General features: G+C 71.5%; 48 protein-coding genes, 2 tRNA genes, 1 other RNA gene and 5 pseudogenes (2 of these 56 running past the window's edge). 32 read left to right on the top strand and 24 right to left on the bottom strand.

Annotation, left to right across the window (positions count from 1 at the left end; translation table 11 throughout):
• Positions 1-618, top strand: a pseudogene (locus QQK45_RS22905) (ABC transporter ATP-binding protein) (its annotated part extends 567 nt beyond the left edge of the window); the annotation flags it as partial.
• A gap of 362 nt (positions 619-980) precedes the next feature.
• Positions 981-1559, top strand: a complete 579-nt coding sequence (locus QQK45_RS04520; RefSeq protein WP_284292243.1) for an alpha/beta hydrolase — start codon at positions 981-983, stop codon at positions 1557-1559.
• 43 nt (positions 1560-1602) lie between these two features.
• Here the strand turns inward: QQK45_RS04520 and QQK45_RS04515 are convergent, their stop codons facing one another.
• A complete protein-coding gene (locus QQK45_RS04515) occupies positions 1603-2430 on the bottom strand; it encodes an alpha/beta fold hydrolase (RefSeq protein WP_284292242.1) in 828 nt (275 codons plus the stop codon).
• Positions 2427-3272, bottom strand: coding sequence for an NAD-dependent protein deacetylase (locus QQK45_RS04510; RefSeq protein ID WP_284292241.1), 846 nt, complete (start codon positions 3270-3272; stop codon positions 2427-2429). Before QQK45_RS04510 ends, QQK45_RS04515 begins: the two co-directional genes overlap by 4 nt.
• A gap of 75 nt (positions 3273-3347) precedes the next feature.
• Between QQK45_RS04510 and QQK45_RS04505 the strand changes: the two genes are divergently transcribed.
• A tRNA-Ser gene (locus QQK45_RS04505) sits at positions 3348-3434 on the top strand.
• 56 nt (positions 3435-3490) lie between these two features.
• On the opposite strand, the gene QQK45_RS04500 is transcribed toward QQK45_RS04505, so the two are convergent.
• The 3 genes from QQK45_RS04500 to QQK45_RS04490 form a co-directional block, all read right to left on the bottom strand.
• The gene (locus tag QQK45_RS04500) at positions 3491-4693 is read right to left on the bottom strand and encodes a chitinase (RefSeq protein WP_284292240.1); all 1203 of its coding nucleotides are present in this window, start codon (positions 4691-4693) and stop codon (positions 3491-3493) included.
• A gap of 258 nt (positions 4694-4951) precedes the next feature.
• Positions 4952-6550, bottom strand: a complete 1599-nt coding sequence (locus QQK45_RS04495; RefSeq protein ID WP_284292239.1) for an AMP-binding protein — start codon at positions 6548-6550, stop codon at positions 4952-4954.
• A 69-nt stretch (positions 6551-6619) separates the two neighbouring features.
• Entirely contained in the window at positions 6620-8071 is a 1452-nt protein-coding gene (locus QQK45_RS04490; RefSeq protein ID WP_284292238.1) for a glycosyltransferase 87 family protein, read from the bottom strand.
• A 40-nt stretch (positions 8072-8111) separates the two neighbouring features.
• Here QQK45_RS04490 and QQK45_RS04485 point away from each other — a divergent pair, with 40 nt between their 5' ends.
• Positions 8112-9047, top strand: a complete 936-nt coding sequence (locus QQK45_RS04485) for an LLM class F420-dependent oxidoreductase (protein WP_284292237.1) — start codon at positions 8112-8114, stop codon at positions 9045-9047.
• Positions 9048-9245: 198 nt separating this feature from the next.
• The gene (locus tag QQK45_RS04480) at positions 9246-12149 is read left to right on the top strand and encodes a discoidin domain-containing protein (protein ID WP_284292236.1); all 2904 of its coding nucleotides are present in this window, start codon (positions 9246-9248) and stop codon (positions 12147-12149) included.
• Between the two features lie 137 nt (positions 12150-12286).
• On the opposite strand, the gene QQK45_RS04475 is transcribed toward QQK45_RS04480, so the two are convergent.
• The 10 genes and pseudogenes from QQK45_RS04475 to QQK45_RS04430 form a co-directional block, all read right to left on the bottom strand.
• Complete coding sequence (locus QQK45_RS04475; protein ID WP_284292235.1) at positions 12287-12913, bottom strand: GNAT family N-acetyltransferase; 627 nt, start codon at positions 12911-12913, stop codon at positions 12287-12289.
• 40 nt (positions 12914-12953) lie between these two features.
• The gene (locus QQK45_RS04470) at positions 12954-13595 is read right to left on the bottom strand and encodes a LytR C-terminal domain-containing protein (protein ID WP_284292234.1); all 642 of its coding nucleotides are present in this window, start codon (positions 13593-13595) and stop codon (positions 12954-12956) included.
• 65 nt (positions 13596-13660) lie between these two features.
• Positions 13661-13956: pseudogene (locus QQK45_RS04465) on the bottom strand (type II toxin-antitoxin system VapB family antitoxin).
• 84 nt (positions 13957-14040) lie between these two features.
• On the bottom strand, positions 14041-15012 hold the full coding sequence (locus tag QQK45_RS04460; protein ID WP_284292233.1) for a hypothetical protein: 972 nt from the start codon (positions 15010-15012) through the stop codon (positions 14041-14043).
• The gene (locus QQK45_RS04455) at positions 14931-15641 is read right to left on the bottom strand and encodes a hypothetical protein (protein WP_284292232.1); all 711 of its coding nucleotides are present in this window, start codon (positions 15639-15641) and stop codon (positions 14931-14933) included. The genes QQK45_RS04460 and QQK45_RS04455 overlap by 82 nt, the downstream gene beginning before the upstream one ends.
• A 79-nt stretch (positions 15642-15720) precedes the next feature.
• Complete coding sequence (locus QQK45_RS04450) at positions 15721-16683, bottom strand: ABC transporter ATP-binding protein (RefSeq protein ID WP_284292231.1); 963 nt, start codon at positions 16681-16683, stop codon at positions 15721-15723.
• Positions 16680-17396 carry a TetR/AcrR family transcriptional regulator gene (locus QQK45_RS04445; RefSeq protein WP_284292230.1) on the bottom strand — a complete coding sequence of 239 codons (717 nt, stop codon included), beginning with the start codon at positions 17394-17396 and terminating at the stop codon, positions 16680-16682. The genes QQK45_RS04450 and QQK45_RS04445 overlap by 4 nt, the downstream gene beginning before the upstream one ends.
• A 52-nt stretch (positions 17397-17448) precedes the next feature.
• A complete protein-coding gene (locus tag QQK45_RS22900) occupies positions 17449-18243 on the bottom strand; it encodes an alpha/beta fold hydrolase (RefSeq protein WP_431310224.1) in 795 nt (264 codons plus the stop codon).
• The gene (locus tag QQK45_RS04435; RefSeq protein ID WP_284292228.1) at positions 18240-18713 is read right to left on the bottom strand and encodes an SRPBCC family protein; all 474 of its coding nucleotides are present in this window, start codon (positions 18711-18713) and stop codon (positions 18240-18242) included. Before QQK45_RS04435 ends, QQK45_RS22900 begins: the two co-directional genes overlap by 4 nt.
• The gene (locus QQK45_RS04430; RefSeq protein WP_284292227.1) at positions 18710-19066 is read right to left on the bottom strand and encodes an ArsR/SmtB family transcription factor; all 357 of its coding nucleotides are present in this window, start codon (positions 19064-19066) and stop codon (positions 18710-18712) included. Before QQK45_RS04430 ends, QQK45_RS04435 begins: the two co-directional genes overlap by 4 nt.
• Positions 19067-19400: 334 nt before the next feature.
• On the opposite strand from QQK45_RS04430, the gene QQK45_RS04425 reads away from it, so the two are divergent.
• Positions 19401-25304 (top strand): family 78 glycoside hydrolase catalytic domain, encoded by a 5904-nt coding sequence (locus tag QQK45_RS04425; protein WP_284292226.1) that lies wholly within the window; start codon positions 19401-19403, stop codon positions 25302-25304.
• Between the two features lie 85 nt (positions 25305-25389).
• On the opposite strand, the gene QQK45_RS04420 is transcribed toward QQK45_RS04425, so the two are convergent.
• Positions 25390-26088 (bottom strand): type 1 periplasmic-binding domain-containing protein, encoded by a 699-nt coding sequence (locus tag QQK45_RS04420; protein WP_284292225.1) that lies wholly within the window; start codon positions 26086-26088, stop codon positions 25390-25392.
• Between the two features lie 145 nt (positions 26089-26233).
• Here QQK45_RS04420 and QQK45_RS04415 point away from each other — a divergent pair, with 145 nt between their 5' ends.
• From QQK45_RS04415 to QQK45_RS04395, 5 genes are all read left to right on the top strand, one after another.
• Positions 26234-27466 (top strand): HupE/UreJ family protein, encoded by a 1233-nt coding sequence (locus QQK45_RS04415; RefSeq protein ID WP_284292224.1) that lies wholly within the window; start codon positions 26234-26236, stop codon positions 27464-27466.
• A 133-nt stretch (positions 27467-27599) separates the two neighbouring features.
• Positions 27600-28493, top strand: a complete 894-nt coding sequence (locus QQK45_RS04410) for a purple acid phosphatase family protein (protein WP_284292222.1) — start codon at positions 27600-27602, stop codon at positions 28491-28493.
• On the top strand, positions 28490-29578 hold the full coding sequence (locus QQK45_RS04405; RefSeq protein ID WP_284292221.1) for a metallophosphoesterase family protein: 1089 nt from the start codon (positions 28490-28492) through the stop codon (positions 29576-29578). Before QQK45_RS04410 ends, QQK45_RS04405 begins: the two co-directional genes overlap by 4 nt.
• A gap of 89 nt (positions 29579-29667) precedes the next feature.
• Complete coding sequence (locus QQK45_RS04400; protein ID WP_284292220.1) at positions 29668-30540, top strand: WxL protein peptidoglycan domain-containing protein; 873 nt, start codon at positions 29668-29670, stop codon at positions 30538-30540.
• Entirely contained in the window at positions 30498-30803 is a 306-nt protein-coding gene (locus QQK45_RS04395; RefSeq protein ID WP_284292218.1) for a hypothetical protein, read from the top strand. Before QQK45_RS04400 ends, QQK45_RS04395 begins: the two co-directional genes overlap by 43 nt.
• Positions 30804-31071: 268 nt before the next feature.
• On the opposite strand, the gene QQK45_RS04390 is transcribed toward QQK45_RS04395, so the two are convergent.
• Positions 31072-31158: transfer RNA gene (locus QQK45_RS04390), tRNA-Ser, on the bottom strand.
• Positions 31159-31297: 139 nt separating this feature from the next.
• Between QQK45_RS04390 and ffs the strand changes: the two genes are divergently transcribed.
• An RNA gene (gene ffs, locus QQK45_RS04385) (signal recognition particle sRNA small type) lies at positions 31298-31395 on the top strand.
• Between the two features lie 10 nt (positions 31396-31405).
• Here the strand turns inward: ffs and ppk2 are convergent.
• A pseudogene (ppk2, locus tag QQK45_RS04380) lies at positions 31406-32250 on the bottom strand (polyphosphate kinase 2).
• Positions 32251-32345: 95 nt separating this feature from the next.
• Here ppk2 and QQK45_RS04375 point away from each other — a divergent pair.
• Both QQK45_RS04375 and QQK45_RS04370 read left to right on the top strand, forming a co-directional pair.
• Positions 32346-34970 (top strand): DNA polymerase III subunit gamma and tau, encoded by a 2625-nt coding sequence (locus tag QQK45_RS04375; RefSeq protein WP_284292217.1) that lies wholly within the window; start codon positions 32346-32348, stop codon positions 34968-34970.
• A gap of 271 nt (positions 34971-35241) precedes the next feature.
• Positions 35242-35688, top strand: coding sequence for a VOC family protein (locus QQK45_RS04370; protein WP_284292216.1), 447 nt, complete (start codon positions 35242-35244; stop codon positions 35686-35688).
• On the opposite strand, the gene QQK45_RS04365 is transcribed toward QQK45_RS04370, so the two are convergent.
• Positions 35666-36103, bottom strand: coding sequence for a CocE/NonD family hydrolase C-terminal non-catalytic domain-containing protein (locus QQK45_RS04365; RefSeq protein ID WP_284294945.1), 438 nt, complete (start codon positions 36101-36103; stop codon positions 35666-35668). The genes QQK45_RS04370 and QQK45_RS04365 overlap by 23 nt on opposite strands.
• Before the next feature lie 264 nt (positions 36104-36367).
• On the opposite strand from QQK45_RS04365, the gene recR reads away from it, so the two are divergent.
• Together recR and QQK45_RS04355 are read left to right on the top strand one after the other, a co-directional pair.
• Positions 36368-36967 (top strand): recombination mediator RecR, encoded by a 600-nt coding sequence (gene recR / locus QQK45_RS04360; RefSeq protein ID WP_284292215.1) that lies wholly within the window; start codon positions 36368-36370, stop codon positions 36965-36967.
• Between the two features lie 13 nt (positions 36968-36980).
• Positions 36981-37538 carry a DUF5063 domain-containing protein gene (locus QQK45_RS04355; protein ID WP_284294944.1) on the top strand — a complete coding sequence of 186 codons (558 nt, stop codon included), beginning with the start codon at positions 36981-36983 and terminating at the stop codon, positions 37536-37538.
• 21 nt (positions 37539-37559) lie between these two features.
• Here the strand turns inward: QQK45_RS04355 and QQK45_RS04350 are convergent, their stop codons facing one another.
• Positions 37560-38732, bottom strand: coding sequence for an ABC transporter permease (locus QQK45_RS04350; RefSeq protein ID WP_284292214.1), 1173 nt, complete (start codon positions 38730-38732; stop codon positions 37560-37562).
• The gene (locus tag QQK45_RS04345; protein WP_284292212.1) at positions 38729-39760 is read right to left on the bottom strand and encodes an ABC transporter ATP-binding protein; all 1032 of its coding nucleotides are present in this window, start codon (positions 39758-39760) and stop codon (positions 38729-38731) included. Before QQK45_RS04345 ends, QQK45_RS04350 begins: the two co-directional genes overlap by 4 nt.
• Positions 39761-39877: 117 nt before the next feature.
• Here QQK45_RS04345 and QQK45_RS04340 point away from each other — a divergent pair, with 117 nt between their 5' ends.
• From QQK45_RS04340 to QQK45_RS04325, 4 genes and pseudogenes are all read left to right on the top strand, one after another.
• The gene (locus QQK45_RS04340; protein ID WP_284292211.1) at positions 39878-40825 is read left to right on the top strand and encodes an alpha/beta fold hydrolase; all 948 of its coding nucleotides are present in this window, start codon (positions 39878-39880) and stop codon (positions 40823-40825) included.
• Positions 40822-41606: pseudogene (locus QQK45_RS04335) on the top strand (sulfite exporter TauE/SafE family protein). The gene QQK45_RS04340 and the pseudogene QQK45_RS04335 overlap by 4 nt, the downstream one beginning before the upstream one ends.
• A gap of 79 nt (positions 41607-41685) precedes the next feature.
• Complete coding sequence (gene vapB, locus QQK45_RS04330) at positions 41686-41916, top strand: type II toxin-antitoxin system VapB family antitoxin (protein WP_284292210.1); 231 nt, start codon at positions 41686-41688, stop codon at positions 41914-41916.
• Positions 41913-42326 (top strand): type II toxin-antitoxin system VapC family toxin, encoded by a 414-nt coding sequence (locus QQK45_RS04325; protein WP_284292209.1) that lies wholly within the window; start codon positions 41913-41915, stop codon positions 42324-42326. The genes vapB and QQK45_RS04325 overlap by 4 nt, the downstream gene beginning before the upstream one ends.
• A 19-nt stretch (positions 42327-42345) precedes the next feature.
• On the opposite strand, the gene QQK45_RS04320 is transcribed toward QQK45_RS04325, so the two are convergent.
• The gene (locus tag QQK45_RS04320) at positions 42346-42918 is read right to left on the bottom strand and encodes a GNAT family N-acetyltransferase (protein ID WP_284292208.1); all 573 of its coding nucleotides are present in this window, start codon (positions 42916-42918) and stop codon (positions 42346-42348) included.
• 103 nt (positions 42919-43021) lie between these two features.
• Here QQK45_RS04320 and QQK45_RS22895 point away from each other — a divergent pair, with 103 nt between their 5' ends.
• From QQK45_RS22895 to QQK45_RS04300, 5 genes and pseudogenes are all read left to right on the top strand, one after another.
• Positions 43022-43231, top strand: coding sequence for an amino acid kinase family protein (locus QQK45_RS22895; RefSeq protein ID WP_431310223.1), 210 nt, complete (start codon positions 43022-43024; stop codon positions 43229-43231).
• Positions 43232-43251: 20 nt separating this feature from the next.
• Positions 43252-44361: an aspartate kinase gene (locus tag QQK45_RS04315; RefSeq protein WP_431310222.1), complete on the top strand. Its 1110-nt coding sequence runs from the start codon at positions 43252-43254 to the stop codon at positions 44359-44361.
• Positions 44362-44375: 14 nt separating this feature from the next.
• Positions 44376-45460: pseudogene (locus QQK45_RS04310) on the top strand (aspartate-semialdehyde dehydrogenase).
• 50 nt (positions 45461-45510) lie between these two features.
• A complete protein-coding gene (locus QQK45_RS04305; protein ID WP_284292206.1) occupies positions 45511-46323 on the top strand; it encodes a serine hydrolase domain-containing protein in 813 nt (270 codons plus the stop codon).
• Between the two features lie 40 nt (positions 46324-46363).
• Positions 46364-47494 carry an aminopeptidase P family protein gene (locus tag QQK45_RS04300; RefSeq protein WP_284292205.1) on the top strand — a complete coding sequence of 377 codons (1131 nt, stop codon included), beginning with the start codon at positions 46364-46366 and terminating at the stop codon, positions 47492-47494.
• 163 nt (positions 47495-47657) lie between these two features.
• Here the strand turns inward: QQK45_RS04300 and QQK45_RS04295 are convergent, their stop codons facing one another.
• Together QQK45_RS04295 and QQK45_RS04290 are read right to left on the bottom strand one after the other, a co-directional pair.
• Positions 47658-47885 carry a hypothetical protein gene (locus QQK45_RS04295; RefSeq protein ID WP_284292204.1) on the bottom strand — a complete coding sequence of 76 codons (228 nt, stop codon included), beginning with the start codon at positions 47883-47885 and terminating at the stop codon, positions 47658-47660.
• 131 nt (positions 47886-48016) lie between these two features.
• Entirely contained in the window at positions 48017-48331 is a 315-nt protein-coding gene (locus QQK45_RS04290) for a helix-turn-helix domain-containing protein (protein WP_284292203.1), read from the bottom strand.
• Between QQK45_RS04290 and QQK45_RS04285 the strand changes: the two genes are divergently transcribed.
• The 7 genes from QQK45_RS04285 to QQK45_RS04255 all read left to right on the top strand — a co-directional run.
• The gene (locus QQK45_RS04285; protein ID WP_284295145.1) at positions 48227-50131 is read left to right on the top strand and encodes a hypothetical protein; all 1905 of its coding nucleotides are present in this window, start codon (positions 48227-48229) and stop codon (positions 50129-50131) included. The two genes, QQK45_RS04290 and QQK45_RS04285, sit on opposite strands and share 105 nt — an antisense overlap.
• Positions 50132-50188: 57 nt before the next feature.
• Positions 50189-51511 carry an ISL3 family transposase gene (locus QQK45_RS04280; protein WP_284292202.1) on the top strand — a complete coding sequence of 441 codons (1323 nt, stop codon included), beginning with the start codon at positions 50189-50191 and terminating at the stop codon, positions 51509-51511.
• Between the two features lie 139 nt (positions 51512-51650).
• Positions 51651-52889: an Eco57I restriction-modification methylase domain-containing protein gene (locus tag QQK45_RS04275; protein WP_284292201.1), complete on the top strand. Its 1239-nt coding sequence runs from the start codon at positions 51651-51653 to the stop codon at positions 52887-52889.
• A gap of 91 nt (positions 52890-52980) precedes the next feature.
• Positions 52981-53967 carry a hypothetical protein gene (locus tag QQK45_RS04270; RefSeq protein WP_284292200.1) on the top strand — a complete coding sequence of 329 codons (987 nt, stop codon included), beginning with the start codon at positions 52981-52983 and terminating at the stop codon, positions 53965-53967.
• Positions 53964-57341, top strand: coding sequence for a helicase-related protein (locus tag QQK45_RS04265; protein WP_284292199.1), 3378 nt, complete (start codon positions 53964-53966; stop codon positions 57339-57341). Before QQK45_RS04270 ends, QQK45_RS04265 begins: the two co-directional genes overlap by 4 nt.
• 86 nt (positions 57342-57427) lie before the next feature.
• On the top strand, positions 57428-57589 hold the full coding sequence (locus tag QQK45_RS04260; RefSeq protein ID WP_284292198.1) for a hypothetical protein: 162 nt from the start codon (positions 57428-57430) through the stop codon (positions 57587-57589).
• Positions 57586-57671 carry the 5' end (the start) of a hypothetical protein gene (locus QQK45_RS04255; RefSeq protein ID WP_284292197.1) on the top strand. The gene runs 637 nt beyond the window's last position, so only the first 86 of its 723 coding nucleotides appear in the window; the start codon lies at positions 57586-57588; the stop codon falls past the right edge of the window. Before QQK45_RS04260 ends, QQK45_RS04255 begins: the two co-directional genes overlap by 4 nt.

The raw sequence follows: 57671 nt of genomic DNA, 5'->3' as shown, positions 1-57671 counted from the left end.
GACGCGACGCTCTCCTCGCTGGCGGACGTCGTCGGGATGGTGACCCAGGAGCCGTACCTGTTCCACGGGACGATCGCCGAGAACCTGCGGTACGCGCGGCCGGACGCGAGCGACGCGGAGGTCGTCGAGGCGGCGCGCGCGGCGAACATCCACGACCGGATCATGAGCTTCGAGGACGGCTACGAGACCGTCACGGGGGAACGGGGCTTCCGGCTCTCGGGCGGCGAGAAGCAGCGCCTGTCGATCGCGCGGGTGCTCCTCAAGGACCCGCGCGTCCTGATCCTCGACGAGGCCACGAGCGCCCTCGACACCGCGACCGAGCGGCTCGTCCAGGAGGCCCTCGAAAGGGCCACCGCCCACCGGACGACGTTCGCCATCGCGCACCGGCTGTCGACCATCATGAACGCCGACGTGATCTTCGGGATCGAGGACGGCGTGCTCGTCGAGCAGGGCACGCACACGGAGCTCCTCGAGCGCGGCGGGCTCTACGCGCGGCTGTACGAGGAGCAGTTCGGGTCCGGGACGGTCGAGGCCCGGTTCGACGACGCCGTCCGCTTCACCGACGGCAGCTCGCTCGTCCGCCGGGGCGGGCCGCCCAAGGCGGACGTCGCGGTCTGACGGCCGGACCGGAAAATGCGTGGGCCGTCGTCGGGCGGGGAGTAGCCTTCCAGGCGCCGTGACCCGACCGAGGAGGTGGTGCCCGATGTCCGCAGCAACGACAGGTGCTCCGCCCGCGGTCGCGGCGGACCGGGTGGCGTAGGGACCCCCGGGAGCACCGGCGCTCCCGAGAGGAACAGACCCATGAACACTCTTCTGCACACCCTTCGTTTCACCAGCACGACGACCGTCGACGGCGTCGTGCAGCGCGAGTTCACCGTCGGTGAGCTCACCGGGGCGCTCTGGTCGGCGGCCGACGCCGCCGGTCCGGCGCCCTCGTCCTGCTCGGCCACGGCGGCGGGACGCACCGCACCGCGCCGGCGATGGTCGGCCGTGCCAGGCGGCTCGTCGTCGACGGCGGCCTCGTGGCCGCGTCCCTCGACGCACCCGGGCACGGCGGGCGTCCACGCACCGCGCACGACGAGCACGAGATCGACGCCATGCAGCGCGCCATGGAGGCCGGGGAACCGGTCGGGCCGATCTTCGTCCGCGACAACGGGGCGCTCGCCGAGCAGGCCGTGCCCGAGTGGCGGACGATGCTCGACGCACTCCTGCGGCTGCCGGAGGTCGGCGGACCGGTCGGCTACTTCGGCATCAACATGGGCACCGCGATCGGCGTGCCCCTGCTGGTCGCCGAGCCGCGGATCCGCGCGGCCGTGCTCGGCCAGTTCTGGCCCGACACTCTCGTGCCGCTGGCACGGCGGATCACGGTGCCGATCGAGTTCGACCTCCAGTGGGGCGACGAGCACATCGACCGGCATTCGGGTCTCGAGCTGTTCGACGCGTTCGCGTCGACCGAGAAGACGCTCCACACCAACGCCGGGCGGCACAAGGAGCTGCCGCGGTTCGAGGCCGACAGCGCGGTGCGGTTCTTCGTCCGGCACCTGCGGGCCACCGCCTGAGGAAGCGCCCGGAGGGCGGCCCCGGTGGGCCGCCCTCCGGGCGTCAGCGCTGCTGGAGCAGCCAGTCGATCGCCAAGGGGACCGCCGCGAGGACCGAGACGTGACCGTCGCGCGGCCGGTGCCACAGCTCGCCCCGCGCGAGGTGCTGGATGAGGGCCGTCCCGTGCGTCGACGGGACCACGCGGTCCCGGCCGCCCTGCACGACGAGCGCCGGCTGCACCACCGCCCCGAGGTCCGCACCCCACGGCGAGACGTACGCGACGTCGTCGTCGACCAGCCCGTCCGGCCCCGCGGACTCGGCCTGCATCGCGTCGTCCCCCAACGCGGCCCACGGCCCCTCCAGGGCCGCCCAGTCGTCGTCGACGAAGGCGCTCTTGTCGAACGTCTCCGTGAGCGCGTACACCGCACGAGCCTCGCGGCCGTGCGTCGCCGCGCGCAGGCCACCGGGAGCCGCCATGCCCTCCCACCACGGGGCGTCGTCCGTGAACGGGGCGACGCCCGCGAGGACAGCGACCGCGGGCACCCGGTCCGCCAGCAGGGCCGCGCACGCGAGCGCGTGCGGCCCGCCGCCCGAGTGCCCGAGCGCGAACACGCGATCGATGCCGAGAGCGTCGAGGATCTGGACGACGTCCGTGGCGGCCGACGCGACGTCGCGGCCCGGGGACGACGTCGACCCGCAGTAGCCCGGACGGGCGTAGGAGATCACGCGGGCGCCCCACACCCCGGCGGCCGCGACGACGGGCGGCAGGAGCGCGCCCGTCGCCGGTGAGCCGTGGTGCCAGAGCAGCACCGGGTCGTCGTCGCGTCCCACGACGCCCGTGTCGTGCACGACGAGCGCCCGACCGTCGAGGGTCCGGACCTCGGTGCTCACGTCAGCGCCTCGGCGAGGGCGGTCAACGTCTCGCTCGTGCCGGCGTCGACCTTGACCGTCGCGAGGTCGTCCCCGCGCGTCGGGCCACGGTTGATGATCACGACCGGCCGCCCGTCCTTCGAGGCGCGGCGCACGAACCGCAGCCCGCTCATGACCGTGAGCGACGACCCCGCCACGAGGAGCGCGTCGGCGTCGTCCACGAGCGCGAACGCCCGGTCCACGCGCTCGCGCGGCACGTTCTCACCGAAGTAGACGATCTCCGGCTTGAGGACCCCGCCGCAGAACTCGCACGGGGCCGGCCGGAAGTGCGAGGTCTGCTCGATCACCGCGTCCGCGTCCGGCGCGATCTCGATGTCCGCGACGTCGCCCGCCACCGACTCCACGAAGCCCGGGTTCAACGCGTCGAGGCGCTCGGCCAGGTGCTCGCGCGAGATCACGCGCCCGCACTGCAGGCAGATCACCCGGTCGTAGCGGCCGTGCAGGTCGATGACGTTCCGGGAGCCCGCGTCCTCGTGCAGGAGGTCGACGTTCTGCGTGATGATCCCCGTCACCACACCCGCCTCCTCGAGCCGGACGAGCGCGCGATGGCCCGCGTTCGGCGCCGTGCGGCGCACGTGCTGCCAGCCCACGTGGTTGCGCGCCCAGTAGTGGCGGCGGAAGCCCTCGTCGCCCACGAACTGCTGATAGGTCATCGGGTTGCGGGGCGGCGAGTCGGGGCCGCGGTAGTCCGGGATGCCCGAGTCCGTCGAGATCCCAGCACCCGTCAGGACCGCGACGCGGCGACCGCGCAGCACGGGCACGACGTCCTGGACGGCCGCGCGAGCCGCGGCGAGGGTCTCCACGGCATCGAGCCTACGGGTGGATTCGGAATCCGGCGGGGGAGCAGGTATCCTTCTTCGGCCGGGTACAACCGGCGAGGTAGCGTGTCCGAGCGGCCTAAGGAGCACGCCTCGAAAGCGTGTGTGGGTGAAAGTCCACCGTGAGTTCGAATCTCACCGCTACCGCCCACCACGAAGGGCCCCGACCATAGCGGTCGGGGCCCTTCGTGCATCCTCGAACGTCAGTGCCGGTCCGCCCACCCGTCCGACGTGAACGGCTTGAACGCCTTGGTGAACGCCCAGGTCTTCTGGTCGATCCCGGAGCAGTCGTTCTGCGCGACGGTCGCGTCGGGGCAGGACCCGTTGTCTCGCTGGAGCGCCCAGAACCCGAGGAACGCCAGGTGCTGCTTGGCCGCCCACTTCTCGAACGTCACGGCCTGGGCCGGGGTGAAGACCTCGGTCGCGACGCCGTCGGCGGTGCGGTAGTCGTCCGTGCCGTTCATCTGGATGACGCCGACGTGACGCCACAGCTCGGCCTGCGAGGCGTGGGGGAGGATCGTGGCCTTCAGCTGTCCGGTCAGGGCGGTCGCGGCGCTCTCGGCGTCGGCGACCATGTCGTGCTCGACGCCGTCCCAGTAGTCGAAGGTCATGATGTTGACGTTGTGGATGACGGCGCCGTGCGCGGCGGCCGACTGGAGGACCGCGAGCCCCGAGGCGGCGAGGCCGTTCGGGGTCGACGGCAGCGTGTACGAGATCTCGACGGTGCGGTGGTTCTTCTTGGCCCACTGCTGGACCTCGGCGATGGCCGCGTTGCGGCGGTCGACGCCGGGCGCGTTGTTGATCGAGTCGGACTCGATGTCGAAGTCGAGGCGCTGCACGCCGTAGGTCGTGACGACCTTCTCGTAGGCCTGGGCGAGCTTGTGGACGTCGGTGCAGGAGTCGGCGATCTCGGTGAGGTTCGCGGGGTCACCCGCCCACGTGATGATGTCGGTGTCGGCGTTGTAGCCGCCGAACGACGGGATGACGTCGCCGCCGGCCTTGCGGATCTTGGCGATCTCGTCGCCGAGCGCACGGCTCGCGACGGACTGGTCGGGGTCGCCGGCCCAGTACAGGTCGCACGAGCCGGGCTTGTCGGCCTGCAGGAAGGCCAGGGTCACGTACTTCGCGCCGGAGTCCTTGGACGTCTGGGCGATGGAATCGACGGCCGTGACGTCGAGGTAGGGCGCGAAGACCTGTGTGGGGAGCTTCGAGCCGGGCTTGAGCGGGGACGTGCCGTGGCCGGGGTGACCGGGGACGTGGTGGCTGCCGGGGGTGCTGTGGCTCCCGGAACCGCCGTGGCCGTGCGAGCCGAGGCCGCACGCGAGCGCGGTGGCCGCCAGGGGGCCGGCGGCGAGGACGGTGGCGAGCGCGACGCTGGCCCCCGTGCGGAAGACGGAACGCTTCATTGCCTCTCCTTCGGGTCCGTCGTCGTCGGCGGACCGGGGTGCTGGCGGGGTGCCGGTGAGTGGCCCTCCGCCATGTGTTAGCGCGCCTAACGAACGCAAGGCTGACGCTAGCCCTGGTGCGCCGTCGTCACAAGAGCGCGCGCGAAATCGACGGCGCCGACGTCCCCTGTGCCCAGCAAGCGGCTCCCGCGCCGAGCAAGCAGGCAGAACCCGCTTGCTCGGCACGAGGGCCGCTTGCTCGACGTCGAAGGGGTGGGGTCAGAGGCGGCCCGCCTCGCGGGCCCGCAGGTCCTTGCGCAGGATCTTCCCCGACGACGACTTCGGGATCGCCTCGACGAACTCGACCTTCCGCACCTTCTTGTGCGGCGCGACGCGCGCGGCCACGTAGTCCCGCACGCCCTGCTCGTCGAGCTCGTGCCCGGGCTGCACGACGACGTACGCCTTGGGCACCTCCTCGCCGTCCTCGTCGCGCACGCCGATGACGGCGACGTCGGCCACGTCCGGGCTGGTGAGGAGCAGCGCCTCGAGCTCGGCAGGCGCGACCTGGTAGCCGTGGTACTTGATGAGCTCCTTGAGCCGCTCGACGATCCGCACGACGCCGTCCGACGTCACGGTCGCGATGTCGCCCGTGTGCAGGAAGCCGTCGGGCTCGAGGGTGTCGGACGTCGCCTGCGGGTTGTTGAGGTACCCGGCCATGACCTGGGGCCCGCGGACGAGGAGCTTGCCGGGAGCCGACTCGCCGTCGTCGGGCACGGGGACCTCCTCGCCCGTGGCGGGGTCGAGGAGCTTGCACTCCGTGTTCGGCAGCGTGTACCCGACGGAGTCGAGCGGCAGGTCGACCGACGGCGGGATCGCGTGCGAGACCGGGCTCAGCTCGGTCATGCCGTAGCCCTGCTTCATGCGGCAGCCGATGCGGGCCTCGACCGCGTGGCCGAGCGCGGCGTCGAGTGGCGCGGCGCCGGAGAAGATCGTGTGCACGCTCGACAGGTCGTGCCCCTCGACGAGCGGGTGCTTGGCGAGCGCGACCGCGATCGGCGGGGCGATGAACAGGTACGTGCACCGGTGCTGCTCGACGAGCGCGAGGAACTGCTCGAGGTCGAACCGCGGCATCGTGACGAGCGCCGCGCGCTGCGACAGGGCCAGGTTGAGCAGCACCGTCATGCCGTAGATGTGGAAGAAGGGGAGCAGGGCGAGGACGACGTCGTCGGGCACCATCTCGAGCGTCGGCGCGGACTGCGCGACGTTCGCGACGAGGTTGCGGTGCGTGAGCATGACGCCCTTCGCGAGGCCCGTGGTGCCCGACGAGTAGGGGAGCACCGCGAGGTGCGTGACCGGGTCGATCGTGACGTCCGGCGCGGGCTGCCCGGCCGTGAGCCAGTCGCGCAGGCTCGGGTGCCCGTCCGCGGCCTCGCCGGGTCCGTCCAGCACGACGACGGCGCCCGTCTCCAGCCCGACCTTCTCGGCCGCCGCGGACGCGCCCGGGGCGAGGGGGCTGACCGTGATCAGGAGCCGGGCCTCCGAGTCGGTGAGCTGCGCGGCGATCTCGTCGGGCGTGTACAGCGAGTTGATCGTCGTGACGGTCAGCCCCGCACGCAGGGCGCCGTGGAAGACGACCGCGAACGCGGGCGTGTTCGGGCACAGCAGCCCCACGACGTCCCCGGGCCGCAGGCCGCGCGCCGCGAGCGCCCCGGCGACGGCGACCGCCTGGTCCCGCAGGTCGCGGTAGCTCCAGCGGGCCCCGCTCGGGCCGTCGATCAGCGCGGTGCGCTCGAGGTCGTCGTCCGACAGGTGGGCGAACAGGTAGTCGAAGACACTGAGGTTCGGGATCTCGACGTCGGGGTAGGGGCCACGGAACATGGTGCATCTCCTTCGATCCACGCGCGGCGCGCGGCGACCTTGCCGCGACCGTGGCCCCATTGGACCAGATCAGGAGGGCCCGGAGGAACTCTCCCGGTACCGAGGGTCTCGGGAATCGGACGTTCGGGTCATCCCGCGCCGTGCGTGCCGTCCGAGTACCACCAGCGAGCCCACCGCCAGCGCCAGGACGAGCACGTTGCGGGCCGCCTCGAGGACGGTGTCGAGCGGCCGGGCCCCGAGGAAGTCGTCGTAGTGGTCCGGGAACAGCCGGTGCGTGAGCAGGGCGACGACGAGGAGCGCCACCGCGAACGTCTCCCACACGCGGGCGCGCGCCTGGTGCGGCCCGGTCGGTCCCCGCCGGCCCGGCCACCACGTCGGCTCCGGGAGCGCCGTCAGCGCCACCGCGAGGGGCGGCGCGAACCACGCGACGTACTGCGGCGACCCGACCTTGTCGAACGCGAACAGCACGAGCGTCAGCGCCAGGGTCGACAGCAGCACGAGCTCGAGCTGCGGCGTCCGGCGCTCGACGACGTCGGGCACGTCGCGGCGCAGCCGGACCGCCGCGCGCCACGTCACCACGGTCGTGAGTGCGACCGCCGCGAGCAGGAGCACGTCGAGCGCCTGCGCGAACCACGCCGTCCCTGGCCCCGTGATCTCGAGGACGTTGAGCGGCGCGTTGTAGAACACCCGGTACTCGCCGCTCCACAGGCGCGCCAGGGAGAACGGGGTCGCCGCCCCCGACTCGACCTGGAGGCCGCGCGAGTCCTGCGTCCCCCAGAAGCCCAGCACGCGGGAGCCGGCACCGCCGAGCTCCGCGAGCCCCAGGACGACGGCCGTCACCGTGACCGCGGGCAGCACCACGCGCCGCCACGGACGCCGCGCCGTGAGGGCGAGCGGGACCAGCACGGCCCCCGGGGCGATCTTGACCCATGCGCCCGCCGCCGCGACGGCGCTCGCGACGCTCGTGCGCCCCTCGGGGTGTCGCGCCGACGGGATCAGCTGGGCGAGCGCGATCGCGGTCAGGGCCGCGGAGATGCCGTCGAGCCGCACGAGCGTGATGGGGCCGAGGAACAGCAGGAACACGAGCCACCACCACGCGCCGAGCGTGCGCCCGCGGCCCGCGTGGAGGAGCGACCCGAGCGCGAGGCCGTCGAGCACCGCGACCAGCACCATGAACAGGTACCGGTACGCCTCGCCGTCGACCGACACCAGCGCCGGCAGCGTGGCGGGGACGAGCGCACCGATCGGGTACACCCACGAGATGTCGAGGACCGGCCACACGCCGTCCTGCACACCGCCCGCGGCCCACTGCCGGTACAGCTCCGGGTCGCCGAACAGTGCCTGGGCGTGGTGGCTCGCCTCCCAGAACAGCACCGCGTGCACGACGACGAACGCCACCCACACGCCGACGCGTCCCGTCGCGACGTGCAGCGCCGCGCGGGCGCGCTCCGACCCGGAGAGCACGGCGGGACGGGGCTCGGGACGGGAGCCCGCGGGGTCGGTCGACGCGGGCTCGCTCATGGGCCACCACCCTAGTGGGGCCCCTGGCAGAGTAGGACGCATGACGGATCACCCCTTCCAGCTCCGCGTGTTCACCGAGCCCCAGCAGGGCGCCACCTACGACGACCTCCTCGCCGTCGCGCAGGCGACCGAGCGGCTCGGGTTCGACGCGTTCTTCCGCTCCGACCACTACCTCGCGATGGGAACGGACGGCCTGCCCGGCCCGACCGACGCCTGGACGACGCTCGCCGGCCTCGCGCGCGACACCGAGCGCATCCGGCTCGGCACGCTCGTGTCGCCCGTGACCTTCCGCTACCCCGGGGCCCTCGCGATCCAGGTCGCACAGGTCGACCAGATGTCCGGCGGACGGGTCGAGCTCGGGCTCGGCGCGGGCTGGTTCGAGCGCGAGCATGCCGCCTACGGCATCCCGTACCCCAAGAACCGCATGGACCACCTCACCGAGCAGCTCGAGATCGTCACCGGACTGTGGTCGACGCCGCTCGGCGACGCCTACTCGTTCGACGGCGACCTCTACCAGGTCGTCGACTCGCCGGCCCTGCCCAAGCCCGTGCAGCCGCGCATCCCCGTGATCGTCGGGGGCAGCGGGCCCCAGCGGACCCCGGCGCTCGCGGCCCGGTTCGCGTCGGAGTACAACGCCTCGTTCCCGGAGCTCGACGACGTCCCGACGCTGTTCGGGCGCGTGCGCGAGGCGTGCGAGGCGATCGGGCGCGACGCCGACGAGCTGCGCTACTCGGCCGCGCTGGTCCTGTGCGTGGGCGCGGACGAGGCCGAGTTCCGTCGTCGGGCCGCGGCGATCGGGCGCGAGCCCGACGAGCTGCGCGAGCACGGCATCGCCGGGACGGTCGACGAGGCGGTCGAGGTGATCGAGCGGGTGCGGGCCGCGGGCGCGAGCCGGCTGTACCTGCAGACGCTCGATCTGCAGGACCTCGACCACCTCGACCTGGTCGCGCGCGAGGTGGTGCCCCGCTTGTCCTGATCCTGCGCGCGGGTCTTCTTGCGTGCCGCTTGCCATGCTTGCGTATTTCTTACGCTTGTCATGATCTTGCGTGCTTCTGTCGAAAACCGTACGGTCGGTGGGTTGCAACCCGGGCGTGCCCTGCGGCGTGCCCGGTTCCTGTCACCCACCGCCCTGCGCCGACGACGACGCAGGCACGACGGACAGAGGAGTCCGACCGTGAACAGAGCACGTAGCGCAACACCCCTGCACCAACCCGAGTCACCCGGCGGAGTCCGCCGGCTCCGGCGCCTGTGCGGCGTCGGGGTCGGCGTGGCCGTCGTCGGGCTCGTGGGCGCCGGCGTCGCCGCCGTCCCCGCCCTCACCGCGAACGCCGCGACCGCGGACCAGACGGCGGGGTCGCCGTCGCCGGTCGGCATCGCCGGCCGCGGGGCGACCGTCCCGTTCGTCGAGCAGGAGGCCGAGGACGTCGCCACCAACGGGACCGTGATCGGCCCCGACCGCACGTACGGGCACCTGCCCTCCGAGGCGTCCGGCCGCAAGGCGGTCACGCTCGACGCGGTCGGGGAGTACGTCGAGTTCACGCTCACCAAGCCCGCGAACGCGGCGGACTTCCGGTACTCGATCCCCGACAACGCGTCGGGCACCGGGCGCGACGCGACGCTCGACCTCGACGTGAACGGCACCAAGGTCAAGGACCTGCCCGTGACGTCGCGGTACGGCTGGTTCTACGGCGGGTACCCGTTCAACAACTCCCCGGGCGACAACCCGCACCACTTCTACGACGAGGTCCGGACGACCTTCTCCTCGACTCTGCCGATCGGGACGAAGATCCGCCTCCAGGTGTCGTCGACGGCGGCGTCGCCCAGCTTCACGATCGACCTCGGCGACTTCGAGCAGGTCGCGGCACCGATCGCCCAGCCGGCGGGCTCGCTCAACGTCGTCACGGACTTCGGCGCCGACTCGACCGGCGCGGCCGACGCGACGCAGGCGATCCAGAACGCGGTGAACGCCGGGGCCGCGCAGGGCAAGACCGTGTACGTCCCGGAGGGCCGGTTCAAGGTGACGGACCACGTCATCCTCGACCACGTCACCCTCACGGGCGCGGGCCAGTGGTACTCCGTGCTCACGGGCAACCGCGTCGGCCTCTACGGCAAGGACGCGTCCGCCGGGGGCAGCCACGACGTGACGGTCTCGAACCTCGCCATCTTCGGCGAGGTCAAGGAGCGCAACGACAACGACCAGGTCAACGGGTTCGGCGGCGCCATGAGCGACTCGACGATCGACTCGGTCTGGATCCAGCACACCAAGGTCGGCGCCTGGATGGACGGCCCGATGGACCACCTCACCATCAAGAACAGCCGGATCCTCGACCAGACGGCCGACGGCATCAACTTCCACCTCGGCGTCACCAACTCGACCGCGACCAACAACTTCATCCGGAACACGGGTGACGACGGCATCGCCGAGTGGGCCGAGCAGCCCGAGCACGACAACACGTTCACCTACAACACGATCGTCGCGCCGGTGCTCGCCAACAACATCGCGATCTACGGCGGGACCGACATCACCGTCTCGCACAACGTCGTCTCCGACACCGTCACCAACGGCGGCGGCATCCACATCGCCAACCGGTATCCGGGTGTCCAGGGCGGCGCCGCCATCGGCGGGACGATCACCGCGGACTCGAACACGCTGATCCGGGCCGGGAACTCCGACTACAACTGGCAGTTCGGCGTCGGAGCGATGTGGTTCGACGGTCTCAACGAGGCCGTGAACGCCACCATCAACGTGTCGAACACGGACATCATCGACAGCTCGTACGAGGCGATCCAGTTCATCGAGGGCGGCACCAAGACCGTCCACTTCAAGAACGTCGACATCGACGGGACCGGCACGTTCGCGATCCAGGCGCAGGCGACGTTCGCGGCGACCTTCGAGGGCGTCACGGCGCAGCACATCGGGTACTCGAACGCGATCTACTCCTGCCAGGGCGCCGTGAACACCGGCATCACCCTGGTCGGCAGCGGCAACTCCGGCTGGTACACGGACTCGCCGTACTGCGGCCCGTGGCCGGCGCCGAACTACGTCTACACCGGCGGCGGCTCGACCCAGCCGACGGACCCCGGCACGGACCCCACGGATCCGGGGACGAACCCGACGGACCCGACCGACCCGCCCACGACGCCGACCGACCCGACCGCCTGCGTCGGCACGGGTGACGTCGCGCGCGGCAAGACGGTCGTCGAGTCCAGCCACGTCCAGACGTACGCAGGCTCGAACGCCGTCGACGGCGACGCCGGCACCTACTGGGAGAGCGCCAACAACGCGTTCCCGCAGTCGCTGCGCGTGGACCTGTGCGCGCCCGTCGCGCTGACGAAGGTCGTGCTGGGGCTCCCGGCGTCGTGGGAGAAGCGCAACCAGACGCTGACGGTCGAGGGTTCGACGGACGGTTCGTCGTGGAGCTCGCTGGCCGCGTCGAAGAGCTACGCGTTCGACCCGGCCTCCGCGTCGAACACGGTCACGATCCCGGTGTCCGGCACGGCGCGCTACGTGCGCGTGACCGTGACCGCGAACACCGGCTGGCCGGCGGCCCAGCTCTCCCTGTTCGAGGTCTACGGGACGGCGGACGGCGGCTCGACGCCGCCGACGCCGCCCACGGGCACCCCGACGGGCACACCGACCGACACCCCCACCGATCCGGCGGGGACGAACCTCGCGCTCGGGAAGACGGTCACCGCGGGGCACGCGGACGTCTACGTCCCGGCGAACGCCGTCGACGGCAACGCGAACACCTACTGGGAGAGCCCCGACGGCGCGTTCCCGCAGTCGATCACAGTCGACCTCGGGGCTTCGAAGAGCGTGTCGCGACTCGTGCTGCAGCTCCCGCCGGCCACGGCGTGGGCGGTACGCACGCAGACGCTCTCGGTGCTCAGCTCCACCGACGGCACCACGTTCCGGACGCTCGAGGCGTCGGCCGGGTACCGGTTCGACCCGGCGTCGGGCAACACGGTGACGGTCGCCTTCCCGGCGTCCGACGCGCGGTACGTGCGGCTCACGTTCACCGGCAACACGGGCTGGCCGGCCGCGCAGCTCTCGGAGCTGGGGGTCTACGCGAGCTGATCCGCCGAGCTGTCAGAACCTGGTGACCGTCGACGGTCACCAGGTTCTGACAGACACCGACATCATCCCGTGTGTCAGAGCCGTGTATCCGGATACGGGCACCACGTTCTGACAGCTCGCGAAGGGCGGGAGGGGTATCAGGTGAGGCGGAGCCCGTAGACGACGCCGGGCACGTCGACGCGGCGGAACCCGACGTGCTCGTAGAAGCCCTGCGCGTTGACGTTGTCGGCGGCGACGCCGAGGTGCACGCCCGCCACCCCGCGCGAGCGCAGCGCGTCGAGCAATGTCGTGATGAGGCGCCGTCCGTTACCGCCTCCCTGGGCCTCGGGCAGGAGGTCGACGTGCAGGTGCGCCGGGTAGTCGGCGAGCAGCTCGGGCGCGGCGCGCGGCGGCTCGTGGATCAGCCCGACGACGCCCTCGTCCGGGCTCCCCTCGGGGAACGTGCCGCGCGGGTACCGACGGCGCAGGCCCGGCCACCAGGACCGCTCGAGCTCGTTCTCGAAGGCTGCGGTGTCCGCCGCGCCCAGGACGTACCCGACGACCCCGGCCGTGGGGCCGCCGTCGAGCACGAACGCGAGGTCCGGGGCGAACCGCAGGTAGGGGCCCGCGTAGACCTCGCCGAGCAGCCGGGGGTCCGCGAACTGGTCGGTGGCGTCCGCGCCGGACGCGCCCGTGCGCAGGCAGACGTCGTACACGCGGTCGACCTCGGCGTCGTCGTCGGGGTGCACGGGACGGATCGGGAGGGGCGGGACGGGCGTGGTCACCCGGTGAACCTACCGTCCGGCCGACGAGTGCCCGGACGTCTCACTTGCCCGATGGCGTCGACGTGGCCTTCGGCGCGGGCAGGAGCGGCTTGACCTTCGACAGCGCGACGCAGCCCGGCGCGGAGGTCATCGCCTTCTTCGCGCTGAGGTGCACGTCCTTGGTCCCGAGGAGCACGTGCGCCTCGGACCCGAGCACGACGTCGACGGACGCGTCCTTGCGGGTGTCGAGCGCGAGCTTGGCGTCCTTGAACTGCGCGGCGACCGTGTACGCCTGGGCGAGCCCCTTCGGGCCGAAGACGATGCGGGGCGCCGTGACGTCGACGGTGCTGTTGCCGACCTTCTTCACGGTGAACCCGCGCTCCGCCATCGCGTCGGACGTGCTGCGCGCGAGCCCGGGCTGGCCGGACGCGTTGTACACGTTGAGCGTGATCTTCGCGTACTGGACGGGCTTGGTGCCCTTCGCGAGGCAGGGGGTGGCGGTGGTCATCGCGTCGTCGGTGACGGTCGGGGTGGCGATGGGACGGTTGAACGGGGAGCTGATGGCGCCGGTGATGATCCCGGCCGCCCCGACACCGACGAGCGCGAGGGCCGCGATGAGCACACCGAACACGACCGCCTGGCGCTCGTGCATGTGGCGGCGCCGCAGCTCGCGTGGGGTCGGGGGTTGGTGCTGGTTCGCCACGCGACGAGCGTACGAGGTCGGGGGCGCCTCGGCCCACCGGGCGCGCGGCCCTGGTGGGCGAATCGTTACGTGAGGATGAGAACTCGCGCGTGCAGCGCCGGCCGCTGCTGGAGGGCGGCCCGCACCGCGCGGTGCAGGCCGTCCTCGAGGTAGAGGACCCCTTGTACTCGACGACGTGCGCGAACAGGTCCCCGTAGAACGTCGAGTCCTCCGACAGGAGGTTGTCGAGGTTGAGGGTGCGCTTGGTGGTGACGAGCTCGTCGAGCCGGACCATGCGCGGCGGCACGTCCGCCCAGTCCTTGGGCGTGACCTTGCCGTGGTCCGGGTAGGGCCGACCGTCTCCCACGGCTTTGAAGATCATGGGCGGCAGTCTACGAAACGACCTGCGGGTCGCCCGTGAAGATGCGGTGAGCGTGCTGCACGCCCCGGCGCCGTCCGGCGGGCGTCAGACGCCCGGGACGTCCCGCCGCCGGACTCGCGCGACGCCCGCGAACCGGGCGTAGGCGAGCGCGTAGAACGCGGCCGCGACGAGCGTGAGGACCACCAGGGGCAGGGGTTCCGCGTCGTCCAGCGGGACGCGCGGCGTGTGTGTGAAGGGCGAGAGGTCGAGCACCCACTGCGGCAGGTTCAGGGCGTCTCCGACGACCTCGAGCAGGAGGATCGCGGTGATCACGCCCCACCCGGCGGCGACGTACCGCGGCCACCACGCGTAGCACGCGACCACGAGCCCGCCGACGACGAGCGCCGCCGGCACCTGGACCGCCGCGCCCCCGACGGCGTCGGCGAACGCGCTGCCCCACGACCCGCCCGTGATCCCGTGGCCGAGGCCCATGAGCACGCCCGCGGCGGCCAGGATCACGACGACGCCCACGACCGACACGAGCACGGCCACGCCGAGGTATCGGGCGCGGGTGACGCCGGTGGCGAGCTGGACCTCCGTCCGTCCCGAGGCCTCCTCGGCGCGGAGCTGCGTCGCGTACGTGACGGTCCAGGCGCCGGCCGCGATTCCCACCCAGCCGAGGACGAGCGCCGCCATGACGTCCTGCAGACGGCCGCTGCCCCCGAGCTGCTCGATGAGGTTCGCGGCGTCGGCGTTTCCGCCGACGATGTCGTCGGCCGAGCTGAGGATCAGGCCCAGCAGGAAGCAGTAGGCGCCGACGGCGTACGCCCAGGATGCGAGCGACACGCCCTGCAGGCGCCGGGTCAGGGCGAGCGGCGAGTCGAGGTGGGGCGCGTCCGCGGGCCCGGGTCGTGGCTGGACGATGCCCGCGCCGACATCGCGCCCGACGGCGAGTCGCGCGGCCGCGGCGAGGCAGACCACGGCGAGCGCGAGGCTCAGCAGGGCGGGCGCGTACGCGTTCGCACCGAACGGGTCCATCTCCTCGGCCCAGCCGACGGGGAGAGCCAGCGCAGCCACTCGAGCCCGTCCTGGACGTCGCCGACGCCGCGCAGCGCGTACCCCGCGACGAGGACGAGCACCGCGATCGTGTTGGCCGTCCGCGAGAGCGTCGCCACCTGGGCGCCGACCGCGCCCAGCCCGGCGCCGGCGAGGCCCATCGCGAGGTACTGAACCCCGACGGCGACCACGCCCGCGCCGTCGCCCGGGGCCTCAGAGACGGCGGCGAGCGCGCCCGCCATCCCGGCGGTCGTCACGACGCTCAGGATCGTCGCGACGACGGTGCCCGCGGCGAGCGGGGCGAGCGCGCCGACGGGGGCGGCCCGCACGAGCTCGAGGCGCTCGGCCTCCTCCTCCTTGCGGGTGTGGCGCACCACGGTCATGGCGGCCAGGACCCCCACGACGACGAGCATGAACAGGCCGATGCGCCACTGGCTCACGCTCGCGACGGACTGGGTGTTGCGCAGCGGGCCGAGCAGGACGCGGAACGCGGCGTTGGTGCCGAGCGTCGCGGCGGCGTCGTCACGGTCGGCCTGCGTCCCGTACGCCGTGCTCACGGACGCGATCGTCACCGCGAAGGTGGTGACGAGCACCACGACCGTCAGCGGCAGCGTGACGCGTTCCCGGCGCAGCGCGAGCCGCAGCAGCATCCCCGTGCCCGCCAGGGGCGCCCGGGCCAGACGGTCGCGCGGGTCTCCTGCCCGGCGGGGACGGAGGCGGCGGTCGTCGTCATCGCCGCACCGCCGCGCCGTCGTCCTCGAGCAGCTCGAGCTCGTCGCCGTACTGGCGCAGGAACAGCTCCTCGAGCGACGGCGGCGACACCGTGAGCCCGTGCGCGCCGAGGTCGGCGAGGACGCGCGTCGCGGCGGGGGTGGCCGCGTCGTCGAGGTGGAAGGTGAGCGTGCCGTCCTCGCCGTCCGGCACCGTGACGTCGTGGGCGCCGTCGAGCTTCTCCAGCGCGGCCCGGGCCGCGTCGGGGTCCTCGACGCGCGCGGTGACCGCGGACCGGGTGAGGTGGCGCAGCTCCGCGAGCGTGCCGGTCTGCATCGTGCGGCCCGCCCGGATGATCGTCACGGTGTCGCAGAGCGCCTCGACCTCGGCGAGCACGTGGCTCGAGAGCAGGACGCTCGTCCCGGCCTGCGTCGCCTCGCGGACCGAGTCCTGGAACACCGCCTGCATGAGCGGGTCGAGGCCGGACGTCGGCTCGTCGAGCACCAGCAGCTCGACGTCCGCGCAGAACGCCGCGACGAGCGCGACCTTCTGCCGGTTGCCCTTCGAGTAGGTGCGGGTGCGCTTGGTCGGGTCGAGCTCGAACCGGTGCAGCATCCGGGCCTTGCGGGCCTCGTCGACGCGCAGGCCGCGCAGACGCAGCAGCAGGTCGATCGTCTCGCCGCCCGTGAGCTGCGGCCAGAGCGTCACGTCGCCCGGCACGTAGGCGAGGCGCTCGTGGAGCCCGACGCCGTCCGTCCACGGGTCCTTGCCGAACAGCCGGGCGGTGCCCGAGTCGGCGTGGAGGAGGCCCAGGAGGACGCCCAGGAGGACGCGGATCGTCGTCGACTTGCCCGCGCCGTTGGGCCCGAGGAACCCGGCGACCTGCCCGGGCTCGACGGTGAGGTCCAGGCCGTCGAGCGCCTGCACGGTCCCGAAGCTCTTGCGCAGGTCGTGCACCTCGACTGGCGTGGACGCGTTCATCGGTCCTCCGGGTGCGGGGGTGTGGGGGCGGTGGTCGGGTGGGGGTCCGACGACGGCCCGCCCGTCTGGGCGAGGTAGCCGTCGAGGAACCGGCTGTCGGTGAACAGGCCCTCGGTGAAGACCTCGAGACCGGCGAGCGTGCCGCGGGTCGACAGCCCGACGACCCAGGCGGCGAGGTCCGTCGGGGGCTCCGGCTCGAGCGAGTACGCGAGCAGCAGGTACCCGAGGCTCATGCCGGTGAGCATGTCGGCGCGGCCGTCGGGGTCGCGCGACGGCCGGATGCTGCCGGCCGCGACGCCGTCCTCGAGGTTGGTGCGCGTCTCGTCGACGAGGTCCGCGACGAAGCGGCGCGCGAGGTCGCCGCCGGCCTGGAGCGAGCGCAGCAGGTAGGTGGCGAGCCACGCGTAGTGGGTGTCGGCCGCGAGCCGGAGGATCGACGACGCGGGGTCCGCGGCGACGAGCGCCTCGGCGCGGGCGTCGTGGATCTGGGCGAGCACGTGCGCGTCGCACTCGCGCCGCAGGCCTTCCTTGGACCGGAAGTGGTGGATCACGAGGCCGGGGCTCACGTCGGCGTCGGCGGCGATGGTGCGCAGCCCGACGCCGAACCCGTCGGCAGCGAACCGCGTGATCGCGGCGTCGCGGACCCGGGCGCGGGCGGTGAGGTCGTCGTCGGCTGAACGCACGTTCAATAAGCTATACGCGCGTTCAGTCACCCGACAAGTCCTCCGCCGGGGAAGTGCGGTCAGGCGGGTGCGAAGAAGCCGGTCAGCACGGGCGCGACGACCTCCGGGACGAGAGCGTGCGTCTGGTCCGGCAGGCTCCGGTGCTCGGCGCCCGGGATCGCTGCGGCGGTCGCCCGGGCGGCGTCCTGCATGACGTCGGGGCTCGCGCTCCCGGAGAACACCAGCGTCGGGACGGCGATGCGCGCCGTCGCGGACGGGATCCCGCCGCCGGCGAGGACGGCGTCGTCGTACGCGAGCGTCGGCGCGATCGCCTCGAGCGTGGGCCAGCCCGGTCCGGAGCGGGCCCCGGCGATCGCCGCGTCCGGCATCCCCGTGGACGCCATGAAGAGCGCGACCGCGTCCCCGCGCCGCCCCTGCTCCAACGCCTCGCGCAGAGCCTCCGTGTACGCCCGGGCGCGCTGCGCGTACCCTCGCCGAGGACGGCGGTCAGCAGCGGCGGCTCGTGCAGCACGAGGCAGGTCACCACGGGCTCCTCGGCAGCGGTCAGCAGGGCGAGCGCGGCCCCCGACGAGTGCCCGAACAGCCCGACGCCGCTCGCGCCGTCCCCGGCCGCCAGCCCGACGACGGCGCGCAGGTCCTCGATCTCGCGCTCCGCCGCGAACGGCGGGGTGTCGCCGCTGGCGCGCCGCCCGCGGCGGTCGTAGGTCCAGACGGCGAACCTGCCGGCGAGCGCGGCGGCGAGCGCGTCGAGCGGGCCGGCGCCGCGGTAGCAGAGGGCACCGTCGACCAGGACCACGCCCGGGCCGTCGCCGGTCCGGGTCCAGCCGATCGGGGTGCCGTCGGGCGAGGTGGTCGTGCCGGTCGTGGTGGTGCTCATCGCGTCCTCCCGACGAGTGAGGCGACGTACGCGTCGCAACGGTCGAGGCTGGTCGCGAAGCCCGCACGTGCCTGCGGGCTGCGGTACGCCTCGGGGACGTTCGTCTGGTGCGTGACGACCTCGGTCGTCCCGTCACCCCGGTCGGTGAACGTGATGGTGGTCGTCATGCCGCTGTCGGGCTCCGACCAGACGAGCAGGTCGGGGCGGCGGACCTCCACGTAGACGGCGCGCATCGTGTACGCGGTGCCGTCGGCGTCGGAGACCATCGTGGTCTCGAACACCCCGCCGGGCTGCAGGTCGACGACGATGCCCCCGACCGGCGTCGTCGTCCCGGCGGGGCCCCAGAAGTGCCTGAGGTGCGCCGGGTCGGTCATGCAGTCGAAGAGCAGCGCGGGCGACGCGCGGTGCACCCGCGTGTAGGTGAGCTCGCCGAGCTTGGCGGCGCCGTTGCGGGGCGCGTCAGGCGTCATCGGCTGGCCTCCGGGTCGAGGGACGCGAGGTGCGCGGCGAGCTGGTCGTGGCGTTCGGCCCAGGCGAGCCGGTTGCGCTCGATCCAGCTCGTCGCCTCGGCCAGGCGGGCGCCGTCGAGCGCGACGGGTCGCGCCTGGGCGACGCGCGTCCGGGAGACGAGCCGCGCGCGCTCGAGCACCTGCAGGTGCTTCGAGACGGCCTGCTGCGAGATGGCGAACGGTTCCGCGAGCTCGTTGACGGTCGCGTCGCCGTGCGTCAGGCGCTCGACGATCGCGCGCCGGGTCGGGTCGGCGAGCGCGGCGAACACGAGGTCGAGGTCGTCGGGGGGTCCACGCCCCCACTGTAAGCACATCCGGGCGGTTGCACAACCGCAAGGTTGTGCTCGTTCGAGACGGCAGGGGCGCCGAAGAAGGCGCGTCGGGTGCGGCACCTGCGCCCCGGCGGTGGCGTGGGGAACCTATTCGAGGGCAAACCCTTGCACCTCTGCAATGGCGCCTGATATATTTCCGTATTGAATCGTTTCAATGTAGTAGCGATTCCCTCTCAATGTCGAGACCGAAGGGGCCCAGTCCATGCGAAGAACTGCGGGCATCACCGTTTCCGTAGGATTACTACTCGGCCTGACGGGCGTCGCCATACCGGCCACAGCCCTCGCAGCACCCGCCTCGGCGGACTCAGGCGAGACCGTGACCGGCCTGACCGTCAACGGCCGCGTCGACCCGCTCGGCATCGCCGACGACCCGGCGTTCGGCTGGACCACCCGGTCGGCCGCACGGGGCGTCACGCAGTCGGCCTACCAGATCCGCGTCCTCGACGGGGACGGCAAGAAGGTCTGGGACAGCGGCAGGGTGACGTCCGACGCCCAGACGTCGATCGCCTACGGCGGGAGCAAGCTGGCCTCCCAGACCCGCTACACCTGGCAGGCCAAGATCTGGGACGGCGCCGGTCAGGAGTCCGACTGGAGCGAAGCCGCATCGTTCGAGACCGGCATGCTCTCGCCGGACGACTGGTCGGCCCAGTGGATCACCAACGGCGGGGACGCCGCGGCGGCGGGCTGGGCCGACTACACGGTGACCACGAAGCTCCACATCGACAAGGTCGCTGCCGGCGTCTACTTCCGTTCGCAGGACGCGAGCAACGGCTACATGTGGCAGCTGACCACGGTGACCGGCGCCGCGCACCTGCGGATGCACGTCAAGGTCAACGGCTCCTTCACGGTGCTCGAGGACAAGGACATCTCGAGCGTCGTGAGCGCGAAGGACCTGCTCGCGGGCGAGCACACGCTCACGATCACGACCTCTGGCTCGACCATCACCACCTTGCTCGACGGCAAGGAGGTCGACACGCGCACCGACACGACGTTCGCCTCCGGCTACGTCGGCCTGCGCAGCTCGGCGGGCGAGTCCGCGACCGTGCAGTCCGTCAGTGTCGAATCGGCCGCAGGCAAGTCGTTGCTGTCGACCGATTTCGGCGCCGGTGTGAATCCTTTCACGGGCGGAACGGTCTCCGGATCGACCCTTGTGGTGGCCGACGGGCAGGAAGCGACGTACACCAAGCCGCTCCCCCTGCTGCGGGACACCTTCGCCACGGATCAGGGGAAGACGGTCAAGTCCGCTCGCCTCTACGCCTCCGCGCTCGGCGTCTACCAGCTCTCGATCGATGGCAAGGCGGTCGGCGACCAGCACCTGGCGCCGGGGGAAACGGAGTACGACTCCCGCATCCAGTCGCAGACGTACGACGTCACCGACCTGATCGCCTCGGGTGAGAACGCCATCGGCGCCGCGATCGGCTCGGGCTGGTACTCGGGCAAGAACGCCTGGCTCTCGCCGGACTTCTGGGGCTCGACGAACGCTCTCATCGCCCAGCTGCGGATCGACTACACGGACGGGACGAGCCAGGTGGTCGAGACGGACCCGAGCTGGGCATGGCACGACGGCCCGTTCGACGTCGCCGACAACCTCGACGGTGAGACCTACGACGCCGCCGCCGCGCAGGACGGCTATGACACGGCCTCGTTCGACGCCAGCGGCTGGAACGCGGCGTCGACGATCCCGAACAGCGACAAGGAGACGGCGCTGCTCGTCCCGCAGCCCGACGAGCCCGTCCGCACGACGGACGTGCTCGGCGCGCAGAGCGTGGCGGAGCACCCGGCCGGCGCGTACATCTACGACATGGGTCAGAACGCCGTCGGCGTCGGCCAGTTCACGATCACGGGTCACAAGGGCCAGACGGTCACCTTCCGCTACGGCGAGGTGCTCAACCCGGACGGCACGCTCTACACGACCAACCTGCGGTCCGCGAAGGCGACCGACCACTACACGTTCGCCGAGGACGGGACGGTCACGTACACGCCGACCTTCACGTTCCACGGTTTCCGCTACATCGAGATCACGGGCCTGTCCTCGGCGCCCGCGCTGTCGGACGTCAAGACGGAGGTGTGGGGCAGCGACCTCGCGCAGTCCGGTTCGCTCACGACCTCGAACGCCCAGCTCAACCAGCTCCTGAGCAACATCTCGTGGGGCCAGCGCGGAAACTTCCTGTCGGTGCCCACGGACACCCCGGCGCGCGACGAGCGGCTCGGGTGGCTCGGCGACATCAACGTGTTCTCGCCGACCGCGGCCGACCTGCGTGACACGCGTGCCTTCATGAAGAAGTTCACGGCCGACATGCGTGACACCCAGTACGACGACGGTCACCTCGACGGCGTCGCCCCGAACTTCAACGGCGTCGCGAGCGGCGCAGGCGGCATCGCCTGGGAAGACGCGATGGTGACCGTGCCCTACTCGGTCTTCGACGCGTACGGCGACACCTCGATCGTCGAGGAGAACTACGACGCCATGAAGAAGTTCATGGGTCATGTCGAGTCCTCCGCGGGTGCCGACCTCATCGACTCCGACCGCGGCGTCTACGGCGACTGGCTGAGCCTCGGCGGGTCGACGCCCAACGGGGTGCTCGGGACCGCGTACTTCGCGCAGGACGCCGAGATGATGTCGAAGATGGCGGCCGCGATCGGCAAGACTGATGACGCCGCGACGTACGCCGACCTCGCCGAGCGCGTCCGGGCGGCCTTCGCCAAGGCCTACGTGGCCGCTGACGGCACCGTCGGCAACGGCACGCAGACCGGCTACGCGATGGCGCTCGGTATGAACCTCGTCCCGGCCGCGCAGATCGAGGCGGTGGGCGCGAAGTTCGTCGCGAAGATCCACGAGGACGGCGACCATCTGACGACGGGCTTCGTGGGCACGCCCTGGCTGCTGCCCGCACTGACCGCCGTCGGCCGCAACGACGTCGCCTACCAGCTCCTCGGCAACAAGACGTACCCGTCGTGGCTGTACGAGGTGGAGAACGGTGCCACCACGATGTGGGAGCGCTGGGACTCCATCCGCGCGGACGGGTCGTTCGAGGACCCGGCGATGAACTCCTTCAACCACTACGCCTACGGCGCCGTGGGTGACTGGATGTACAAGACGATCGGTGGCGTCACCTCGACGTCGGCCGGCTACAAGACCATGACCATCCAGCCCGTCCCGGGCGGGGGACTCACGCACGCGGCGGAGACCTACCAGTCCGCGTACGGCGAGATCTCGACCGACTGGAGCACGACCGACGGCGAGTTCGACCTCGCGGTCACCGTCCCCGTCAACACCACCGCGAAGGTCGTGCTGGACGCGGACAACCAGTGGGCGGTCACCGAAGGCGGCTCGTCGCTCGACAAGGCCGACGGGGTCACGGACGTCAAGGCGTCCGGCGGCACCGTGACGATCTCGATCGGCTCGGGCACGTACCACTTCGCGGTCCAGGACGACCTGGCGACGATCGGCAAGGCGCTCGACGCGATCGACCGGGCCGCCACGGACGTCAGCACGGACCTCGCATCGGGTGACCTCGCGCAGGAGGAGGGCGACCACCTCCAGGGCGTCCTCGCCGACGCCCGGTCCGACGTGTCGGACGCGCTGGCCGAGGCGGTGGCGGGCAAGACCGCCGACGAGATCGCCTCGCTGCAGTCCGCGCTCGACGCCGTCACGGGTCTTCGGACCTGGCTGACCTCGGCGGCGGTCGACGGTCCGGTCCGTGGCTCCATCGACGCGGCGCTCTCCGACGTCGAGACGAAGCTCCAGACCGCGACCACCCAGGCGCTGGGCGTGAAGGTGGCCCTCATGCCGATCGACGAGTCGGTCGTCGCAGGCGGTTCGGCCGTGTGCCAGCTCCAGCTCGTGAACGACGGCGAGAAGGCCGTCACCGCGATCTCGGGCAAGGTCGACGTCAAGGGTCTCGGCAGTGCCGCGATCACCGCGGACGACGTGGCAGGCGGCGCGACAGCGACCGTTCCTGTCACCATCCCGGTGTTGTCGGGTGTGGACCCCGGTTCCTTCGACGCCACCTTCACGACGACCTTCACGGTCGACGGGCACACGTACACGCTCACCGGGCGGACCAGCGACTTCGCGACGGTGACGTCCGGGGTGGCCATCGGTGACGGGTCGCTCGACGTGGCCACGACCGTCCCCGTCGAGTCGGGTTCGATCACCGTCCCGCTGACGAACGGCTCGGACCATGCCGTGCGTCTGCAGGTCGCGGCCCAGCTTCCTGACGGCTGGTCGTCGGTGCCGTCCACGACCGTGGTGCTCGCCGCGGGCGCGACCGAGAAGGTCACCGTGCCCGTCGCACTGCCCGAGGAGCACTCCGACCACGAGGTCGACGTGACGTTGCAGGTGCGCCGCTCAGGCGCTGTGCTCGCGACGTCGAAGCAGACCCTGTCGTACATGCTGCCCACCCCGCCCTCAGACTCGACGGACCACGTCGACTTCGGCGAGAGCGGTTCGGAGCAGGCGCACGACGTGAAGGCGTCGCCGCAGAGCAGCACGAGCGTCGAGGCCGGCCTCACGCGTCGCTACTCGTTCTCCACGGTCGGGCAGTACTTCTCGGCCGCGGTCGACGTCCCGAAGGACCAGCCGTACGTGCTGCGCATGATCAGCACGTTCGACCACGCCATCACCAAGCGGTTCGACGTGAACGTCAACGGCGTCGACCTCGGCGAGATCGACGTGAAGAACACGGGGGCGAACGGCGGGACGGTCACGACGGACCTGCTCGTCGACGACGCCGGGGCACTCAGCAGCGACGGGAACGTGCGCGTGACGTTCACGTATCCCGAGGACGCCACGGGATACGGAGACCCGTCGATCGCCGACCTCTGGGTCGTCCCGGCGGGTGCCGACACGACCGCTCCGGCGGTGGGCGCCGAGGTGGTCTCCGGTTCCGGTGGCACCGACGGGTGGTACAGCAGTGACGTGTCGGTCGCGGTCTCCGCGGCGGACACCCGTGACGCGGCGCCGAGCCTGCAGTACGGGCTCACGGACGGGTGGAAGGACTACACCGGTCCGGTCGCGCTGTCGGGCGAGGGCGACCACACGCTCTCGTATCGCGCCACGGACGCGTCGGGCAACCGCGCGACCGGGACGATCGGCGTGAAGATCGACGAGACGGCGCCGGAGACGACGCTGTCGGTCAGCACGGGCTCCGGCAACGAGCACAGCGACCAGGCGTCGCTGAAGCTGACGGCGACCGACGCCCTGTCCGGGGTGGCCTCCACGACCTACCGGGTCGACGGCGGCGCCTGGGAGAAGGCGGGCACGGACGCCATCGAGGTGGACGGGTTCGGGGAGCACGTCGTCGAGTACGCCTCGACGGACCTCGCCGGCAACGTGGAGACCCTGCGCTCCACGACGGTCACCCTCTCGGACGTCGACACGCTGCAGTCCGTCGTCGCTCCGCAGGTGTCCGGGACCGCGAAGGTCGGCGCCAGGCTGACCGCCTCGACGGGGACCTGGAACACCAAGGGCGTCGCCACGAAGATCCAGTGGCTGCGTGACGGGACGCCCATCACGGGTGCGACCGGCACGACGCACGTCCTGGCCGCGGCTGACCTCGGCAAGCGTCTCTCGGTGGCGGTGACGGGCTCGAAGAGCGGGTTCGACACGGTGACGGTGACTTCGGCGTCGACGTCGAAGATCGCGAAGGCGACGTCGAGCACCGTCGTGCGGGCGAACCACGCATCGGTGAAGGCCGGCGCGTCCGTGACGGTCTCGGCACAGGTGACCGCGGTGGGTCTCACCCCGTCGGGGAAGGTTGCGATCAAGGTCGACGGCAAGACGGTGAAGACCGTGAGCCTGTCGCGTGGCCAGGTCTCGACGTCGGTCAAGCTGGCCACGACGGGTACCCACAAGGTGAGCGCGGCCTACGCGGGCAGCGGCACCATCGCCGGGTCCACCTCGCGCGCTGTGGCGGTCAAGGTCACGAAAGCGACCTCGGCCACCACGCTGAAGGTGAACCACGCGTCGGTGCGGTCGGGCGGCAAGGTCACGGCCACCGTCCGGGTCACCGCGAGCGGATCCACCCCGTCGGGGAAGGTTGCGATCAAGGTCGACGGCAAGACGATCAAGACGGTCGCCCTGTCGCACGGCAAGGCCAGCGTCTCGGTCAAGCTGTCCGGCAAGGGCACGCACAAGGTGACCGCTACCTACGCGGGCAGCAGCACCGTCGCGGGCTCCACGTCGCACAAGGTGAGCGTGCGGGTGACCAAGAAGTAGCAGGTCCCACCACGACCGGCCGGGGCCGCTTCCTCTGCTGAGGGGCGGCCCCGGTGTCGTCACCGACCGTCGGAACCAGCCGGTCTCAGGCCGGCGCGTCGTCGAGCCAGACCACGATGCCCGTCAGCCCGCTCAGCACCGAGGCCACGCCTGCCCGCACGGCGGCACCGCACCGCTCGGGCGTGAACGACGAGGCGTCGTACGCGGACGAGGCCCCCAGCCCCTCGCCACGGAACGACGCGCCCGACCAGTCCGCGGCCGTGACGTTCGCCGTCGGCTCCGCGAGCTCGGCCCCGACCACGAGGAACTCCTGGTCCAGGTGGCTCGGCGTCACCTGGGCGAGCGGGTCGACGAGCGCCTCGCCCGCCGAGATCACGAGGTCGGGGTGCAGGTCGATCGCCCGCAGCGCGGCCGGGAGCCGGTCCGCGGCGTCGCGGGAGACGACGGTCCGCAGCGACACATCCTCGTCGCCCGCCCAGTCGCGCACCGCGGCCGCGACCGCGGCGGTCGGGCCGTCGTCGTCGGTGGTGAGCAGCACGACGCGCAGCGGCCCGGACGGCCGGACGGCGTCCCAGGAGCCGGGCGCGGGCGTGATCGTCGCCTCGGGGCTCGGCGTCCCCGTCGGGCGGACGAAGTCCGCGGCGAGCACGCCCGAGGCCGTCGGAGCGACGTGGGGACCGGACCAGTCGTCGCCCCCGCGCGCGACGGCGACCCCGACGGCGAGGCCGCAGGCGACGAGGGCACCGGCGACGGTGGCGAGCAGGGTGCGGGGACGGTGGGGCACGGTCCTTTCCTACCCCACGCGTCGGACCCTCCGACCTGCGCGAACGCCGTGCGGCCGATCGTTCGCCGAGCGTTCGTCCGCCCTCCGTCTCGCGTTCATCGGGTGACGACATCGTGCGAGCGCCTCCCCGACACGAAGGACCGCCATGCCACCCCGGACGACCGCCCGGACCGCCTTCCTCGCCCGCCTGACCCGCCTCGCGCCCGTCCTCGTGCTGCTCGCCCTCGCTCTGTGGCCCGCGCAGACCGCGTCCGCGCACGGCTTCAGCACGACCGTCTACGTCGACGCCACGCAGCCCGAGCGCGGGCACGTGCGGGTCGAGCTCGGGCTCGAGTACGACCTCCTCGTGGTCTCCGTCGCCGACACGCAGCACGTCGACGCGCTCTACGAGGCCGGCCAGGCCGCGTTCGACGACGGCGACACGGACGCCATGGCGCGGGCCCTCGCCGACCATGCCGCGCCCGTCCTCGCCTATGTGACCGGGCGGTTCGCCGTCTCGTCCGGCGACGTCGCGTGCACTCCGGTCCAGGACGGCGCCGTGACCATGACCCGGCGCGAGGGCGTGCCGTACGCGGTGCTCGTCCTCGACGAGACCTGCCCGCCGTCGGACGGCTCGCACACGCTCACGAGCCGGCTGTTCCCCGACTCCGAGGGTTACGTCAAGGACGCCAAGACCGTCGTGACGTACGAGCTCGACGAGCAGCACGGCTCAGCGGCGCTCGACGGGTCGCACCCGTCGTTCTCGACCGACCAGTCGCTCCTCGCCGAGACGTGGACGTTCTTCCGGCTCGGCGCGGAGCACCTGCTCACGGGCACCGATCACATCCTGTTCCTGCTCGCGGTGATCGTCGGTTCGCGCCGGCTCCGCGAGATCGTCCTCGCGGCGACCGCGTTCACGGTCGCCCACTCGATCACGTTCGTGTGCGCGGCGACGGGGCTCGTCGAGGTGCCGGCCCGCGTCGTCGAGCCGGTGATCGCGCTGTCGATCGCGGTCGTCGCCGCGTGGCACCTGTGGCGGTTGCGCTCGCCCGCCGAGCGGTACGCCGGCCTCGAGCTCGCGCGCGGGCCGCTCGGGCTCGACCGGGCCGGGTGGCTCCGGCTCGGCGTCGTCCTCTGCTTCGGGCTCGTGCACGGGCTCGGCTTCGCGGGAGCGCTCGGCCTCGACCGCGAGCTCTCCGGGTCGCTGCTGTGGTCGCTGCTCGTGTTCAACGTCGGGATCGAGGCGGTCCAGCTGGGGATCATCCTCGCCGTCTTCCCGCTGCTCTCGCTGCTGCGCCGACGCTCGCCCCGGGCCGGCGCGTGGGTGACGGGACTGGTCGCTGCGGGCGTCGCCGTCATGGGCCTCGTGTGGTTTCTCGAACGTGTGACCACCGGGTGAGGCCGCTGTGAGCCGGCAGGGAGTTCCCGCGCGTGCCCCGCGCCGGCACCCGCGCGTTCACGCCGCGTTCACCCCGGTTCGTCACGTTGTGCTCGCCCCTAGCAGCACTCATCGATCGAAGGATGGACACCCCATGTCTTTGACCCGTGCGGCACTTCCCCACGGACCGGCCCGACGCCGGCTCCTGGGTCTCACCGCAGCCTCGACGGTCGCCCTGACCGCCGGGTTCGGCGCGCTCGCCGCCCTGCCGGCGCATGCCGACGACACACCCACGACCCTCAAGGGGATCATCCTCGGCGTCGGCGCCGACGAGTCCCAGCGGATCGTGAGCTGGTACTCGAGCGCGGACACCGCCCAGGAGGTCCAGCTCGCGCCCACCGCATCGCTCGACGGCGGCGCCTTCCCCGCGGACAGCGCCGAGTTCACCGCGACCGGCACCGCGAACATCGCGACGAGCGGCGGCTACAACCGCCATGCCACGATCACCGGCCTCGAGGAGGACACCACCTACTCGTACCGCGTCGGTGCGGCGGGGAGCTGGTCGCCCACCTACTCCTTCAAGACGCAGGACTTCGACGGCGACTTCGACTTCCTGTTCCTGGGCGACCCGCAGATCGGGTCGTCGGGGAACGTCGCCAAGGACCAGGCGGGCTGGCAGGACACCCTCGACGTCGCGACCGCCGCGAACCCGAAGGCCGAGCTCCTCGTCTCGGGCGGCGACCAGGTCGAGACCGCCAACACGGAGGCGCAGTGGGACGCGTTCCTCGCGCCCGACGAGCTCCGCCAGATCCCGTGGGCCGCCACCATCGGCAACCACGACGTCGGCGGCAAGGCATACGAGCAGCACTTCTCCACGCCCAACACCGACCGGTCGGCCGCGTACTACGCGAACGGCAGCCCGACGTCGAACACGTCCGGCGGCGACTACTGGTACATCTACAAGGACGTCCTGTTCATCGACCTCAACTCGAACAGCTACGCCACCTCGCAGGGCGGGGCGGTGACGACGCGCACATCGCGTACGTGAGCGACGTCATCAAGCAGCACGGCGACGAGGCCAAGTGGAAGGTGCTCGTCTACCACCACTCGGTGTACTCCGTCGCCGACCACGCGCAGGACTCGGACAACATCCAGCGTCGCAAGGACCTGCCCGCCACCTTCTCGAAGCTCGGGGTGGACATCGTCCTGCAGGGTCACGACCACAGCTACGCCCGCAGCTACCTCGTCAACAGCAACAAGAAGGCGGACGCCGACGAGAAGCCCGGCCAGGCCGACGTCTTCCCGGGTCCGGGCGGCGTGCTGTACGTGACGGCGAACTCGGCGTCGGGCTCGAAGTACTACGACCTGACCGCGCCCGTGCCGGCCTCGGCGTCGAAGCCCGACAACTACGCCGACCCGCTGAACCCGAACAACTACTGGTACGCCTCCGTGGCGAACCAGGAGCACGTCCGCAGCTACGTCAAGGTCGAGGTCAAGGCCGACAAGCTCACGGTGTCCGACGTGCGCTCGGGCACCTGCGCGGCGCCGAACGCGGCCGTCGAGCTGGGCAACGTCTCGTGGTGCAAGAACACGGACCAGGGACAGCCGGTCGGCTCGGTCGTCGACAAGGTCACGGTGCACCCGTACCACGGCTCGGGCGAGGACCTGCAGGTCGCCGTCCCGAAGGCCGCGCCGGGCGAGTTCGGCTGGACGATCGACGGCTACAACGGCCTCGTCGACCTCGGCACGGCCACCGACAAGGGCGACCACTTCGAGGCCGCGGGTGCGATAAACCCGATCACCGTGACCGACACGCGTCGCTCCCACGCCCCGTGGTCGGTCTCGGCGTCCGTCGGTGACTTCACCGACGGCTCGAAGTCGTTCGGCGGCAAGTACCTCGGCTGGACGCCGAAGCTCGTCCAGTCGGGTGCGGGCGCGAAGGCGGGCGCCCCGGTGGGCTCCGGCCTCGCCGGCGGCAACGGCCTCGCCTCGTCGCGGGGCCTCGGCTCCGCGGCCCAGGGCCACGACAAGGGCACGGCGAAGCTCGGGGCCGACCTCGACCTCCAGCTCCCCGACACGGTCGACAAGGGCAGCTACCGCGCCACCCTCACGATCACCGCGCTGAGCAGCTGAGCGCACTCCCGTCAGGGACCGGTGGGGTGGGCGCCGTGCGGCGTCCACCCCACCGGGCTACCCGCCACCCGCACGACCCCGAGGACCCCATGACCTTCCCGACCGTCCCCTCCGCCCCCGCGTCCCGTCCGGGTGCCCGACGGCGCAGCCTCCCGCGCGTCGCCCGCGCCGTCGTCGTCCTGCTGACCGCGCTCGTGGTCGGTCTCGCCGTCACGACGCCCGTGACGGCCGCGCCGCGCCTCGTCGCGGCGTCGTCGGGCGACCAGGACGTGACCTGGACCGTCCGGACGGCGTCGAACGACCGCGGCGCCGACCGCACGAGCTTCACCTACACGCTCGCGCCCGGTCGCAGCACGACCGACGGCCTCGTCGTCGCGAACCACGGGAAGATCGCGCTCACGCTCGCCGTCTACGCCGCCGACGGTCGCACCACCGAGGACGGGCGGCTCGACCTGCTCGTCGCGGGGGAGAAGTCCGTGGGCGTCGGCGCGTGGACGACCGCCGCGAAGAAGAGCATCACCGTCGAGCCGGGCAAGACCGCCACCGTGCCCTTCGCCGTGGACGTCCCGAAGAACGCGACCCCCGGCGACTACGTCGGCGGCGTCGTCACGTCGCTGCGGCAGAAGGACGACGCGGAGGGCATCAACGTCGACCGTCGGCTCGGCGTGCGCCTCACGCTCCACGTCAGCGGCGCGGCGACACCGGCGCTCGCCGTCGAGGACGTCCGGGTGCACCACGCGACCACGGCGGACCCGCTCGGCCGTGGCGACGCGACCGTCACCTACACGCTCCACAACACCGGCAACACGGTCGTGTCGGCGCAGCAGGCCGTCCGGGTCAGCGGGCCGTTCGGTTGGTTCTCGAAGGATGCCGCGCCCGCCACGGCCGCCCCCGACCTGCTGCCGGGGAGTCCTGGCCGGTGTCCGTCACCCTGCCCGGGGTCGTCGGGAGCGGGCGCCTGAGCGCAGCCGTGGCCGTGACGCCCGTCGTCACCGACGCGTCGGGCTCCACGTCGTCGCTCTCGCTCGTCGAGGGGTCCGCCCACGGGTGGGCGGTGCCGTGGGTGCTGCTCCTCGTGCTCGTCGTGGCGACGGCCGTCGTCGTGCTGGTGGTCCGGGGCGTGCGGCGTGGGAGGGGGCGCCGTCGGGCGCGCGAGGAGGCGCGCGTGGAGGAGGCGGTCGCGGAGGCGCTGCGCGAGCGGGCCGAGGCCGGGTCCGCGGGCTGACGCCGGGTCCCGACGCTCGAGGGTCCGTCGAGACGGGGGAATCTGTTCTTCGGAGGGCCGCGGAAGAGCAGATTCCCCCGTCTCGACGAGTTGACCCGAGCCCGGACGTCAGGGGCGGGCGGCTTGGCGGCGCTCCAGGTAGAAGGTGTGCCGCCGGCCAACGATGGCACACCCGATCCCCTACAGCTCGACGACCGGGTCAGCCACGCAGAAGGCCCCGGACCTGCGTGGTCCGGGGCCTTCGCTGATGTCCGAGACATCCGTTCTGCGGAGGATGGGGGATTCGAACCCCCGAGGGCTGTTAAACCCAACACGCTTTCCAAGCGTGCGCCATAGGCCACTAGGCGAATCCTCCTCGCCGCGCTGCGTCGTCGGGCGGGCCCGGCACGCACTGCGGCCTCACGAGGATACCGGACGGACGGGGCCCCGCCGAAACCGGGCTCCGGGGCAGGCCCCGGCGTCCGGGACCCGGCCCGAGGTCCGGTACCCTGGTCCGCAGACCCCTCGTGCGGCGTCATCCTGCTGAACTCCCCCAGGACCGGAAGGTAGCAAGGGCAGGCGGGCTCTGACGGGTGTGCGGGGGTCCTTACTTTTGCCCGGGGTCAGAGCGAGCGCTCGGGGTCCCCGAGGAGCGAGAGCGCGACGTCGGGCACGTAGGTGCTGAGCTCACGCGGCGGACGCTCGTAGCCCCGCGACGCAGCGGGCCGCTCAGGCAGCTCGATCTCCTCGCCGGCGGCGACGTCCTCGTACGGGATCGTCGACAGCAGGTGGCTGATCATGTTGATCCGCGCGTGCTTCTTGACGTCCGACTCGACAACGAACCACGGGCTCCCCGGCAGGTCCGTGTGCACGAACATCTCGTCCTTGGCGCGCGAGTAGTCCTCCCAGCGGTGGATCGACTCCAGGTCCGTCGGGCTCAGCTTCCACCGTCGCACCGGGTCCGTGAGGCGCGAGCGGAACCGCTTGAGCTGCTCGGCGTCGGACACGGAGAACCAGTACTTGCGCAGCAGGATGCCGTCGTCGATGAGCATCTGCTCGAAGATCGGCGTCTGGCGCAGGAACCGGGCGTGCTCCTGCGGGGTGCAGTAGCCCATGACCTTCTCGACGCCGGCCCGGTTGTACCAGGAGCGGTCGAAGAGGACGATCTCGCCCGCCGCGGGCAGGTGCGCGACGTAGCGCTGGTAGTACCACTGGGTCTTGTCGCGCTCGGTCGGCACGGGAAGCGCCGCGATCCGCGCGACGCGCGGGCTCAGGTACTCGGTGATCCGCTTGATCGTGCCGCCCTTGCCGGCCGCGTCACGCCCTCGAACACGACGACGACGCGCGCCCCCGTCGCGCGGACCCACTGCTGGAGCTTGACCAGCTCGGCCTGGAGACGGAACAGCTCGGCCTCGTACACGTCGTCGGGCAGCTTGCGAGCCTTGGCCCGGCGATCCTTCTTCGTCATGGCGGAACGCTATGCCCGACGGCGCCCCCGCGCCCCCAGAGGGCCCTGGGGACCGGCCTGCCGGTGGGTGGGTGGGGGCGTCTACAGTTGCCGGGGTGAGCACAGCCCTGTACCGCCGCTACCGCCCCGAGACCTTCGCCGAGGTCATCGGTCAGGAGCACGTGACGGGGCCGCTCATGCAGGCGCTGCGCACGGGCCGCGTCAACCACGCGTACCTCTTCTCCGGGCCGCGCGGCTGCGGCAAGACGACGTCGGCGCGCATCCTGGCCCGCACGCTCAACTGCCACCAGAACACGCCCGAGCACCCGATCGACACGCCCTGCGGCGAGTGCCCCTCGTGCGTCGACCTCGCGCGCGGCGGCTCGGGCAGCCTCGACGTCGTCGAGATCGACGCGGCGAGCCACGGCGGCGTCGAGGACGCCCGCGAGCTCCGCGAGCGCGCGACCTTCGCGCCGAGCCGCGACCGGTACAAGGTGTTCATCATCGACGAGGCCCACATGGTCTCGTCGGCGGGGTTCAACGCGCTCCTGAAGATCGTCGAGGAGCCGCCCGAGCACGTCCGGTTCATCTTCGCCACGACGGAGCCCGACAAGGTCATCGGGACCATTCGCTCCCGTACCCACCACTACCCGTTCCGGCTGGTCCCCCCGGACGTGCTGGTCCCGTACCTGGACGAGCTGTGCCGCGCGGAGGGCGTCGAGGTCGGGTCGGGCGTGCTGCCGCTCGTCGTGCGGGCGGGCGGCGGGTCCGTCCGCGACACGCTCTCCGTGCTCGACCAGCTCATCGCCGGCGCCGACGAGGCCCCGGGAACGGGCGAGTCCGGGGAGCGCCGCCGCGTCCTCGACTACGAGCAGGCCGTCGCCCTGCTCGGGTACACGCACGCCACCCTGCTCGACGACGTCGTCGGGGCGCTCGCAGCCCGCGACGGCGCGAGCATGTTCCGGGTCGTCGAGCGCGTCATCGAGTCGGGCCACGAGCCGCGGCGGTTCGTCGAGGACCTCCTCGAGCGCCTGCGCGACCTCATCGTGCTCGCCGTCGCGGACGGCGAGGCGGTCGCGGCGCTCGGCGACCTGCCCACGGACCAGCTCGACCGCATGCGGTCGCAGTCCGCCGCGCTCGGCCTCGGCGAGCTCTCGCGCGCCGCGGACCTCGCGAACTCCGGGCTCACCGAGATGACCGGTGCGACGTCCCCCCGCCTGCACCTCGAGCTGCTCTGCGCACGGCTCCTGCTCCCCGGGGCCGACGACGGCGCAGCCGGGTTCGGCGCTCGGCTCGACCGGCTCGAGCGGGGTTGGGTCGGCGGCGGTGGCGGGTCGGTGGCTGCGCCGCTCGCGGACGTGCCGTCGCCGCGCGCCGTACGGCCGGTCGACGTGCCGGCGCGCGCGGAGCGCCCCACGGCCGTGGCTCCCGTCGCGCCCCCGGCGACCCCCGAACCGGCGCCCGTACCCGCCTCCGGACCCGCAGACGGCGAGCCGGGAGCGGCCGCGTCGGCCCCCGCGGGCGCGCCGGAGGGGCGTGAGAGCGCTCCGCCGGAGCCGGGACGCCCTGAGGGCGAGCCGGCGGACATGGACGATGCGCAGGATGCACCGGCTGAGCCCGACCGGCCGGCGCCCGAGGCCGTGCCCGCGCCGGCTGCTCCCGCCGCACCGCCGGCCGCACCCGCGGTGCCCGTCGGCGGGGCGGGCGTCGCGCAGGTCGAGAGCGAGCTGATCCGGCGGCGCTGGGACGAGGTCCTCGCGACGCTCGCCAGGTCCAGCCGGAGCGCGTGGAGCCTCGTCGCACCGAACGCCACCGTCGCGTCGCTCGAGGGCAACGTGCTCACGCTCTCGTTCGGCTCGCCGGGCCTGCAGCGCGCGCTCCAGAGCGGCAAGTCCGAGGCGGTCGAGAAGGCGGTCTACGAGACCCTCGGCTTCCCGGTCAAGGTCAGTGCGATCGTCGGTGGAGCGCCCGCGCCCGTGGCCCGGCCCCGGGCCGAGCACCGTCAGTCGACCCCCGACGACGACAGCGGTTCCGACACCCCCGGCGATCGAGGCGAGGTCCCGCGAGGTCCCGCCACGGAGTCCCCGGGCGTCGTCGGTGACGCGGCTGCCGCAGACCAGCGCGCCGCGAGCGCCCCGACGCCGTCGCCGGCCCGGTCCGACGCCGTGTCGGCAGCGGACGCAGCCTGGCTCGCGGGCACGCCCCGGCCCGCGTCCAGCGTGCCGGACACCCCCGTTCCCTCTTCAGGTGCCGACGACGGCGACGCGGAACCGCCGGGTGCGTCCGACGCCGTCGGCGCAGATCTGTCGAGCGCAGACACGTCGAACGCGGACGAGCGGGCTGAGGCTGTTCCGGTCGAGTCGGTCCCGCGCGGCGAGACCCCGGGACCGGAGGGCGCGGCGGAGGACGACGTGGCTGACGCGTCGCCGGCTGATGCGCCGCCGGCGACCTCGTCGACCGTGCGGTCCGAGACCGACGGGGCAGCCGAGGACGCGACCCGCGAGGCTCCGCGAGCTGCGGCACCCGCCCGAACCGACGCCGACGCGCGCCCCGTTCCAGCCGACCCGGCGTTCTACGACGGCATCCCCGTCGCGGAGCCGCCGGACGACGGCCCGTTCCCCGACGACGGAGGGTCGTGGGCTCCGCGTGGCGCCCCTGCCGCAGGAGGTCGCCCCCCGCACGGTCGGCCGCGCCCCCGTCCTCGTCCCCGGCTCCCGCAGCGGCGCCCGCTCCCGCCCTGACCGGTGCGGCGGCCGCCCGTGCCGCCGCGACGGCCCCTCGACCGCAGGCGGCCGCCCCCGCAGCGGCGCGCCCTGCCCCTGCCCCCGACGACGACGGCCCGCCCTGGGACGACGACGCGGCACCCGGCCCTCGCGCGCAGGGCGGACGCGGACCCGGCAGGTCAGGGAACGGGGCGCCCGGCGGCGCCGCCCCGTTCAACCTCGTGGGGCCGGCGCTCGTCGCGCAGCTCCTCGGCGGGACCGTGATCGACGAGATAGTCGAGCACCGCGAGTGACGGCGGCGCTCGGTGGGCCGTCGGCCCCGCGTGGGTTGCACCACGTCGAGCTCTGGGTGCCCGTGCACGAGCGGGCGCTGGGACCGTGGGGCTGGCTGCTCGACCGGCTCGGCTACGCGTGCACGTCGACGTGGACCGACGGCTCCCGCTGGGACCTCGGGGACACGTACGTCGTGCTCGAGTCGGGCCCCGACGTGCGGCCCGTCCCGCACGACCGGGTGCGCCCCGGCGTCAACCACCTGGCCTTCTGGGCCGGCGGTCCGGGCGACGTCGACGCGCTGGTGAGGGACGCCGTCGGGCACGGGTGGCGGCAGCTCTTCGCGGAGCGCTACCCGCACGCGGGCGGCCCCGACCACTACGCGGGCTACCTCGAGGACGGCGACGGCTTCGAGGTCGAGCTCGTCGCCGTCCTCGAGGACGTCAGCCCACGACCGGGAGAGTGAGCGACTGCGACGTCGTGCCGGTCGTCACGGTCACGAGGTTCGCGAACAGGCCGCCGCGGTAGTTGGCCGACCCCGCCGCGACGACGAGCCGGAGCTGGTGCCCGGCCGCGAACCGGTGGACCACGGCCGGCAGCGTCACCGTGAAGGGTTTGGTCACGTCGGGGATCCGGGCCGGAGCGACCTGGTCCGCGACGAGCGTGCTCGTGCCGTCGGGGGCGACGTCGAGGAGCTTCGCGAACACGACGAGCTGTCCGGACGGGCCGAGGCCCTGCGTCGCGACGCTCGCCGGAGCGCTCACCGCGAGATGCAGGCTGGGGGAGCCGGCGACGTCGAGGGCGGAGTCGAGCGCGCCCGACGACCACTGCGCCGTCGTGCCGGGGAGGTCGACCTCGGCCTTCGCGGGGCCACCGACCAGGTCGCCGAAGACGTCGAGCGGGTCGATGCTCGTCGGGAGCCCGGCCGCGGCGGTGCGGACACAGGCACGCTAGCCCCGAAGTTAACAGGTGGTAAGTTCGGTACCAGGTACCTACGTCGGCGACGTGTCAGAACGACGCGCACGTATGCGTGCTCCACGTTCTGACAGTCGGGGCGAGCCCACCGTGTGTCAGAACCACGCGCATATATGCGGGGGCCACGTTCTGACAACTCGGGGGTGGGCGGCGGCGCATAGGCTTGCGGGGTGTACGAAGGCGCTGTCCAGGACCTGATCGACGAGCTCGGCCGACTCCCCGGCGTCGGGCCGAAGAGTGCGCAGCGCATCGCGTTCCACCTGCTGGCCTCGGACCCGGCGGACGTGCGCCGCCTGACCGACGCGCTCACGCAGGTCAAGGAGAAGGTCCGCTTCTGCGAGATCTGCGGCAACGTCGCGGAGGACGTGCAGTGCAAGATCTGCCGCGACCCGCGCCGTAACCCCGCGACGATCTGCGTCGTCGAGGAGCCCAAGGACGTCGTCGCGATCGAGCGGACGCGCGAGTTCCGTGGCCGGTACCACGTGCTCGGAGGGGCCATCAACCCCATAGAGAACGTCGGGCCGGACGACCTCCGCATCAAGGAGCTGCTGACGCGCCTCGCCGACGGGACGGTCACCGAGGTCATCCTCGCGACCGACCCGAACGTCGAGGGCGAGGCGACCGCGACCTACCTGGCCCGGCTCCTCACGCCGATGGGGGTCCGGGTCACTCGCCTCGCGTCGGGCCTGCCCGTGGGCGGAGACTTGGAGTACGCGGACGAGGTCACGCTCGGCCGTGCGTTCGAGGGCAGGAGGGTGATCGGTGCCTGACGCGACGCCCACGATGGCGCCCGACGAGCTCGCCGAGGTCGCGGCCTCGACGAGCCGGCACGCGCGCGCGTTCGTCGCGACGGTCGCCGAGGTCGCGTCCGGGCGTGCCGTCGACGCGGCGATCCCGCTGCTCCTGCTCGCGACGTCCGACCTGCTCGCTGTCGGCGCCCGGCTCGGGGCGATGGTCGACGTCGTGCCCGACGAGCGTTTCGAGCCCGACTGCGAGGTCGACCTCGACCTCGACCCGCTGCGGACCGCGCTCGCCCGCGTGCTCGACGGGCTCGACGGCTACGTCGAGGTCGTCGACCCGGTGCTCGGCCCGGAGACCGGCCAGGCGTCCCTGTCCGCCGACCTCGCGACCGTCGCCGACGCCCTCACCCAGGGCATCGCCCACGACGACGCCGGCGACCACGTCGAGGCGCTGTGGTGGTGGCAGTTCTCCTACCTGTCGAGCTGGGGCGAGCGGGCGTCGTCGGCGCTGCGCATGCTCCAGCTCCTGCTCGCGCACCTGCGCCTCGACGTGGACGACGACGTCGCCGCGGAGGCCGAGTACGACGCCCTCCAGCCGTAGCACCGGGGAGGGCGTCGCACCTCAGGCCACGCGTGTGCCCCGGGGAAGCGTGCCCTGCGGGATCCGCAGGCGCCTGACCGTGAGCCAGACGGCCCCCACGCCCAGCAGCAGGTCCACGCCCAGGCCCCACGGCCACACGGGCGCCGTGGAGCCCTTCGTCTCCGCGACCGAGGCGTCGCCGCACCAGTCCTCGCGGGCCGCCGGTCCGTTGCGGGCCTCGCGCACGCCGTCCCGGATCGCGCCGAGGGGGTCGGGAACGCCGTAGCGGGCCGCGGCAGGTGCAGCCGGCGCAGCATCAGCGACGACGACGAACGGATTCGCCGCGAGCAGCCACCAGGTCCGCTCGGTGTGGGCACGCGACGTGGTCTCGGTCGTCCAGGTGCACGAGGCGCCGTCGACGGCGGACGACTCGTAGGTCGGCACGTCGTCGGTCTGTGTGATCAGCGGGAACGTCAGCGCGAAGAGGATCACCGTGCCGACGGTGAGGGCGAGGACGGTCAGGTACGTGAGCAGCGCGGACGCCGTCGTGCGGGAGACGAGCGCGGAGAAGCCGAGGCCGATCGCGCACACCACGCCCAGCAGCACGACGAGGAGCACGAGGGTGACGGCGAGCGACACGACCCGGACACCGCCCGCAGCGAGCGACACGATGACGAACGGCAGCGCGACCACGAGGAACGCGACCGCGGCCGCCCAGCCCGCGAGCAGCTTGCCGATCGCGATCTCGGCCGGGCTGAGGAGCGTGACCTGCAGGGTCGCGAGCGTGCCCGCGTCCCGGTCCCCGTTGATCGCACCCGCGCTCAGCGTCGGTGCGACGAGGAAGCCCGCGAGCAGCACGAAGAAGACGATGAGGCCGAAGATCAGCGGGCCGCGGGGCACGTGGAACGTCACGTCCAGGCTGGAGCCGAAGCCGTCATCCGTGTCGTAGTCTGCGTACCCGACGTAGCCGGGGCCGACGATCTGCGCCGACGCCTGGAACGTCAGCCAGGTGACGAGCCCGCAGACGACGAACCACGCCCCGAGCGCGACCCGCCATCGCGCGGACCGGACGCGTTGGCGCAGCTCGAGCGCGACGACCGTGCGTACGCCGTGCCACCGCAGCCTCCAGGTCTCCGAGGGCCGGGGTGCTCGGTGCGGCTCCGGGGCGGTCGGTGCCTCGCCCGGCTCCGGCGTGACCTCGACGACGTGGCTCATCGACGTTCCTCCTCGAGCGACAGGTAGACCTGTTCCAACGCGCCGTTCGCGGGCGCGACCGACACCAGCGGGACGCCCGCGAGGACCGCGGCACGGACCAGGCCGGCCGCGGACTCGTCGTCGTCCAGGTCGACGTGGACCGATCCGTCGTCGGGGGCGGTCGAGAGGCCCGGCTCGTCGCTCGCGGCGTCGGCGGCCCGGCGGAACGACACCCCGGTGTCCTCGAGCCACGCGGTGAGGACGGCGGGGTCGAGGGCGCGGAGCCGCCACGTCCGACGCTCACCGGTCGCGGACGCGAGCGACGACTCGCGCACCGTGCGGCCGTGGGAGACGAACACTGCGTCGTCGGCGAGCTCGTCGAGCTCGGTCAGCACGTGGCTCGACACGAGGACCGTCCGCCCCTCGGACGCCAGCCGGCGCAGCAGGACGCGCAGGTCCACGCGAGAGCGGGGGTCCAGGCCTGAGGCCGGCTCGTCGAGCAGCAGCACCCGCGGGTCGTGCACGAGCGCCCGCGCCAGCCCGAGCCGCTGCTTCTGCCCGCGCGACAGCACGCGCGCCGGCGCGTCCGCGAGGTCGTCCAGGTGGACGGTGCGGAGCAGCTCGTCGGCCCGCTTCCGAGCCTGGTCGGCACCGAGGAAGTACGCCGCGCCGACGGTCACCAGCACCTCGCGCGCGGTCAGCGAGTCCCAGGTGCCGAACGTGTCGGGCATCCAGCCCGTGCCCGCCCGGACACCGACGTTCTCCGTCACGGGGTCGTGGCCTGCGACCCGGATCGTGCCTGCGTCCGGGACGAGGAGTCCCGCGAGCATCAGGAGGAGCGTCGTCTTGCCCGCGCCGTTCGGCCCGACGAGCGCCGTCACCCGGCCGGGGCGTGCCGTGAACGTGATCGAGTCGACCGCGCGCACCGACCCGAAGCTGCGGCGGACGCCGACGGCGACGATGCCGTCCGACGTCGCGTCACCGGGCGAGCCCGTGCGGTCCGGAAGAGGGGCGGGCGGGGCGGGAGGCGACGCATCGGCGCGTGACATGCGGGGAATCTACCGTCGTTGAGCGTTTCCTGTGGACGCGCAACGGTGGAGGTTCGGTGCACGGTTCGCGCCGGTTGTCGGACTGGTCGGGCGGGCCGGTCTCTTAGGCTTCCGTGCGTGAGCCTCGACGACGCCGTCACCGACCCCGCCCCCGTTGCCGCCTGGGCGGCCGGGCTTCCTCCGGTCCCGCCCTACGGCGACCTCCCCGTGCCCGACGGCGTGGCCGTGGTCGGGCTGGACGTCCCCGTCGGGCGGCTGACCGCGCTCGTCGCCGCTCCCGACGGTCCGGCGCGCGGCGCCGTCCTGCTGGTGCCCGGCTTCACGGGCTCGAAGGAGGACTTCCTGCCCGTGCTGCGTCCGCTCGCCGACGCCGGCTGGCTCGTGGTCGCGCACTCGCGGCGCGGCCAGCCCGACTCGGTCGCGCTGGGCGGTCGCGAGGACTACGCCGTCGAGCTCGAGGGCCGCGACGTACTCGACGTCGCCGCGCTCGTCCGCGCCGGGATCGCCCCGGGCCTCCCGCTCCACCTGCTCGGGCACAGCTACGGCGGCATCGTGACGCGCGCCGCGGTGCTCGCCGACGCGACCCCGTTCGCCAGCTACACGATGTTCTGCTCGGGCCCGCGCGGCTGGGCGCTCACGGACGACCTGCCCGACGACCGCCCCGCGACCGAGGAGCAGGCCCTCGCCACGCTGCACGAGCAGGTCGCGCTCGCGCGGGCCGCCGTCGGGACGGGGCTCGAGGGTCTGGACGCGGCTGCCCGGTTCGCGACCGCCCGCCTCGCCGACGCCGCGCTGCCCGGCCTCGAGGTCGGGCTGCTCACCCTCCAGACCGTCCCCGACACGACCGACGACCTCGCCGCCGTCACGCGCGCCCACGGGATCCCGGTGCACGTCGTCCACGGTGACGCCGACGACGCCTGGCCGGTCGCGTGGCAGCGCGACATGGCCGAGCGGCTCGGCGCGCGCTACACCGTCGTGCCGGGGGCCGGGCACAGCGCGCAGGTGGACCAGCCCGCCGCGACGGCCGAGGCGTGGTCGGCGTTCTGGGCCGACGCGACGTCGTGACGCTCGGAGGGCTCGACCTCGACACCTGGACGATCGTGCTCGTCGTCGTGGGCGGGTTCGTCGCGGGCTGGGTCGACGCGGTCGTCGGGGGCGGCGGGCTCGTCCAGCTCCCGGTGTTGCTCCTCGTGCCCGGGATCAGCCCCGTGCAGGCGCTCGCGACCAACAAGCTCGCCGCGATCATGGGGACCTCGGTCTCGGCAGCGACGTACTACCGCCGGGTCGGGCCGGACCTGCGGACCGCTGCGCCGATGGCTGCGACCGCGCTCGTCGGGGCGTTCGGGGAGCGGCGCTCGCGTCCCACATCCCGGCGTCCGCGTTCAAGCCCGTGATCCTGGTCGTGCTCGTCGCCGTGCTGGTCTACACGCTCGCCCGGCCGCGGCTCGGGACGCACACCGAGCTGCGGTGGTCGGGCAACGGGCACCGCTGGGCGGCGGTCGGGATCGGCCTGGTGATCGGCGTCTACGACGGCCTCCTCGGGCCCGGCACCGGGACGTTCCTCGTGCTCGCGTGCGTGAGCGTCCTCGGGTACGCGTTCCTCCCGGCGTCGGCGATCGCGAAGATCGCCAACTTCGCGACCAACCTCGGCGCGCTGCTGTTCTTCGTGCCCTACGGGGCGGTCGTCTGGGGGCTCGGGCTCATGGTCGGCGTCGCCAACCTGTGCGGCGGGTACCTGGGGGCGAGGACGGCCGTCGCGAAGGGGAGCGCGTTCGTGCGCGTGGTGTTCGTCGTCGTCGTGGGGACGCTGATCTGCAAGCTGGGCTGGGACCTGCTGCACGCCTGAGCGCCCACCTCCTGCTGCCGAGCACGGGGTCTGGGCGCGTATATCCTTGACGTATATCCCATCGATCCGGGGAGGCGTCATGGTGACGACCACGGTGTTCCACAGCAACCGCACCCAGGCGGTGAGGCTGCCCAAGGCCGTCGCGCTGCCCGACGACGTGCACGAGGTCGAGATCGTCGCCGTCGGGGACGCGCGGGTCATCGTCCCGGCGCGACGGCGGTGGGAGTTCTGGTTCGCTCACGGGCTCGAGGTCTCGACGGACTTCATGTCGCACCGGGACCAGCCCGAGACCCAGGAGCGCACCTGGTGACGGCTCGGCAGCGCTTCGTGCTCGACACCGACGTCGTCATCGACGCCCTTCGATCGCGGTCGCCGGTCCTGCTGCAGCGATTCTCCGAGCACGACGACGCTCTCGCGGTCTCCGCCATGACGGTCGCCGAGCTCCAGTACGGGGCGGCGCGATCGAGCGCTCCGTCGTCGAACCGAGCGGCCGTGGACGAGTTTCTCGCGTTCCTCGACGTCCTCCCGTTCGACGCCGTCGCGGCAGCGCACGCCGGGGAGATCCGCGGTGCGCTCGCCGCTGCGGGTACCCCGATCGGCGGCGGCGACGTCCTCATCGCGGGGCACGCGCGGTCCGTCGGGGCGGTGCTCGTGACGGGGAACGTGCGAGAGCTCTCGCGCGTCGACGGGCTACGGGTCGTCGACTGGCGCGATCACTGACACGCCGCCGTCCCGCGTCTCACGTCGGGTCGGGTGCGTCCGCATCACCATGACGGAGGTTCAACCGCAGCAGCAGTGAGTCGCCATGGTCGGCGTCGCGCTCCACCTGGCCCGTGCGTACGAACCCGAGCTTCTCGAGCACCCGCAGGGACGCGCCGTTCCAGTCGCGCACCGTCGACGCGAGCTGCCGGTACCCCACGCTGCCCGCGAGCTCGAGCATGGCGCGCGACGCCTCGGTCGCGAATCCCTGGTTCCAGGACGAGCGCAGGAACTCGAACGCCAGCTCCGGCTCGTCGGGCCGACCGACGCTGTTGGCGACGAGGCCGCAATACCCGATGGGCTCGCCCGAGCCCCGCAGCTCCACGACGAGCAGGCCGGGTGCCGGCTCCGGGACGTAGCGGCGGATCCAGCCCTCGAGGTCGGCGACCGTGGGCCGACCGTCGGCACCGACGCGACGGTGCGCCGGGACGCGAAGGTCGCGCTCCAACCAGAGCGCACGGTGGAACACGGCGTCCTCGACGTGCCACGGACGCAGGCGCAGGCGCCCCTTCTCGTGGACGGTGGACTCCCGTGGCGCTCCGGTGCGATCCATGGAGGCAGTATGCCGACGAGCGCGACCCGGTAGCATGGCTCACGCATCACACGCCCCGGCGGGCCGTTGAAAGAGACGGAGGCCGGCGACATTGGAGCAGACAGTGGCACTTGTCGTGCAGAAGTACGGCGGTTCGTCGGTGGCGAACGCCGAAGGAATCAAGCGGGTCGCGAAGCGCATCGCGGCGACCCGGAGGGCCGGGAACGACGTGGTCGTCGTGGTCTCGGCCATGGGCGACACGACGGACGAGCTCCTCGACCTCGCCCAGCAGGTCACCCCCTTCCCCCGCAGCGCGAGCTCGACATCCTCCTGACCGCCGGCGAGCGGATCTCGATGTCCCTCCTCGCGATGGCGATCAACAACCTCGGGGTCAAGGCCAAGTCGTTCACCGGCCAGCAGGCCGGCGTCATCACGGACGCCGTGCACGGCAAGGCGCGGATCGTCGACGTCGTCCCGCACCGCATCCGCGAGACCGTCGAGCGCGGCCAGGTCGCGATCGTCGCCGGGTTCCAGGGGGTCACCGAGTCGACCAACGACGTCACGACGCTCGGTCGCGGCGGCTCCGACACGACCGCCGTGGCGCTCGCGGCCGGCCTCGACGCCGACGTCTGCGAGATCTACACGGACGTCGACGGCGTGTTCACCGCCGACCCGCGCATCGTCTCCAGCGCCCGCAAGATCAGCCGCATCACGTACGAGGAGATGCTCGAGCTCGCGGCGTCGGGCGCCAAGGTCCTTGCGCTGCGTAGCGTCGAGTACGGGCGCCGGTACGGCGTTCCCATCCACGTCCGGTCGTCGTTCTCCGCGAAGGAGGGCACGTTCGTCAGCGCGAACGCGTACGGCGCCGTTTCCGCCGCGACCCTCGACCCCTCCGCCCCCGTCCTGAGGGCACCCTCCGACCTCGTCCCCGAGGAGCTCGTCATGGAAGCCCCGATCATCTCCGGCGTCGCGCACGACCGTTCCGAGGCCAAGATCACCGTCGTCGGCGTGCCCGACGTCCCCGGCACCGCGGCCCGCATCTTCGAGGTCGTCGCGGGGTCGGGCGCGAACATCGACATGATCGTCCAGAACGTGTCCGTGGCCCGCACCGGCCTCACCGACATCTCGTTCACGCTCCCCGAGGGGGACGGGGCCGTCGCGATGACGGCGCTCACCGCGATCCAGGGCGAGATCGGGTTCGACTCGCTCCAGTACGACGACCAGATCGGCAAGCTGTCGCTCGTCGGCGCGGGCATGAAGTCGCACCCCGGCGTCTCCGCGAAGCTCTTCGGGGCACTGCGCGACACGGGCATCAACATCGAGATGATCTCCACGTCGGAGATCCGCATCTCCGTCGTGACCCGTGCCGACGACCTCGACGACGCCGTCCGCGCCGTGCACTCCGCGTTCGACCTGGACGCCGCCGACTCCGAGGCCGTCGTCTACGGCGGCACCGGCCGCTGAAGGGAGCCAGGACCATGAGCAACCCGAACCTCGCAGGCGGACTGACCGTCGCCGTCGTCGGCGCGACCGGGCAGGTGGGTGGCGTGCTGCGCCGCCTGCTCGACGAGCGTGACTTCCCCGTCGCGAAGATCCGCTACTTGGCCTCCCCGCGCTCCGCGGGCACGACGCTGCCGTGGAAGGGCGAGGAGGTCGTCGTCGAGTCGACGCCCGACACCCCCACCGAGGACCTGCGCGGCATCGACGTCGCGATCTTCTCCGCCGGTGGCGGGACGTCGAAGGAGCACGCGCCGCGGTTCGCTGAGGCGGGCGCCGTCGTCATCGACAACTCGTCCGCGTGGCGCATGGACCCCGACGTGCCGCTCGTCGTGTCCGAGGTCAACCCCGACGCGCTCGGCGAGGCCCGCAGGGGGATCGTCGCGAACCCGAACTGCACCACGATGGCCGCCATGCCCGTGCTCAAGCCGCTCGCGGACGCCGCCGGGCTCGAGCGGCTCGTCATCGCCACCTACCAGGCCGTGTCGGGGGCGGGCTCGCCGCCGTCGAGGAGCTGCGCTCGCAGCTCGCCGCTGCCGAGGGCCAGGACCTCGTCGGGCTGGTCCACGACGGGTCGGCCGTGACGCTGCCGGAGCCCCAGAAGTTCGTCGCGCCCATCGCGTTCGACGTCATCCCGCTCGCCGGGTCGATCGTCGACGACGGCGAGGGCGAGACCGACGAGGAGAAGAAGCTCCGCAACGAGTCCCGCAAGATCCTCGGGCTCCCCGACCTGCCCGTCGCCGGGACGTGCGTGCGCGTGCCCGTGTTCACGGGGCACTCGCTCGCGATCCACGCGGAGTTCGCGCGGCCGATCACGCCCGCCGAGGCGCGCGAGCTGCTCGACGGCGCACCCGGGGTCGCGCTCGCCGACGTGCCGACGCCGCTCGCCGCCGCCGGTCAGGACCCGTCGTTCGTCGGGCGGATCCGGCGAGACCAGTCCGTGCCCGACGGGCGCGGGCTCGTGCTGTTCGTGTCCAACGACAACCTGCGCAAGGGTGCCGCGCTCAACGCGGTGCAGATCGCGGAGCTCGTGGCCGAGCGGCTGCGGGAGCCCGCCTCGACCTGAACCTGGCGCTCGACGGCGGGGTGCGCGAGCGCGCATGGCAGGCTGAGCCCATGGGTTCCTACCCCACCCTCGACCGGTTCGACTTCCCCGTGGCGCTCGCCGTCTCCTCGGCGCACGAGGTGCTTTCGGACGACGGCGACGTCGAGCGGGTGTTCGCCTGGAAGTCGGTCACCAAACCGCTCGCGGCGCTGGCCGCGCTGGTGGCGGTGGACCAGGGCAAGGTCTCCCTGGACGACCCCGCCGGCCCCGAGGGCTCCACCGTGCGGCACCTGCTCGCGCACGCCTCCGGCTTGCCGTTCGAGGCCGGTGCCGTGCTGCAGCGACCGGGGCTGCGGAGGGTCTACTCCAACCAGGGCTTCGAGGTCCTCGGGGAGCACGTCGCCGCGGCCGTCGGGATGTCGTTCGCCCGGTGGACCCGGGAGGCCGTGCTCGAGCCGCTCGAGATGACGAGCGTGGTCTTCGACGGCAGCCCCGCCCACGCCGCGAGCGGCTCCACCTACGACGTCCTCGCGCTCGGCCTCGAGATGCTCACGCCCACCCTGATCTCCGCCGAGCTCGGCGAGACGGCCCGCACCGTCGCGTTTCCCGGCCTGAGCGGGGTCCTGCCAGGGTTCGGGCGTCAGGAGCACAACGACTGGGGCCTCGGCTATGAGATCCGGGACCACAAGTCGCCGCACTGGACCGCGGCCTCCAACTCCCCGGCGACCTTCGGGCACTTCGGCCAGTCGGGCAGCTTCGTCTGGGTGGACCCCGAGGCCGGCCTGGTGGCCGCGTTCCTCGGCGCCCGCTCGTTCCGGTCCGAGATCCACGGCGTGCTGTGGCCCGTGCTGAACGAGGAGGTCCTCACCGCGCACGGCGGGTGACGCTCGGGCGGGGGTGGTTTGCTGGTGCCGGGAGGTCACCATGTCCGATGACGCAGCACCGGTTCCGTTCACCGCCGACGACTTCGCGGCGCGCCAGCAGCGCGCGCTGCGTGAGGCCGTCGACGCCGGTCTCGACGGCGTCCTCGTCACGCCCGGCCCCGACCTCGTGTGGCTCACGGGATACCAGCCGACCGCGATCACCGAGCGGCTGACGCTGCTCGCGCTCACCCCGGACCGGTCCCCGTCGCTGCTCGTGCCGAGGCTCGAGCGGGGCGACGCCGAGGCTTCCGCGGGTGCACCGGCCGTGACCTTCGCCGACTGGGCGGACGGCGACGACCCGTACGCTGCGGCGTCGGGCCTGCTCCGGGCCACCGGTCGCTACGGGGTGTCCGACTCGGCGTGGGCGCTGCACCTGCTCGGGCTGCAGGCTTCCTTGCCCGGCTCGTCGTACGTCGCGCTGACCGAGGGGCTGCCGATGCTGCGGGCCGTGAAGGGTCCCGACGAGCTGATTCGGCTCGCGGCGGCCGGGGAGGCCGCGGACCACGCGTACGAGGAGATCGTCGGCGTGCGCTTCGCCGGTCGACGGGAGACGGAGGTCGCGGCGGACCTCGCCGACCTGCTGCGGCAGTTCGGGCACGAGCAGGTCGACTTCACGGTCGTCGGGTCGGGACCGAACGGCGCGAACCCGCACCACGAGGCGGGTTCGCGGGTCATCGCCGACGGCGACCTGGTGGTGCTGGACTTCGGCGGGCTCCGGTACGGGTACGGGTCCGACACCACGCGCACCGTGAGCGTCGGGGAGCCGAGCGCCAAGCAGCAGGAGGTGCACGACGTCGTGCGCGCCGCCCAGCAGGCCGGGGTCGACGCCGTCCGGCCGGGGGTGGCGTGCCAGGACATCGACCGAGCCGCGCGAGCCGTCATCTCCGAGGCCGGGTACGGGCCGCAGTTCCTCCACCGGACCGGGCACGGCATCGGCGTCACCACCCACGAACCGCCGTACATGGTCGAGGGCGAGACTCAGCCGCTCGTGCCGGGGATGTGCTTCTCCGTCGAGCCCGGCGTCTACCTGGCCGGGGAGTTCGGGGTGCGGATCGAGGACATCGTCACCGTCACCGACGACGGCGTCCGGCGGCTGAACAACACCGACCACGGGCTGCGGGTGGTGAGGTAGGCCTCGGTGGCGGTCGCGGGGATAGGTAAAGCTCGTTGACACGTCGCTCGGACGTGTAAAAATCGGGCGCCATTCTTTACCTATCGGGACACAGGCACGTCTGGGCCGCCCGCGATTGAAGGTTGAGGCGGCCTCAGCCTTCAATCTCGCGGCCGAATGATGCTCAGCCTGCAGTGTCAGGCCCTTCATCGTCAGACCGCGTGCGGTCGACCGCGAACGCCGGGAACTGCTCGCGCACCTTGCGGATGGCCGCCGCGAGCTCGGGGATGACGCGGGGTTCCTCGTCGAGAACGGCTTCGAGCCGGTCCGCTTCTTCGGGGCTCAGGTAGATCACGCGCTCCGACTCGGGGAGGTCAAACCACGCGGGGTTGGGGTACTCGGGGGTGGGCATGATGCGCTCCTCTCGATCGATGGCACCAGAGTCCCGCACTCGTTGGTGTTGCCGCCTGTTGATTCCGGTCCCCAACGGCGTTCGCGTCACACAGCGCCGGCCGGACGCGGCGTCCGCTGGCGCGACGTGACTCAGTGTGAGCGGCGCGGCTCGGGGACCTCGATCGTGATCCCACCGGGACGGTTCTGGAAGATGTCGATCACGAAGGCCGGGACAGATGTGCCGTACACGTCGCAGAGGGCTACGAGCGTCGAGAGGCGGGGGTTCGCGGGCGTTCGTTTAGTCCGGTCTGACAGGCCGGACTCGAGGAGCTGGTAGTGGTTGCGGTTCATGCCTGCCTGGTGGGCGACCTGTTCCTGCGTCAGCCCCGCTGCCGCGCGCAAGGCACGCAGCCGATCGGCAAGGGCGTCGGCAAGCCGACGCTCGAGCTGCGATTCCTGGGGCACCTGTTCACCCTCGCCGGGTATGCACGGCGCGTCAGCCTTGTAAACACGGTATTAGCGTGGCTAGCCTCCGGGCGGGAGGCCGTGCTGATGCGGTCCCTTCAGCCTCGCGCACCACCTTTGGGGGACACCGCTATGCCAGCTTCCGACTCGTTCCTGGCGGACTTCCGGCGGCGTCACTGGGCGGTGGACGGCGAGGTTGTCGCCGGGCTGAAGCCGCTCGGGTACTACAGTCCAGCTTCGGGTCGAGCGCTCGAGGTCGCAGTGGCACATGCGGAGTCGAAGCCGACCAAGGCGGACGCTCGGCGATTGTGGAACGAGCGGCACCGTGGACGGTCGACTGGTGTCCTGCTGGTCGTCATCTACCCCGGCTCCGAAGGTGAAGACCGTGCGGAGGTCGTCGGCCTCTACGACGACGGCTCTGTCGCCGATCTCGAGCTGTCACTCATCGAGCGCCGCCTTGCGGAGGCGCTCGACGCCGCGGCCGTCCATGAGGCCCAGGAGCTGATGACCGGCCTCTTCGAGATCGCAGAGGGCGGCGTACAGGGGCTGCGTAACAAGGGCCTGTTCGCATCGCACGCGCTCGAGGTGAACACACCGGAGCGAAGCGACTGGGGCGAAGCCGCCTCATCGGCCCGAGTGGTGCGCGGAACGCGCGGCGAGGACTTGCTGCGTGCGCTCGGCTGGGCGATCACGCCGGCGGGCGGTGATCTGCTGCTCCGGCCCCAGGGGCGCGAACGCGATCGTGCTGTCGCAGTGCTGCTCGAGGGGGATGAGGTCTTCGATCGTCCCGCGTTCCGCTATGGTCTCGGCGTATCGCCGGTTGAGCACGGGCTGGAGGTCGCCCGCCAGCAGGAGCTTCCCTGGGTGCTGGCCGTTCGCGGTGCGACAGTTCGACTCTATGCGGCCGATCCGGACGTCGGCGTGACACGCACGGGAGCTGCATCCTTCACCGAGCTCACCGTCAATCTACTCGACGACGACAGTCTCGCCTACGTGTGGCTCCTGCTCACGCCGCAAGCGCTCGAAGTCGGCGGTACCGCGGGGGACATTCTGCGTGACTCGCGCGAGCATGCCACGAGCCTTGGCGAGCGGTTGCGAGAGCGGATCTACCGCGACGTCATCCCGGACCTCTCCGAGACGATCGCCGCGAAGCTCGGAAAGCTGGACGAGAAGGGGCTCGACGATGCCTACCACCACACGCTCGTCGTGCTGTTCCGATTGCTCTTCGTCGCCTACGCGGAGGACCGCGGCCTCCTTCCCTACGGCCTTCGCACTCCCGCGGGGGCCGTGTATACACGGATATCCTTGAAGACTCGGGCAATCGGCTACGCGGATCAGCTCCGCGATGGCGTGACTCCCAGGTATGACGGTCACGCGACCGACGTCTGGGACGACCTGACATCGATCGGGGACGGCGTCTACCACGGTCACGTCAGCTGGGGCGTGCCGGAGTATGGCGGTGCCCTGTTCCGCCAGGACTCCGGTCCAGGCCGGGAGCTCGCCGGCATCACGCTGAGCAACCGGGAGATCGAGCCGGCGCTCGTGGCGCTGCTGGTCGACACCGGTCGTGACGGGACGCTCGGCCCGGTGGACTTTCAGGCCCTGTCGGTGCGTGAGTTCGGAACGATCTACGAGGGGCTGCTCGAGTCGTCGCTCTCGCTCGCGCCGACAGACCTGACGCTCGACAAGAACGATGCGTACGTGCCCGCGAAGCCGGGCGACGAGGTGATCGTCCCGGCAGGAAAGGGGCTCTTCCCAGATGAGGGTGTAGGTCGGGCTGGCGCGTCGGTCCGCGGGTAGGTGTCGAGGTCTCCCGAAGATGGAAGTTCTGACGCTCACCATCTGGAAGACCTCGACGTGCTTGACGCTACCCCGCCGGCTGGATTCGGCCACCCCGACCTGACGACCTTCGCCCGACTCGACGGCCTCGGCCTGGTTGTGGTCGGCCAGCGCCTTGAGCTCGACCGTGCCGTCCTCGCGTGCCGCGTTGTCGAGCCCGACCGCTGGTGCCGCCGCTGCGGCGGGGAAGGTCTTGCACGTGACAGCGTGGTTCGGCGACTCGCGCACGAGCCGCTGGGCTGGCGCCCGACCGTCCTCGAAGTCCTCGTGCGCCGCTACCGGTGCCGCGAGTGCGGACACGTGTGGCGACAAGACACCACCGCGGCGGCCGAACCGCGCGCGAAGTTGTCGCGAGCCGGGCTGCGGTGGGCGCTGGAAGGGATCGTCGTGCAGCACCTGACCGTGGCCCGTGTCGCCGAAGGTCTCGGAGTCGCGTGGGACACCGCGAACGACGCCGTTCTGGGCGAAGGGCAGCGTGTCCTGATCGATGACCCGGCCCGGTTCGAGGGTGTGGCCGTGATCGGCGTCGATGAGCACGTGTGGAGGCACACCAGGCGGGGTGACAAGTACGTGACCGTGGTCATCGACCTCACCCCGGTCCGCGACGGCACCGGGCCCGCGCGGTTGCTGGACATGGTCGCCGGCCGTTCCAAGTCCGCGTTCAAGACCTGGCTCGCGGCCAGGGCGAAGGCGTGGCGTGACGGCGTGGAGGTCGTTGCGATGGACGGGTTCACCGGGTTCAAGACAGCCGCCGCTGAGGAGGTCCCGGACGCGGTCGCAGTGATGGATCCCTTCCACGTCGTGCGGCTGGCCGGCGACGCCCTCGACCGGTGTCGGCGACGCGTCCAGCTGCGGATCCTTGGCCACCGCGGGTTCAAGGACGACCCGCTCTACAAGACCAGGCGGACCCTGCACACCGGCGCCGGCCTGCTCACCGACCGTCAGGTCGAGCGGATCACTGCCCTGTTCACCGACGACCAACACGTCGAGGTCGAAGCGACCTGGGGCATCTACCAACGCATGATCACCGCCTACCGCCACGAAGATCGTCGCCGTGGCCGCGAGCTGATGGACAAGCTCATCACCGACCTGAGCGCCGGCGTCCCGAAGACGCTGACCGAGTTGATCACGCTGGGCCGGACGCTGACCAAGCGCGCCGCCGACGTGCTGGCCTACTTCGACCGGCCCGGCACATCCAACGGCCCGACCGAGGCCCTGAACGGCCGGCTCGAACACCTCCGCGGGTCCGCCCTCGGATTCCGCAACCTGACCAACTACATCGCCAGATCCCTCCTGGAGACCGGCGGCTTCAGACCCCGACTACACCCTCGATTGGGATGAGCCAGGAAAGGTCTACTTCCACAATGCGTCCGGGGCGCGCAAAGCCACCGGTTCCTACTTTACGAAGGAATTCGCGGTCGAGCACCTGCTCCAGACGGCGCTCGACCCCACGCTCGCCGAACATCTCGACCGCGTCGCGGTGCTCCTCGACGACGGCAAGGAAGGGGACGCCGCCGAGGCGCTCTTCGACTTCCGTGTTGCTGACATCGCGATGGGATCGGGCCACTTCCTGGTCGCTGCGGTGGACCACCTCGCGGCAGCGATCAGTGGGTTCCTCGATCGCCGACCGATCCCAGAGGTGCGAGCGGAACTCGATCGGATCCGGTCCGCAGCGTTCGAAAAGCTCGCAGCCGTCGGGATCAGCGGTGCCGATGCTCCCGAGATCACACACGAGGCGCTTCTTCGCCGTCAGGTCGCTCGACGCTGCATCTACGGCGTCGACATCAACGAGATCGCCGTCGACCTCGCGCGGCTGGCATTGTGGATCCACACGTTCGTCCCCGGCCTGCCCATGTCTTCCCTCGATCACGGGCTGGTCCACGGGAACTCACTCACCGGAATCGGCACGATCGACGAGGCGCTCGACGCGCTGGAGCCGGAGCGGGTCGGCGGGTTCGCGGGGGTCCAGAGCCTCTTCGGCGACGCTATTGCGGATGCAATGGCTGCGACCGGTGAGCCGCTCGCGCGGGCGGCCCGGATCAGCGAGGTCTCGGTCGCTGAGACGCTCGAGGCGGAGAAGCTCGCGGCCAACGCTGCTGCGGAGGTCGCTCCCGTTGCTCGCGTGTTCGATGCGATCGTGGCCGCACGTGGTGGCGTACATGCGCTCCGCCTGCGGGAGATCGCGGCGATGGGCTGGGAGCGACTTGTCGCGGCCGGAGGGCGAGCCGATGTCCGGGAGGTCGTCGGCTCGTTGAAGCCCGTCCACTTCCCAGTCGCGTTCCCCGAAGCCTTCCGGCCGGGGCGAGTTCGACCGGGGTTTGACGTGATCCTTGGCAACCCGCCATGGGAGGAAGCCACCGTCGAAGAAGACAAGTTCTGGGGGATGCATGACCCACATCTCCGCGCTGCCTCCTCGGCCGAGTCCAGCAAGAGGATCGAGGTCCTGCGGCGAGCCCGCCCTGACCTCGTTGCCGAGCTCGACAATCAGCGCGCGGTTGCCGAAAGGTATCGCCACTACCTTCTCAACGGCCCGTATCCCGGGATGGGCACGGGGGACCCCGACCTCTACAAAGCGTTCTGCTGGCGGTTCTCCAGTCTCGTTCGGAGCCAAGGGCGGATTGGCGTGGTCCTCCTCGAAGTCCCTTCGCAACCAAGGGTTCGGCGCCTTGGCGACTGTCGCTCCTTCCGTCGGCTGCGACGACGATCTACTTTGCGGTGAATGAGAAGGAATGGATCTTCACCGACGTCAACCCTGGCTGGCCAGTTGCACTGATGACCTCTCAGGTCGGTGCCGCGACCCCCTGCTGCGCGTGGCGGGCCCGTACCGCGACCAGCGGTCCTTCGGACGTGGCCGAGCGGGTGCTCCCACCGACATCCCGATCGCTCGATTGGCTGAAGTCGATCCGCTCATGTGCGTGCCGGTTGTCGACAGTGACGAGGCGCTCGGCATTTTCGCCCAGCTCATCACACATCCGCCAATCGGAGCGGCGCGGCCGGATTTTGATGTGCGACCAGCCACAGAACTCCATGCCACGAACGATGGGAAGAAGCGCTTCTTTACGAACCGGGCCTCGGACTGGCCGGTCTATAATCACCTCAATGTCGGGCATTTCGTCTTTGAACCCGGTGTTGGTGCCTTCAACCATGTGGATTGGGCATCTGCCACGGCAGAATTGCAGCGTCGGCGTTTGAATACGTTCACGCGTAACGACTCTCCAATGCGTGGAATCCCGCGTGACGTCGTTGCGGATGCTTCGACATTGCCTGCGCGAAACCCGCGGATCCTCATTCGTGATGTGGTGCATTCGTCGAATCCGCGCAAGGTCTGGGCGGCGCTCGCGCCAGCGGATGTCATCGTTACCAACAAGGCGCCGTACCTCGTATTTCTCAACACGCCGCTGATCGTGCAGGCGTATCTGCTGGGCGTCTTGGGATCGGCGACCTGCGATTGGTTCGGTCATCTTCGCATAAATCTCAACTTGAACTTCTTCATTTTCAACACCATTCCCATTCCCTTGTTCGACGCTCGCGACGACCGCGCTGCCCGACTCGCAACACTCGCGGGCCGCCTCGCACTCATGAGTGAAGGCGACTACGGCGAGTGGGTCGCCCTTGGACGCCCTATTGAAGATCCCGGTGAACGCGCTGAGTCGATCGCAGAGCTCGATGCCATCGCCTCGCTTCTGTATGGCTTGTACGACGCGCAGCTTGAGCTCGTCTTCGACCGGCCCACTCGGTCATCCGTCGCGGACGTTCGGCGCTACCGCGAGAAGTGGTTGGCGGGCGATGTCGTATGAGCAATCGTCCGGAGTTCGCCACCAACAATCCGGTGGCGCCAGGCTCGGCGATTCCGGGAGAGACGGTCGCTGATGCGATCACGGGCCTCGTCGACGGACTGGTCGCCAAGCTCAAGGAGCCTCCGCGGTTGGACGTTGCAACGGCGTACTTCAACGTCGGGGGCTTCAACCTGTTGGCCGAGGCGCTTGAGACCGTCGGTCCGGTTCGTCTGCTTCTCGGCAGCGAGCCGTCGGAGTTCGAGGTCCGCAGCACCATCACCCCGCTGAGCGTCCGCGAGGCGCACCGAGGCGACCCGCGACGAGACGAGGCAAATGCCGCCTACCTCGGCGCGCTCGCCCAGGACCGCGACCTCGTGGGCTTCGGTCGAGAGGCTGACTCGGCGTCCGAACGCCTCGTCACCTGGCTGCGTCGGGGCGATGTCGAGGTCCGGCGTCTCACCCGGGGGTTCCTGCACGGCAAAGCTTTCATCCTCCGACACGACGGCGACGCAGCTCTCGCGGGGTCGGCCAACCTCACGTACGCGGGGCTCGCGCGGAACAAGGAGCTTGTTCTCGGGGTCTACCACCCGTCCACCGTCGACCGGGTCCACGAGTGGTTCGAGGAGCAGTGGGGCGAGGCCGAGGACTTCGACCTCGCGGATCTCTACGAGGCGCGCCGCGTTCCGCACAACCCTTGGCACGTCTTCCTGCGTATGCTGCTCGCTCTCTACGGCAACGACCTCGACACCGACCTCAAGACAACCAACGAGCTCGGACTGTCGGACTTCCAAGTAGACGGTGTGTGGCGCGCGCAGCGCATCCTCGACCGACGGGGCGGCGTGATCGTCGCGGACGAGGTCGGCCTCGGCAAGACGTTCATCGCCGGTGAACTCATTCGGCAGGCGGCGGTTGTCCGGCGGCAAAAGGTCCTCGTCATCGCTCCTGCGACTCTGCGAGACTCGACCTGGAACCCGTTCCTGCGCGAGAAGAACATTCGCGCTGACGTCGTTTCGTATGAAGAGTTGGTCCGAGAGCTCGACACCGCCGGGACAGCTGCGTCGAAACTTCAGGACCTCGACGAGTACGCGATGGTTGTCGTCGACGAGGCGCACAACCTCCGCAACGCCGCGACCCAGCGTGCTGACGCGATGCGGGAGCTCCTCGGCGGATCGGTGGGGAAGGACCTGCTGCTCCTCACCGCGACTCCGGTCAACAACAGCCTCCAGGATCTGCAGACTCTCGTCGGCTACATCAGCCCCTCGGATACCGCCTTCGCCGACGTCGGGGTACGCAGCGTCCGCCAGTACATCGGCACCGCCATGGCGCTCGACCCTGAGGAACTCAGCGGACAGCACCTCTTCGAGCTGCTCGACGCCATCGCAGTCCGTCGCACCCGACGCTTCATCAAGACCCAGTACCCGAACGCACTGATCAACGGCAAGCCGATCGTGTTCCCACAGGCCGTCGTCCAGCGTGTCGACTACGACCTCGACGCGGTGCTGCCGGGCTTCTTCGGAATCTTCGCGCACGCGCTGGGCGCTGACCGCGACGAGATCGGTGCGGTCCGCCCTGGCGGGGAGCCCGACCCGGACGTCCTCACGATGGCGCGCTACGTGCCTTCGCGCTTCCTCCTCGGCTCGGCCCCGGAGGAGCAGTTCCAAGTGCAGAATGCGGGGCTGCTCCAGTCCGCCCTGCTCAAGCGGTTCGAGTCGTCGGCCATCGCCTTCACGCGCACCGTCCGCACGATGATCGCGTCACAGGACCAGTTCCTCGCTGCGCTCGACGGCGGCTGGGTGCTGACGGGCGACGCACTGCGGTCCTGGGTTGCGAGCGACACCGACGACGTCGACCAGTTGGTCGCCGAGCTCGACGACGAAGCGCGAGACAACGCACAGCCCGCGACCACCTACGACGTCGCCGCGCTGCGTGCGGCGGTCGAGTCCGACCGAGCCCTGCTCGACCGGCTCGCCGCCGCGTCGGGCACCGTGACGGCAGCGAACGACCCCAAGATCGACGCACTCGTCGAGAGACTCGCCGAGATCGCACACTCCGCGCGGCAGGAGGGGATCGGTGACGAGGACACCCGCGATCGGCGCAAGGTCCTGATCTTCACGTACTTCGCCGACACGGCGCAGCACATCCACGATGCGCTTTGCCATCGCATCGATACCGACGAGCGTCTGGCGGCCTATCGAGGACGCCTCGTCATGGCCACGGGACGCGACCGCGACGAGCGCCAGAAGGCGATCGTCGGCTTTGCTCCACGCACAGCGGGCACCGCCCAGAACGAGGACCTGTTCGACATTGCCGTTGCGACCGACGTCCTTTCCGAGGGGGTCAACCTTCAGCAGGCCGGCCGGATCATCAACTACGACCTGCCGTGGAACCCCATGCGCCTTGTGCAGCGGCACGGCCGAGTCGACCGCATCGGGTCGCCGCACCGTCACATCTACCTGGCGTGCTTCTTCCCTGACGACGAGCTCGAGGACCTGCTCGATTTGGAGGCGCGCCTCCAACGCAAGATCAACCAGGCGGCGGCAGCGTTCGGCACGTCGGCGATCCTCCCCGGTGTCGAGGAGGTCGACCGTGTCCTCGCGGAGACCCGCGACCAGATCACCCGGCTACGGGAGGAGGAGGCCTCGCTGTTCGGCGACGAGGTCGGCGCAGCGGCTTCATCGGAGGAGTTCCAGCGGCGACTCGCGCGAGCGTTCTCCTCGTCACCCGTGACCAAGAGGGCCGTCGAGAACCTCCCCTGGGGTGCGGGCTCGGGAATCGTTCGTGACGGCGACGGACCGGGGATCGTGTACTGCGTGCGGATCGCGGACCATCCGAGGCCACAATTCCGGTACGTGCCGCTCGAGCATGCCGACGACGGGCACTACGAGCCGCGACGGCTTGAAGGCAAGCCCGAGATCGTCGACAGGTTGCTCGCCTGCCTCACTCATGCCGACCCAAGAAGCCCGGACGCGGAGGCGGTACTCCCGCGAGAGTTGCATGACGCCGTCCTCGACACGTGGCCGCTCGTCCAGCAGGCGATCTACGACGACTGGATGGCGCAGGCTGACCCTGCGACCGTCGAGCCATCGATTCCCCGCGCGATGCTCGACGCGAGCGAGCTCATCCGATGGCACGGGGGATTCCTAGGTGAACGCCAGGACGCTCTCGTCCAGCGCTACGGTCAGGTCGTCGACAACCGGATCGTGCGCGATGTCCGAGGAACGCTACGGCGTTACGAGGGTGAGGCCGAGGCAGGAGTGCGGGCGCTCGCGGAGCTCGCCGACGCGCTGCGGCTACCGATCCCTGTTCCCGTCGAGCCGCTGCCTGAGATCGAGCTCGACGATGTCCGCGTGCTCTGCTGGATGGCGGTCCAGGGGCGCCCTGAGCGCGGTCCCTAGTCGCGGGCTACTGTCGGTGGTGAGGGCTACCGTTCACCTACCGTCGAGAGCAGGAGTTGGGCATAGTCCCCATCGTCGTCACCAGCATGACACCCGCCGAGGCACGAGCCCGGCGCGAGGAGATCGTCCGTCGTGTGGGCGGCGACGAGTCGGCGTTCCGTGACCGAGCGGAGGTGTATCTGCTGTCCGCTGAGGAGCTCGCGCTGTACGACGAGCTGGAGAACCTCGACTTCCTCCTCGGGGAGTGAACGACGAGGGGCTGATCGGCGAGGCGCGGCAATTCGCCACCGAGCTCTCCGCCACGGTGCAGGGCCTCGTGCCTGACTGCGC

Source organism: Luteimicrobium album (genome assembly GCF_030161555.1).
GTDB classification, from domain to species: domain Bacteria; phylum Actinomycetota; class Actinomycetes; order Actinomycetales; family Cellulomonadaceae; genus Luteimicrobium; species Luteimicrobium album.
This window is presented reverse-complemented; position numbering and strand designations above follow the sequence as displayed.

Coding starts and splice junctions, on each gene's coding strand:
- QQK45_RS04320 (WP_284292208.1), bottom strand. CDS start 42,918: ATGGATCGCACCGGAGCGCCACGGGAGTCCACCGTCCACGAGAAGGGG.
- QQK45_RS04295 (WP_284292204.1), bottom strand. CDS start 47,885: ATGCCCACCCCCGAGTACCCCAACCCCGCGTGGTTTGACCTCCCCGAG.
- QQK45_RS04355 (WP_284294944.1), top strand. CDS start 36,981: ATGGCGCCCGACGAGCTCGCCGAGGTCGCGGCCTCGACGAGCCGGCAC.
- QQK45_RS04500 (WP_284292240.1), bottom strand. CDS start 4,693: ATGAAGCGTTCCGTCTTCCGCACGGGGGCCAGCGTCGCGCTCGCCACC.
- QQK45_RS04520 (WP_284292243.1), top strand. CDS start 981: ATGGTCGGCCGTGCCAGGCGGCTCGTCGTCGACGGCGGCCTCGTGGCC.
- QQK45_RS04400 (WP_284292220.1), top strand. CDS start 29,668: ATGACCTTCCCGACCGTCCCCTCCGCCCCCGCGTCCCGTCCGGGTGCC.
- QQK45_RS04350 (WP_284292214.1), bottom strand. CDS start 38,732: ATGAGCCACGTCGTCGAGGTCACGCCGGAGCCGGGCGAGGCACCGACC.
- QQK45_RS04300 (WP_284292205.1), top strand. CDS start 46,364: ATGTCCGATGACGCAGCACCGGTTCCGTTCACCGCCGACGACTTCGCG.
- QQK45_RS04495 (WP_284292239.1), bottom strand. CDS start 6,550: ATGTTCCGTGGCCCCTACCCCGACGTCGAGATCCCGAACCTCAGTGTC.
- QQK45_RS04435 (WP_284292228.1), bottom strand. CDS start 18,713: ATGACGCCTGACGCGCCCCGCAACGGCGCCGCCAAGCTCGGCGAGCTC.
- QQK45_RS04450 (WP_284292231.1), bottom strand. CDS start 16,683: ATGAACGCGTCCACGCCAGTCGAGGTGCACGACCTGCGCAAGAGCTTC.
- QQK45_RS04410 (WP_284292222.1), top strand. CDS start 27,600: ATGTCTTTGACCCGTGCGGCACTTCCCCACGGACCGGCCCGACGCCGG.
- QQK45_RS04415 (WP_284292224.1), top strand. CDS start 26,234: ATGCCACCCCGGACGACCGCCCGGACCGCCTTCCTCGCCCGCCTGACC.
- QQK45_RS04455 (WP_284292232.1), bottom strand. CDS start 15,641: ATGCTGCTGCGGCTCGCGCTGCGCCGGGAACGCGTCACGCTGCCGCTG.
- QQK45_RS22900 (WP_431310224.1), bottom strand. CDS start 18,243: ATGAGCACCACCACGACCGGCACGACCACCTCGCCCGACGGCACCCCG.
- QQK45_RS04430 (WP_284292227.1), bottom strand. CDS start 19,066: ATGTGCTTACAGTGGGGGCGTGGACCCCCCGACGACCTCGACCTCGTG.
- QQK45_RS04345 (WP_284292212.1), bottom strand. CDS start 39,760: ATGTCACGCGCCGATGCGTCGCCTCCCGCCCCGCCCGCCCCTCTTCCG.
- QQK45_RS04485 (WP_284292237.1), top strand. CDS start 8,112: ATGACGGATCACCCCTTCCAGCTCCGCGTGTTCACCGAGCCCCAGCAG.
- QQK45_RS04305 (WP_284292206.1), top strand. CDS start 45,511: ATGGGTTCCTACCCCACCCTCGACCGGTTCGACTTCCCCGTGGCGCTC.
- QQK45_RS04315 (WP_431310222.1), top strand. CDS start 43,252: ATGTCCCTCCTCGCGATGGCGATCAACAACCTCGGGGTCAAGGCCAAG.
- vapB (WP_284292210.1), top strand. CDS start 41,686: ATGGTGACGACCACGGTGTTCCACAGCAACCGCACCCAGGCGGTGAGG.
- QQK45_RS04260 (WP_284292198.1), top strand. CDS start 57,428: ATGACACCCGCCGAGGCACGAGCCCGGCGCGAGGAGATCGTCCGTCGT.
- QQK45_RS04490 (WP_284292238.1), bottom strand. CDS start 8,071: ATGAGCGAGCCCGCGTCGACCGACCCCGCGGGCTCCCGTCCCGAGCCC.
- QQK45_RS04265 (WP_284292199.1), top strand. CDS start 53,964: ATGAGCAATCGTCCGGAGTTCGCCACCAACAATCCGGTGGCGCCAGGC.